51 protein-coding genes and 2 pseudogenes (1 of these 53 running past the window's edge) are annotated in these 57671 nt (G+C 61.5%); 27 read left to right on the top strand and 26 right to left on the bottom strand.

Annotated features, from left to right (window positions below):
* Positions 1 to 923: the start of a hypothetical protein gene (locus OS035_RS03770; protein WP_331813390.1), read on the bottom strand. Its footprint begins 1600 nt before the window's first position; the window shows 923 of its 2523 coding nt (coding positions 1-923); it begins with the start codon at positions 921 to 923; the stop codon falls past the left edge of the window.
* A 191-nt stretch (positions 924 to 1114) separates the two neighbouring features.
* On the opposite strand from OS035_RS03770, the gene OS035_RS03765 reads away from it, so the two are divergent.
* The 3 genes from OS035_RS03765 to OS035_RS03755 all read left to right on the top strand — a co-directional run bounded on the left by OS035_RS03765 (position 1115) and on the right by OS035_RS03755 (position 5371).
* On the top strand, positions 1115 to 2401 hold the full coding sequence (locus OS035_RS03765; protein ID WP_131710493.1) for an ABC transporter substrate-binding protein: 1287 nt from the start codon (positions 1115 to 1117) through the stop codon (positions 2399 to 2401).
* Between the two features lie 174 nt (positions 2402 to 2575).
* Entirely contained in the window at positions 2576 to 3937 is a 1362-nt protein-coding gene (locus OS035_RS03760; protein WP_331813389.1) for an MFS transporter, read from the top strand.
* A 171-nt stretch (positions 3938 to 4108) separates the two neighbouring features.
* The gene (locus OS035_RS03755) at positions 4109 to 5371 is read left to right on the top strand and encodes a DUF3422 domain-containing protein (protein ID WP_131710491.1); all 1263 of its coding nucleotides are present in this window, start codon (positions 4109 to 4111) and stop codon (positions 5369 to 5371) included.
* Positions 5372 to 5429: 58 nt separating this feature from the next.
* Here OS035_RS03755 and OS035_RS03750 read toward each other — a convergent pair whose 3' ends face one another.
* From OS035_RS03750 to OS035_RS03725, 6 genes are all read right to left on the bottom strand, one after another.
* Positions 5430 to 7574 carry a methyl-accepting chemotaxis protein gene (locus tag OS035_RS03750; RefSeq protein ID WP_131710667.1) on the bottom strand — a complete coding sequence of 715 codons (2145 nt, stop codon included), beginning with the start codon at positions 7572 to 7574 and terminating at the stop codon, positions 5430 to 5432.
* A gap of 16 nt (positions 7575 to 7590) precedes the next feature.
* Positions 7591 to 8520 carry a substrate-binding domain-containing protein gene (locus OS035_RS03745; protein ID WP_097628094.1) on the bottom strand — a complete coding sequence of 310 codons (930 nt, stop codon included), beginning with the start codon at positions 8518 to 8520 and terminating at the stop codon, positions 7591 to 7593.
* Between the two features lie 194 nt (positions 8521 to 8714).
* A complete protein-coding gene (locus OS035_RS03740) occupies positions 8715 to 9599 on the bottom strand; it encodes a carbohydrate ABC transporter permease (RefSeq protein WP_097628095.1) in 885 nt (294 codons plus the stop codon).
* On the bottom strand, positions 9589 to 10515 hold the full coding sequence (locus OS035_RS03735) for a carbohydrate ABC transporter permease (RefSeq protein WP_442967650.1): 927 nt from the start codon (positions 10513 to 10515) through the stop codon (positions 9589 to 9591). Before OS035_RS03735 ends, OS035_RS03740 begins: the two co-directional genes overlap by 11 nt.
* Positions 10516 to 10582: 67 nt before the next feature.
* The gene (locus OS035_RS03730) at positions 10583 to 11803 is read right to left on the bottom strand and encodes an ABC transporter substrate-binding protein (RefSeq protein ID WP_331813387.1); all 1221 of its coding nucleotides are present in this window, start codon (positions 11801 to 11803) and stop codon (positions 10583 to 10585) included.
* 49 nt (positions 11804 to 11852) lie between these two features.
* On the bottom strand, positions 11853 to 13175 hold the full coding sequence (locus OS035_RS03725) for an alpha-L-fucosidase (protein ID WP_331813386.1): 1323 nt from the start codon (positions 13173 to 13175) through the stop codon (positions 11853 to 11855).
* Positions 13176 to 13380: 205 nt separating this feature from the next.
* Between OS035_RS03725 and OS035_RS03720 the strand changes: the two genes are divergently transcribed.
* The 5 genes from OS035_RS03720 (at position 13381) to OS035_RS03700 (ending at position 18552) form a co-directional block, all read left to right on the top strand.
* Positions 13381 to 14388 carry a LacI family DNA-binding transcriptional regulator gene (locus OS035_RS03720; RefSeq protein WP_131710486.1) on the top strand — a complete coding sequence of 336 codons (1008 nt, stop codon included), beginning with the start codon at positions 13381 to 13383 and terminating at the stop codon, positions 14386 to 14388.
* A gap of 324 nt (positions 14389 to 14712) precedes the next feature.
* Positions 14713 to 15441 carry a FadR/GntR family transcriptional regulator gene (locus OS035_RS03715; protein WP_097628100.1) on the top strand — a complete coding sequence of 243 codons (729 nt, stop codon included), beginning with the start codon at positions 14713 to 14715 and terminating at the stop codon, positions 15439 to 15441.
* 290 nt (positions 15442 to 15731) lie between these two features.
* Positions 15732 to 16745, top strand: coding sequence for an ABC transporter substrate-binding protein (locus OS035_RS03710; protein WP_097628101.1), 1014 nt, complete (start codon positions 15732 to 15734; stop codon positions 16743 to 16745).
* A 94-nt stretch (positions 16746 to 16839) separates the two neighbouring features.
* Positions 16840 to 17658 carry an ABC transporter ATP-binding protein gene (locus OS035_RS03705; protein ID WP_097628102.1) on the top strand — a complete coding sequence of 273 codons (819 nt, stop codon included), beginning with the start codon at positions 16840 to 16842 and terminating at the stop codon, positions 17656 to 17658.
* Positions 17659 to 17670: 12 nt separating this feature from the next.
* On the top strand, positions 17671 to 18552 hold the full coding sequence (locus tag OS035_RS03700; RefSeq protein ID WP_097628103.1) for an ABC transporter permease: 882 nt from the start codon (positions 17671 to 17673) through the stop codon (positions 18550 to 18552).
* 81 nt (positions 18553 to 18633) lie between these two features.
* Here OS035_RS03700 and OS035_RS03695 read toward each other — a convergent pair whose 3' ends face one another.
* From OS035_RS03695 to OS035_RS03680, 4 genes are read right to left on the bottom strand one after another with little or no spacing between them, the layout of a single operon-like run.
* On the bottom strand, positions 18634 to 20034 hold the full coding sequence (locus OS035_RS03695) for a sensor histidine kinase (protein ID WP_097628104.1): 1401 nt from the start codon (positions 20032 to 20034) through the stop codon (positions 18634 to 18636).
* Positions 20024 to 20692: a response regulator gene (locus OS035_RS03690; protein ID WP_097628105.1), complete on the bottom strand. Its 669-nt coding sequence runs from the start codon at positions 20690 to 20692 to the stop codon at positions 20024 to 20026. Before OS035_RS03690 ends, OS035_RS03695 begins: the two co-directional genes overlap by 11 nt.
* A gap of 53 nt (positions 20693 to 20745) precedes the next feature.
* Entirely contained in the window at positions 20746 to 21591 is an 846-nt protein-coding gene (locus tag OS035_RS03685) for a carbohydrate-binding protein (RefSeq protein ID WP_183779659.1), read from the bottom strand.
* A gap of 16 nt (positions 21592 to 21607) precedes the next feature.
* Positions 21608 to 23401: a heparinase II/III domain-containing protein gene (locus OS035_RS03680; RefSeq protein WP_097628107.1), complete on the bottom strand. Its 1794-nt coding sequence runs from the start codon at positions 23399 to 23401 to the stop codon at positions 21608 to 21610.
* 223 nt (positions 23402 to 23624) lie between these two features.
* Between OS035_RS03680 and OS035_RS03675 the strand changes: the two genes are divergently transcribed.
* From OS035_RS03675 to OS035_RS03645, 7 genes are all read left to right on the top strand, one after another.
* On the top strand, positions 23625 to 24605 hold the full coding sequence (locus tag OS035_RS03675) for a carbohydrate ABC transporter permease (RefSeq protein ID WP_210295846.1): 981 nt from the start codon (positions 23625 to 23627) through the stop codon (positions 24603 to 24605).
* Positions 24602 to 25438, top strand: a complete 837-nt coding sequence (locus OS035_RS03670; protein ID WP_097628108.1) for a carbohydrate ABC transporter permease — start codon at positions 24602 to 24604, stop codon at positions 25436 to 25438. The genes OS035_RS03675 and OS035_RS03670 overlap by 4 nt, the downstream gene beginning before the upstream one ends.
* A 4-nt stretch (positions 25439 to 25442) precedes the next feature.
* Entirely contained in the window at positions 25443 to 26615 is a 1173-nt protein-coding gene (locus tag OS035_RS03665) for a glycoside hydrolase family 88 protein (protein WP_018245935.1), read from the top strand.
* Positions 26616 to 26630: 15 nt separating this feature from the next.
* A complete protein-coding gene (locus OS035_RS03660; RefSeq protein WP_331813385.1) occupies positions 26631 to 27740 on the top strand; it encodes an ABC transporter ATP-binding protein in 1110 nt (369 codons plus the stop codon).
* Positions 27741 to 27760: 20 nt separating this feature from the next.
* Complete coding sequence (locus OS035_RS03655; protein ID WP_331813384.1) at positions 27761 to 28486, top strand: YesL family protein; 726 nt, start codon at positions 27761 to 27763, stop codon at positions 28484 to 28486.
* 40 nt (positions 28487 to 28526) lie between these two features.
* Positions 28527 to 29801: an ABC transporter substrate-binding protein gene (locus tag OS035_RS03650; protein WP_331813383.1), complete on the top strand. Its 1275-nt coding sequence runs from the start codon at positions 28527 to 28529 to the stop codon at positions 29799 to 29801.
* Between the two features lie 76 nt (positions 29802 to 29877).
* On the top strand, positions 29878 to 31728 hold the full coding sequence (locus OS035_RS03645) for a DUF2264 domain-containing protein (protein ID WP_097628148.1): 1851 nt from the start codon (positions 29878 to 29880) through the stop codon (positions 31726 to 31728).
* A 42-nt stretch (positions 31729 to 31770) separates the two neighbouring features.
* Here the strand turns inward: OS035_RS03645 and OS035_RS03640 are convergent.
* From OS035_RS03640 to OS035_RS03630, 3 genes and pseudogenes are all read right to left on the bottom strand, one after another.
* Positions 31771 to 32201, bottom strand: a pseudogene (locus OS035_RS03640) (plasmid maintenance toxin (PemK-like)).
* Positions 32188 to 32463, bottom strand: a complete 276-nt coding sequence (locus OS035_RS03635) for a type II toxin-antitoxin system Phd/YefM family antitoxin (protein ID WP_097628110.1) — start codon at positions 32461 to 32463, stop codon at positions 32188 to 32190. The pseudogene OS035_RS03640 and the gene OS035_RS03635 overlap by 14 nt, the downstream one beginning before the upstream one ends.
* Positions 32464 to 32605: 142 nt before the next feature.
* Complete coding sequence (locus tag OS035_RS03630) at positions 32606 to 33112, bottom strand: HIT family protein (protein ID WP_097628111.1); 507 nt, start codon at positions 33110 to 33112, stop codon at positions 32606 to 32608.
* 270 nt (positions 33113 to 33382) lie between these two features.
* On the opposite strand from OS035_RS03630, the gene OS035_RS03625 reads away from it, so the two are divergent.
* Complete coding sequence (locus OS035_RS03625; protein WP_097628112.1) at positions 33383 to 33646, top strand: hypothetical protein; 264 nt, start codon at positions 33383 to 33385, stop codon at positions 33644 to 33646.
* Between the two features lie 53 nt (positions 33647 to 33699).
* Positions 33700 to 33969: a cyclase gene (locus OS035_RS03620; RefSeq protein ID WP_097628113.1), complete on the top strand. Its 270-nt coding sequence runs from the start codon at positions 33700 to 33702 to the stop codon at positions 33967 to 33969.
* Between the two features lie 73 nt (positions 33970 to 34042).
* On the opposite strand, the gene OS035_RS03615 is transcribed toward OS035_RS03620, so the two are convergent.
* The 6 genes from OS035_RS03615 to OS035_RS03590 all read right to left on the bottom strand — a co-directional run bounded on the left by OS035_RS03615 (position 34043) and on the right by OS035_RS03590 (position 37272).
* Entirely contained in the window at positions 34043 to 34462 is a 420-nt protein-coding gene (locus tag OS035_RS03615) for an HD domain-containing protein (RefSeq protein ID WP_097628114.1), read from the bottom strand.
* A gap of 4 nt (positions 34463 to 34466) precedes the next feature.
* Complete coding sequence (locus tag OS035_RS03610; RefSeq protein WP_097628115.1) at positions 34467 to 34796, bottom strand: DUF2934 domain-containing protein; 330 nt, start codon at positions 34794 to 34796, stop codon at positions 34467 to 34469.
* A 30-nt stretch (positions 34797 to 34826) separates the two neighbouring features.
* Positions 34827 to 35180: a hypothetical protein gene (locus OS035_RS03605; RefSeq protein WP_097628116.1), complete on the bottom strand. Its 354-nt coding sequence runs from the start codon at positions 35178 to 35180 to the stop codon at positions 34827 to 34829.
* 121 nt (positions 35181 to 35301) lie between these two features.
* Positions 35302 to 35592, bottom strand: a complete 291-nt coding sequence (locus OS035_RS03600; protein WP_097628117.1) for a hypothetical protein — start codon at positions 35590 to 35592, stop codon at positions 35302 to 35304.
* Between the two features lie 188 nt (positions 35593 to 35780).
* Positions 35781 to 36530: an SDR family oxidoreductase gene (locus OS035_RS03595; protein WP_097628118.1), complete on the bottom strand. Its 750-nt coding sequence runs from the start codon at positions 36528 to 36530 to the stop codon at positions 35781 to 35783.
* Positions 36523 to 37272: an SDR family NAD(P)-dependent oxidoreductase gene (locus OS035_RS03590; RefSeq protein ID WP_331813382.1), complete on the bottom strand. Its 750-nt coding sequence runs from the start codon at positions 37270 to 37272 to the stop codon at positions 36523 to 36525. Before OS035_RS03590 ends, OS035_RS03595 begins: the two co-directional genes overlap by 8 nt.
* A 95-nt stretch (positions 37273 to 37367) precedes the next feature.
* Here OS035_RS03590 and ydiJ point away from each other — a divergent pair, with 95 nt between their 5' ends.
* Together ydiJ and OS035_RS03580 are read left to right on the top strand one after the other, a co-directional pair.
* Positions 37368 to 40409 (top strand): D-2-hydroxyglutarate dehydrogenase YdiJ, encoded by a 3042-nt coding sequence (gene ydiJ, locus OS035_RS03585; RefSeq protein ID WP_331813381.1) that lies wholly within the window; start codon positions 37368 to 37370, stop codon positions 40407 to 40409.
* A 60-nt stretch (positions 40410 to 40469) separates the two neighbouring features.
* Positions 40470 to 41201, top strand: a complete 732-nt coding sequence (locus tag OS035_RS03580; RefSeq protein ID WP_097628120.1) for a FadR/GntR family transcriptional regulator — start codon at positions 40470 to 40472, stop codon at positions 41199 to 41201.
* 36 nt (positions 41202 to 41237) lie between these two features.
* Here the strand turns inward: OS035_RS03580 and OS035_RS03575 are convergent, their stop codons facing one another.
* The 6 genes from OS035_RS03575 to OS035_RS03550 are packed head-to-tail and all read right to left on the bottom strand — an operon-like array spanning position 41238 to position 49937.
* A complete protein-coding gene (locus OS035_RS03575) occupies positions 41238 to 42923 on the bottom strand; it encodes a thiamine pyrophosphate-binding protein (protein WP_331813380.1) in 1686 nt (561 codons plus the stop codon).
* Positions 42924 to 42943: 20 nt separating this feature from the next.
* Positions 42944 to 44137: an NAD(P)/FAD-dependent oxidoreductase gene (locus tag OS035_RS03570; RefSeq protein WP_183853973.1), complete on the bottom strand. Its 1194-nt coding sequence runs from the start codon at positions 44135 to 44137 to the stop codon at positions 42944 to 42946.
* A gap of 7 nt (positions 44138 to 44144) precedes the next feature.
* A complete protein-coding gene (locus OS035_RS03565) occupies positions 44145 to 44957 on the bottom strand; it encodes an NAD-dependent epimerase/dehydratase family protein (RefSeq protein ID WP_097628123.1) in 813 nt (270 codons plus the stop codon).
* Between the two features lie 12 nt (positions 44958 to 44969).
* Positions 44970 to 46181 (bottom strand): pyridoxal phosphate-dependent aminotransferase, encoded by a 1212-nt coding sequence (locus tag OS035_RS03560; RefSeq protein WP_165503869.1) that lies wholly within the window; start codon positions 46179 to 46181, stop codon positions 44970 to 44972.
* Positions 46178 to 47845 carry a hydantoinase B/oxoprolinase family protein gene (locus tag OS035_RS03555; RefSeq protein ID WP_131710465.1) on the bottom strand — a complete coding sequence of 556 codons (1668 nt, stop codon included), beginning with the start codon at positions 47843 to 47845 and terminating at the stop codon, positions 46178 to 46180. Before OS035_RS03555 ends, OS035_RS03560 begins: the two co-directional genes overlap by 4 nt.
* Positions 47846 to 47855: 10 nt before the next feature.
* Complete coding sequence (locus OS035_RS03550; protein ID WP_331813379.1) at positions 47856 to 49937, bottom strand: hydantoinase/oxoprolinase family protein; 2082 nt, start codon at positions 49935 to 49937, stop codon at positions 47856 to 47858.
* Between the two features lie 307 nt (positions 49938 to 50244).
* On the opposite strand from OS035_RS03550, the gene OS035_RS03545 reads away from it, so the two are divergent.
* From OS035_RS03545 to OS035_RS03510, 8 genes and pseudogenes are all read left to right on the top strand, one after another.
* Positions 50245 to 51360 (top strand): ABC transporter substrate-binding protein, encoded by a 1116-nt coding sequence (locus tag OS035_RS03545; RefSeq protein ID WP_097628127.1) that lies wholly within the window; start codon positions 50245 to 50247, stop codon positions 51358 to 51360.
* Between the two features lie 76 nt (positions 51361 to 51436).
* Entirely contained in the window at positions 51437 to 52354 is a 918-nt protein-coding gene (locus tag OS035_RS03540; RefSeq protein WP_097628128.1) for an ABC transporter permease subunit, read from the top strand.
* Positions 52355 to 52369: 15 nt separating this feature from the next.
* Positions 52370 to 53680 (top strand): high-affinity branched-chain amino acid ABC transporter permease LivM, encoded by a 1311-nt coding sequence (gene livM, locus OS035_RS03535; RefSeq protein WP_131710462.1) that lies wholly within the window; start codon positions 52370 to 52372, stop codon positions 53678 to 53680.
* Complete coding sequence (locus OS035_RS03530) at positions 53677 to 54495, top strand: ABC transporter ATP-binding protein (protein ID WP_331813378.1); 819 nt, start codon at positions 53677 to 53679, stop codon at positions 54493 to 54495. The genes livM and OS035_RS03530 overlap by 4 nt, the downstream gene beginning before the upstream one ends.
* Positions 54492 to 55226 (top strand): ABC transporter ATP-binding protein, encoded by a 735-nt coding sequence (locus OS035_RS03525; protein WP_331813377.1) that lies wholly within the window; start codon positions 54492 to 54494, stop codon positions 55224 to 55226. Before OS035_RS03530 ends, OS035_RS03525 begins: the two co-directional genes overlap by 4 nt.
* Before the next feature lie 13 nt (positions 55227 to 55239).
* The gene (locus OS035_RS03520) at positions 55240 to 56670 is read left to right on the top strand and encodes an aldehyde dehydrogenase family protein (RefSeq protein WP_331813376.1); all 1431 of its coding nucleotides are present in this window, start codon (positions 55240 to 55242) and stop codon (positions 56668 to 56670) included.
* Positions 56671 to 56681: 11 nt separating this feature from the next.
* The gene (locus OS035_RS03515) at positions 56682 to 57431 is read left to right on the top strand and encodes an electron transfer flavoprotein subunit beta/FixA family protein (RefSeq protein WP_331813375.1); all 750 of its coding nucleotides are present in this window, start codon (positions 56682 to 56684) and stop codon (positions 57429 to 57431) included.
* A 23-nt stretch (positions 57432 to 57454) separates the two neighbouring features.
* Positions 57455 to 57671 (top strand): annotated as a pseudogene (locus tag OS035_RS03510) (electron transfer flavoprotein subunit alpha/FixB family protein); the annotation flags it as partial.

Below are 57671 nucleotides of genomic sequence, written 5' to 3'. Positions count from 1 at the left end.
AAGGCGGCATCGATGACGCGGGTGACCGAACCCGGTCCGGAACCGATCGTCATGTGAATGCCGTGATAACCGTCCGCAATACCGCAGACTTCTTCGGCGATCAGACGGCTCTCGCCGGCGCGCAGGGTCAGTTTCGAATGGGCAAGAATCGGCCGCTCATGGCCATGGCCGACCACCTTGAGATCGACGGGCAGGTCGCGCTCGGGCGCCGTGTCGAAGATGATCTCCAGCGGCTGATTGATGAAGACGTCGCGGGCCGGGCGCACGCCGCGCGAAAGGGTTTCCAGCTCGCGCACCTCGTTCTGATCCAGCGGCACCGGCAGCAGCACGCAGAGCGGCTCCTTGTCCAGCATTTCGAGCTCGAAGAACCAGGTCGTGTCGCGCTCGGCGAGGTCTTCTGTATGGACGAGGATCTCGTTGTCGCCGGCCTCGAGCGTCAGCATGATCTCGGTTGCGCTCTCGACGTTGCGCCTGAAGGGTTCGAAGCGCACCGCCTCCTGCCCGTTGACCCAGATGCGGACGCCGCCGCAGGTCTTGAGCGCGAGATTGAGCGTGCGCGGGGCTTCCGTCCTGAACGTGCCCTTCAGCCATCGCCTGACATGGGCGGGCACATGCCAGAAGCTGGTAAACTCCACGCGGCGGTTCGAGCCGGGAAGATAGAGGCTTTCCGTCGGCCAGGACGTGTCCGGCTCCAGCGCCCGCCCGACCATGGTGGACCAGAAGGCCTTGCGGCACGGCAGGTCGCCGACATCGACGAAACCGTTGATGAAGCGATAGTTCACGCGATCTTCGGCCGGGGCCGGTTCGCCGGGAAAATAGCGCTCAATGAGGGCGGAAACGGCCCAGGCCGTCACCGTCTGCCCCGCCGCCACGTTGTATGCCGGGGCCATGCCATCAGGCCGCTTGATGCTTTCCGTTTTCACAGATCGCCTCCTCCGCAATCCTATGAAAATATTTTCATTAGGTTATTTGGATGCGTGATTTTTGAAAATTGCTCAAAAACATCGCTATCTGCGTAGAAAATAGCTTGACGGAACGAATGTCAAGTATATGAAATTCACTTATCGATGGCCAAGGCCGCGATTGATGAAAATGTTTTCATGGGAGGATGAAAATGAAAACGTATCTTTCAGGGGCTTTCGCACTGGCGTTGGCTACGGTTTCTTTCGCATGGTCGAGCGTGGCCATGGCGGAAACGCAGACGATCACCTTTCTCTTCACCGACGACGACCAGGCTTATGTCGAGCGGATGGAAGCGCTGAGCAAGGAATTCGAGACGGCGCATCCCGACATCAAGGTGAATTTCGTCTCGTCGGGTTACGATGCCGTCGCCAAGCAGCTGCCGGTGCAGCTTGCCATCGGCGAAGGTCCTGACGTCGCCAAGATCACCGACTGGCAGCTGGCGCCCTATTACCTCGACATGCGGCCGCTGATGAAGGATCCGGATGGTTTCGCCAAGCTGCACGGCGACAGCCTGAACACGCTTCGTTTCCCCGGCGTCAACGAGCCGAACTCGATCAACGGCTATGTCGCCTCGCAGACCTTCAACCTGCCCTTCGTCAACAAGACGCTGTTCGAGCAGGCGAAAGAACCGCTTCCGAAGCCGACCGCCACCCTGAAGGACATCGTCGAAGCCTCGGCGCGCGTCGCCAAGGCGACCGGCGCCCAGATCCCCTTCACGATGGACCGCTCGGGTCACCGTTTCTCCGGCGCGGCCTTCTCCTACGGCTCGAACTACGTCAAGGACGGCAAGTTCTCCTTCCCTGACGATGCCGCCAAGCACTACATCACCGATCTCTACAACTGGACGAAGGACGGCTCTTTCCCGAAGGAAATGTGGGGCGCGGCCGGCGGAACCCAGTACAAGAACATGGGTGACGAGTTCGTCAACGGCAATGTCGTGACCTATCTTGCCGGCAACTGGATGGTCAATCCGTTCCAGAAGAAGATCGGCGACGCCTTCGACTGGACGGCGATCAGCGCGCCCTGCGGCGATGCCGGTTGCTATGCAATGCCGGGCGGTACCGCGATCGTCGGCTTCAAGCGCACCAAGTACCCGCAGGCCGTCGCCTCCTTCATCGAGTTCCTCGGCTCTGAAAAGGTCCAGCGTGAAATCGCCGAAAACTACGTCATCCTGACCGGCGCCGACATCAAGGATCCGCAGTACAAGCTCGATAGCAAGAACGCCAAGGACGCCATGGCCGTCTTCCTCGCAAGCCGCAACAGCGCGCCGAAGGCAGCTCGCGACCTGGAACGCCTGAAGGGCTCCTCCGCCATCTATCAGCTCATTGTCCAGCGGATGAGCCAGCTGATCGTCGGCGAGCTTTCCCTTGAGGACACCTTCAAGGCGATGAGCGCAGACGTCGACAAGGTCAACGTCGCCCTCGCCGCCAACAAGTAAACGGCCGCGCCTGTCTCCCACAGATTGCGCGCTGCATCAGCCACGGCCTCGCAACGGGCCGTGGCTGATCGTTTTTTTGCCTCTGCCTATGCCAACATGCCGAACAGTTCGATTGGTTTCGAATTGTCGATGGACTGAACCACGCTACGTCTTCCCGCAAGGAAAGGTAGCGTTATGGATATCATCAATCGAAACACCGGTTCCCGCTCGGACCTGAGACCAGCCGCCCTCGCCATTCTCTGCCTCGGCGTGATCGTGGCGCAGGTCGACACATCGGTTGTCAATCTGGCGGTCCAGCCGATAGGCCTCGACCTCAAGGCGTCGGTGACGCAATTGCAGTGGGTCGTCGACGCTTATAATCTCGTTTACGCAGCACTCCTCATCAGCGGCGGCCTGTTTGCCGATCTCTACGGTCGGCGCCGGATGTTCGTGATCGGCTGTGCGGTTTTTGCCCTGGCGAGCCTCGTCTGCGCCTTTGCCCCGAGCATCGCAATGCTGATCGGGGCCAGGGCCTTGACCGGTCTCGGCTCCGCCCTCCTGCTGCCGGCGTCGCTTTCACTGATCCGGGTCATCTACCGGGATGAGAAGCTCCGTGCGCGCGTGCTCGGAATCTGGGCCGGCTGCAATGGGATGTCGCTTGCGATCGGCCCCACCCTCGGCGGCTTTCTGATCCGCGGTTTCGGCTGGCGATCCGTTTTCTTCGTGGTCATCCCGATCGCGCTGATCGCGGCGGCGAGCGCGTGGCTTTTCATTCCGGAAAGCGCCGATCGGCAGGGCAGATCCTTCGACCTGCCGGGTCAGTTGCTGGGGATCGCATCCCTCACCGCCCTTACCCTCACCGCGATTGAATCATCGCATCTGCCGCCGCTGTGGACGGCGCTCCTGGCAATCGCCGGCGCGGCTCTCCTGCTGCTCTTCGTCATGGTGGAGAAGCGCCTGGAACAGACGGCCCTCGTTCCGATGTCGATGTTCCAGGACAGCCAATTCCGCGGGGCGATGGCCGGAACGGCGGCGATGACCTTCGGCATGTATGGCACGCTGTTTCTCTTTCCACTGGTCTCGCTCAGCCTCGGCCGCCTGGCCTCCTTTGAAGCAGGACTATCGCTGCTGCCGATGGCCCTCAGCTTCATCGCGATCTCCCCCTTCTCCGGCACGATCTCGGAGCGCCTTGGGAAAAAACGCACCATATCGGCAGGGCTGGCGCTGATGGGTTTGGGCAATCTCCTGCTCGGCGCATCCTTCCTGGCCGACTGGTTCGTTGCCGAAGAGATCGGGCTGCTGTTGACCGGCGTCGGCATGGGAATGGCGACGGGCCCCCTAACCGCGGTCGCGGTTTCAACCGTCACCGCCGATCGTTCCGGCACGGCGAGCGCCCTGATAAACGTTGCCCGCATGGTGGGCGCGACGATAGGCGTCGCCCTGCTCGGGGCGATCTTCGCCTTCCTCGGAGAAGCCGAAACCGGCTTCATCGTCGCGATGTCGGCAGGCGGCAGCGCGCAGTTGCTCGCGAGCATCCCTGCCTGGCGCTCACTCTGAACGCGCGATTGGGCGACTGCTGCGAAGGCGTCGTGACACGAGCCGCGGGAGAGGCTATAGGCGTTGTCGACCTGGGGCCAGCTCCAGGCGCCATATCAAATTATCAAGCGCCGGCACCCGGTCCTTCCGCCGGCGATCCAGCGACTGTCTATCGTATAGAGGTGCATCTCCATGCCGATGGGTTCCGAGCATCCGCTGCGCAGGGAGCTTCACAACGAGTTGCATGCCCGGCCGTCGCTTTATTTCGATGGCGACACCGATGTCTGGCATGTCGCTATCATCGGCGAGAATGGCCCTCCTTCGCTGCCCGGTTCCCTGCCGGGATTGGAAGATGTCACCACGACGGGCGAGGGCAATCACGGCATCGGCCGCGTCGGCGACGGCCGACTGAAATGGGAAGCCCATACCGAGTTCCTCACCCTCACCTTCGTGGTGCCGGCATCGGCCGAACCCGGCAGCAACCCGCCGGAAGCTTTTCGGGCCTGCTGCGGCCAGATTGGCGGAAAGGTCATCGCGGCCGTGCGCGTGCTGGTGCGTGACGAGAAGGACGGGCGCATCCTGGAAAAACCCAAACTCGACTATATCGCTTCGCGGGTCGGCGGCGGCGACGCCGAGGTGCATTCGAACTTTCGGCTGACCGACAGCGGATTCCTCGAGTTCCTGTTCTTCAACCGCAACCTCAACGCCTATCGGACCGGCCGCATGGTCCGGCGTTTCCTGGAAATCGAGACATATCGGATGATGGCGCTGCTGGCGTTGCCGATGGCGCGCGAGACCGTGTCGAAGCTTTCCGCATTTGACCAGCGCCTTGATCTCCTGATCGTCCATATGCAGAGCGCCGTCAAAGTCGACAAGGCGCTGCTGTCCGAGGTGACGAGGCTCTCTTCCGATGTGCTCAACTTCTCGGCACTCGCCCGCCACCGCTTCGGCGCGACAAAAGCCTATGCCGAGATCGTGGCGAGCAGGCTGTCGGAGCTTCGAGAAGAGCGGGTCGAGCAAAGACAAAGGCTCGGTACGTTCATCGACCGACGCTTCCAACCGGCTGTCCGCTCGGTCTATGCGGCAGAACGGCGCCTCGACGAGCTGGCCGAACGCGTCAGCCTGGCCGGAGACCTGCTCAGAACCACCGTGCAGGTTCAGCTCGAGGATCAGAACGCCTCACTGCTGACCTCAATGGAAGAGCGGGCGCGCATCCAGGTGCATATCCAGCAGGCGGTCGAAGGCTTTTCGGTCATCGCCATCACCTATTATACCGTCGGCCTGGTGAAGATCTGCCTCGAAAGCATTTCCGCACTGGGCGTCGATCCGCACGTGGCAAAACTCGCTGTTCTCGGCGCCATCCCGCTCGTGCTCTTCGCCGTCTGGACCGCGGTCCGTCACGTGCGCCGAAGCATCGCCGGCGTGCCGCACGGCCCCACATCCGAAAGCCACTGACGGGGTCACCGCCGCCCTTTCGGAGCGGCGGTGTTCTATTAACCGCTCCGACAGATCGTCACGATGCCATTGCGTAGGGGCGATGGTCTCGTGCCCGACCGCTGCCCGTCTTGAACCGCCGCAACAGATCAGCAAGACTTTCGGTTTCCTGCGTCAGACTCTGGGCCGCCGCCGTGGTTTCTTCGACCATCGCGGCGTTCTGCTGGGTCACCTTGTCCATCTGGTCGCCGGCGGCCGAGACTTCGCGCAGGCTCGTTGCCTGTTCGCGGGCAGCAACGGCGATCTCGGCGACGGTCGCATTCATGGCGGTAACCTGCTCGACGATCTGTTCCAGCGAGAGACCGGATTCGCCGACCAGTTGAACACCGGTCTTGACTTGCGCCGAGGAGGTGGAAATCAGTTGCTTGATCTCCCGCGCCGCATTGGCGGAGCGCTGGGCGAGCTCGCGGACTTCCTGGGCGACGACGGCAAAGCCCTTGCCCGCCTCACCGGCGCGCGCCGCTTCGACGCCGGCATTCAGCGCCAAGAGGTTGGTCTGGAAGGCGATCTCGTCGATGACGCTGATGATGTTGCCGATCTTCGACGACGAATTTTGAATTTCCGTCATCGCGTCGATAGCCCGGGCGACGATTTCGCCGCCCTTTTCGGCATTGGTGCGGGCCGTCGCAACGACGGCCTGGGCGCGGCCTGCGCCCTCTGCCGTGCCGTTGACGCCGCGGGTCACGTCGCCGAGTGCTGCGACCGTTTCTTCCAACGAGGCTGCCTGCTGCTCGGTGCGGCGGGCGAGATCGTTGGAGGCGGTGGAGATTTCCGACAGACCGGAGCGGATGGTGGCGACCGCGCGAATGACAGAGTCGACCGCTTCCTCGAGGCTTGCGACCGAATTGTTGAAATGATCGCGGATCCTGACGTAGCGATGGTCGACTTCGCCGACGCGAACGGTGAGATCACCCTTCGACAACGCGTCGAGACCGACGGAAATCTGGCGGAAGGCATGTTCCATCACTTGCGCATCGGACAGCCGCTCGGCTTCCTGGCGCAGCCGCTCTTCTTCGGCGGCGAGGCGAGCTCGCTCGGCATTGGCTTCGGCGATCAGCTTGGCGCGGCCCGTCTCCTGGAAAACCTTCAGCGAACGCGCCATGGCGCCGAGTTCGTGGCGGTGCTCGACGCCCGTTATCGCGATCCCTTCCTCGCCGCGAGCAAGCTGCTCCATGGACTGGGCCATCTTGCGCACCGCAGAGGAAATCAGCAGGCCGACGAAATAGGAAAGCACGAGGCCGATGACGATCAGCAGCCCGCTGATGACGAGCGTCGTGCTGGTCGCGGAGGCGACCGTCGCCTCCACGGAACCATCAAGGGCCTTCTGGGCACCTGTCACGGTCGCCTGCAAATCCGTGAATTCGCCTGATATTTTCGGCGCGAGCACGCCAAGCTGCGTCTGGCGGATATTGCCGGAGGCCTGCAGCACCTCCTTCATGTCGCCGAGACGGGCGGTGTAGTTCTGCATGAGCTGCCCGGCGCCCATCAGGCGCTTCTTCTGCAGCTCATTCTTCGCAGCCTTGGCGGCGGCGTCATTGAGCGCCACGGCTTCGGCGAGAGCCGCCTGCGCCGTGTCGTAAGCCGCGAAATCGTTGGAATGCACGAAGCGTTCAGAGAAATAGAGACTGCGGTTCAAGGCCTCCAGCGTCGCCGCCGTCATCTGCAGCAGCGTCACGTCGTTCTGGCGCCAGGCGCTGCGCACGACGTCGTTGAGCGCGATACTGGTCCAGGGGCCGAATTCGGTGACCTTGGAGATCAACATGTCGCGCCGAGCCTGCAAGGAAACGATCTGTTCGAAGGCCTTGCCGTAGGCGGCAATATCCTGGCGGATTTCTGCAAGCCCCGACTGCAGGTCCTTGTTGCCGGCAAAACGCGGGTCGTCCGCCTCGAAGGCCTTCACGCCGGCGCGGAAACTGTCGACGACAGCCTGCGTCGGGGTCGAACGGAAAGCCTCCGCCGACATCTGGATCTCGTGCAACTGGTCGCTGTAGTCGGAGATAGCCAGACTCTGGCCGGCCGTGACACGATAGGAAGCGAAGATCGCGGCAAGCCCGTTCATGCCGGAGATCGCGCTGACGGTGAGCAGGCTCATCAGCAGGATCAACGGCACGAAGCCTGCGGTGATCTGCGCGCGAATGCCGAATTTATTCCAGAAATGCAACATCATAGGCCTCTTATGCTCACTGGCTCTTCGGCAGGTATTGGGCTATTTTCTCGGGTGTGACGAGTTCGAAGGGGACGTTGTTTTCGCGAGGCACCTTCTCCTTGTTGACGAGCTTCACGGCAGCGTCGACGGCCGCCGCCCCCTGCCCGACCGCACTCTGGAGAATGGTGACGTCGAGATCCCCGGCCACCATGGCGGCAAGCGCATCGTCGGTAGCATCGACGCCGGCGACGACGACGTCCTTCATCGGGATATTGGCCTTCTTCATGGCGCGGATCGCACCGAGCGCCATCTCGTCATTGTTGGCGATAACAGCATCGAACTTGACGCCGGCCGCCAGCCATTCCTGCATTTGCTGATCGGCATAATCGCGCGACCAATAGGCCGCTTGCTGCTCGACGATCTCAAGGCCTTTGCATTCCGGCGTCGCGATGACATCGGCGATGTCCTGGGTGCGGGTGCGGGCGGCCACATGGAAGACCTCCCCCATCAGCACGACGACACGGCCCTTGCCCTTGAGCAGAGAGCACACTTGCTTTGTCTCCAGCGTACCGGAGTCTTTCTCATCGGAGGCGACAACGACCTGATTGTCCGGCAAGTCCGAGAGATTGGAGGGCGTCGTGTTGATGTAGATCAGGGGAATGCCGGCATCCGCTGCGATCTTGGTCATTTGCGGTCCGAAATCGCCATCAGACAGCATCATGATAATGGCATCGACCTTGTCGGCAACGAACTGCTGAACCTGCTTCTTCTGAAGTTCGTTGTCGCCCTCGGCATTCGCGGTGACGAGCTTGAGGCCTGATATCGTCTTCCCGTGCGAGACGACGCCGTTCAGAAGCATCTCTCTGAATTTATCGAGATTGGTCATCGAAACCCCGATCGTCTGTGCATTGGCAACAGAGACCGATATCGCCAAGGCGATGGATGCAAGCGTGGCCGTTTTCATGAATTCCCCTACGCAATTCGGATGTGAATGCGTTATTTCAAATCTTGGTTAAATTTTACTTTTCGTGAGGAAACGAAAGTTAAGAACGGGGATAGGATATTGTGGCGCGGAAGCGCCTTCTTCGGCGGCGAGCAACCGACCTTGACAGGCTTCGTCTCGAACTTCGCGCGATGCACATAAATCTCTGTTTTTTACTATCTTCCGCCGAAGCCGGAGCTGACGGTGATGCCCCTATAGATCACCCTTTGCAGCACGATGGCCAGGACCACGCCCGGCAGCATAGAGATCGTCGCGCCGGCCATGATATAGTTCCACGCCGTGCCCTGCTGGGTCTGAAACAATGTGAGCCCGAGCGGCAGTGTGGCTTTTTCCACCCCGCTGGTAGCGATCAGCGGCCACAGGAAACTCTTCCACTGGGCGATGAAGGTGAAGAGCGACAAAAGGCCGATTGCCGGCATGGCGAGCGGCACGATGACGGTGACGAGAATGCGCAGGCGCGAGGCACCGTCCATCATCGCGGCCTCGTCGAGATCCTTAGGAATACCGAGGATGAACTGTCGCAGCAGAAACGTGCCAAAGGACGAGAAGGCGACCGGCAGGATCATGCCATGATAGGTGTTGATCCAGCCGAGCTTGCTGACCAGGAGGAAAAGCGGGATCACCAGCATCACCTGCGGGATCATCAGCGTGCTGAGATAGGTAAGCAGCAGCCCCTCACGGCCGGGAAACCGCAGCCGCGCGAAGGCGTAGGCGGACAGGCACGATACCGCAATCACGATCGCCGTGACGCCGCAGGCGACCACCAGGGAATTCAGCAGGAAAGTGCCGAATGGCAGAGCCACCAGGGCCTCGACGAATGTGCCCCAATGATATTCCTCGGGGAAGATGCGAACCGGCACGGCCATTACCTCGGCATTCGAGCGCACCGCGTTCGACACCATCCAGAAGAAGGGGAAGAGGAAAAGCAGCGCGATCAGTGAAAGGCCGGCATAACTGAAGAAGGTGCCGATGCGCCGCAGGAGACGATGCCGACCCGCGGAGACGGAATACGGATGCCGTGAGGTCGGGTCAGTCGTCATAATGCACCCATTTGCGCTGCATGTGGAACTGCAGGATGGTGAGCGCCATGATCATGACGAACATCACCCAGGCGAGAGCGGAGGCATAGCCCATCTGGAAATTGGTGAAGCCCTTCTGGTAGATGGCAAAGCCGAGGGTTGCCGTCGCCGAGCCCGGGCCGCCGCGCGTCATTGCAAAGATTTCGTCGAAGACCTGCAGCGAGGTGATCGCCGTCATCACGGTGGCGAAGAAGACGGTGGGCGAGATCAGCGGCAGACGGATGCGCCAGAAGCGCTGCCAGGCATTGGCGCCGTCGATCGTCGCCGCTTCGAGATAGTGTTTCGGCACCAGATCGAGGGCGGAGTTGAACATCACGACATTATAGCCGACATTGGCCCAGAGCGTGACGATCACGACCGCCTGCATCGCCCAGGTCGGGTTCAGCAGGAAATTCGGCAGGCCGAGGCCGAGCGAACGGATGACGGTGTCGGCCAGTCCATCCGGCGTGAAGATCAGCAGCCACACCACCGAAGCGGCAATCGTCGGCGTGAAGGTCGGCAGAAAGAAGATCACCCGGAAAATCGCCTTGCCGCGCTTCAGGCTGGATATCCAAACCGCCAGCAGCAGCGAGACGATGATGTTCACCGCCAGATATTCGACGGCGAAAAACAGCGTGTTTCTGAGGATGGTGTAGAAGGCCGGATCGACGGTGAAGAGCTTGATATAATTCTGAAGACCGACGAAGGACGGCGTCGAGATTAGCTGCCAGTTTGTGAAGGAGAGCGCCAGCGACGCCAGGATCGGCAGGGCCATGAAGATCATGAAGCCGAGAAAACTCGGCAGCAGGAACAGCATGGCCGTCTGCGTCTCAGGCTTCAGAAAGCGCTGCGGCCGACCAGGCTGCAGGGTCATTTCGGCAACGGCGCTTTCCGACATGTCTTCCTCCATGCGCGGCAATTCCTGCCGCGGCGGGCGCCTGCGCATCCTTTCGGACGCATAGGCTCTATTGCTGCGCGAGGCTCTGGATCGACTCCATCGTCTGCTTGGCGTCGGCGCTGCCGCCGAAGGCCGGCGGGAAATACTGGTTGAACAGATTTTCGACCGCCGCCCAGTTGTCGGTGATCACGTAGGGCACGGAATGCGCCAGAGAATAGTCGATGGCCTCGCCGCCATTGGTGATGTCCTTGGCGGCCACCTTGTACCAGGAGGATTGCGACGCCGCACGCGCCGGCAGCGCACGCCCCTGTTCGGCAAGATACTGCAGGGCCTCGGGACTGGTCAGCACCTGGATCGCCTTCCAGGCCGCATCCTTGTTCTTGCTCGTCGTGGCGATGCCGAAACCGGAGCCCGCCGTGACGGCGGTAAGCTCGCCGTCTCCGCGCGGGAGAGAGGTGGAACCAATTTTGAACTTGACCTTGTCCTTCATGCCGATGATCGACCATGGACCGTCGACATACATGGCGACATTGCCCGAATAGAACCGGCCTTGGATGACCGTGCCGGCATCGGCGCTCGATGGCACCAGCGGCGCCACCTTGTCCTTGGCGGCAAAGCCGATCACCCTCTCGGCCGCGGCAACGGCGCTCGGATTGGTGAGGTCGAGCTCTCCCGCGTCGTTGACATATTTATCGCCCCAGGCAGCCGCCAGGACCGAATAGTTGGTCGGGGTGATACCGAAGCCGTATTTACCGTCCTTGGTCAGCTTCTTGGCGGCATCGGTGAATTCGGCAAGCGTCCAGCCCGGTTTCGGCAGCGGAACGCCGGCGGCTTCGAGCGCGTCCTGGTTATAATAGATGACCCACGGACCGACGTCGTAAGGCAGGCCGTAAAGCTGCTTGTCGACGGACATGCCGCCGATGATCGAGGGGGTGAAAGCGCCGACATCGAATTTGTCGGCGGCGATCCGATCATTCAGGGGCTCAAGCAGCGAATAAAAATTCGGCATGCGCAGCGACTGCATGGAAACGATGTCGGCAAGCTGTCCCGACGCCGCCAGCACCGGCAGCCTCGTCCAGTAATCGACCCAGCCGGTCGTCGTCAGCGTCACCTTGATATCGGGATACTTGGCGGTGACCATCTCGGCCAGGTGCTGCCAGCCCTTGGTGTCGGCATCGGAACCGGTCCACATCTGCCAGGTCAGGTTGACCTGTTCGGCCGATGCGGCTGTGGCAAAAAGACTGCCGCCGATTGTGGCAAGCAAAAGCGCTTTCTTCAGAACCTTCATGGGTTTCTCCTCCCTCCATGACGCAATGAACACGCGGATGCGACCGAGTTCACGCCTTGAGGACGATCTCGATCACCGGGACGGTAACGTCAGGTCGCCGAACCGGCAGTTCGAGCGTGATCATGCCTTCCGGCACCATCACGCCGATATTGGAATCCACTTCCTTCGTCTGGCTGAGCCAACGCACTTCGCTGGCATCGTGCAGGAACTGCGCATAGGCGATCCTGTCGGCGAGGCCCTGGATATGAATGTGGCGGTAGGGCCAGTTGTAGACATGCAGATAGAGGCGATTGCCGCGCTGGGTATAGCGGCATCCGGCCGGCACCGGCAGTTCCGATGGCCCGGCGCCGTAGATGGAGCGGCCGTTGACGGCCATCCAGTTCTGGTAGACCGCAAGCGCATCGACGGCGCGCGCGTCGAAGGTGCCGCGCCCGGTCGGGCCGACATTCATCAGCAGGTTGCCGCCGAGCGCGACGGAATCGATCAGCAGCTGGATGATCTGTTCCGGGCTCTTCCAGCTATCCTCGTCGCGGTGATAGCCCCAGGAGCCGCTGAAGGTGTGGCAGGCTTCCCAGAGCACCCCTTGGCTGGCGATGGCAGGCGCCACGCGCGGCGTATATTGCTCCGGCGTCGTCACATCCGGCAGCTTGCCCGGCGGCAGGTCGAGGCGGTTGTTGACGATGATTTCGGGCTGCAGCTCGCGCACCAGCTCGATCAGCCGCTCGCTTTCCCAATCGGCGCGTCCCTTGCCTGGCAGGCCGTGATATTCGCGGCCGGGATAGCTGAAATCGAACCAGATGATGTCGATGCGGCCGAAACCGGTCAGAAGCTCGCGCACCTGTTCGCGCATATAGGCGGCGTAATTAGCGATGTTGCGGCCGGCGTTCAGCGCCTTGGCGTCGGCATGGTTGCGGAGGGGATGGTGGACGTCGATCGGAAAATCAGGATGGTGCCAATCGAGCAGCGAATAATAAAAGCCGATCTTCAGCCCCTCGGCGCGAAACGCCTCAACCAGCGGCGTCAGCAGATCCCTGCCGCAGGGCGTATTCGTCGCCTTGTAATCGGTAACCTTGCTGTCCCAAAGGCAGAAGCCCTCGTGATGCTTGGTCGTCACCACGACATATTTCATGCCGGCGAGACGCGCCCGGCGGGCCCATTCCTTGGGATCGTAGAGATCGGGATCGAAATTGTCGAAATAGCGCTGGTAATGCTCATCGGTCAGCTCTTCGCGGTTCTTCAACCACTCGTGCCGGGCTCCGAGAGCATAGAGGCCCCAATGGATGAACATGCCAAGGCGATCATGGCTGAACCAGGCGTGCTTGCCCGTCTCTCCCGACGCCGGTTTCTCCAGCTGACGCGCTGCAATCGTCACAGGTTTCTCCTCCCTGTTTCCGGCCCTTCACATCATCGAACCGGTTCGGTACATTGATCATTCACCCCAGCTCCTCGCGTGTCAAGCTGAAATCAGCCAGCTAAAATGTGACTGGATATCTGCCGCTTGGCGCCGCTACCCCGGCAACCTATTGCACTGGCTGATGAAATCTGGCACTATCAAGCCATAGAACCGGTTCGAAAATATGACCACTATACGAGATGTAGCGCGCCTTGCGGGGGTTTCGATCTCGACTGTCTCGCTCGCGCTCAACAGCCCGAAGCGGGTCGGCGTCGAGACGCTCGACCGCATCCAGCAGGCGATAAAATCGACCGGTTACCGCATCGATCCGGTGGCCCAGACGCTGGCGCGCGGGCGCAGTTCGCTGATCGGTTTTGTTTCGGCCAATCTCGGCAACATGTTCTTCGGCGATATCCGCCGGGAGATCGAGCATCAGGCGCTCGATCACGGCTATTTCGTCCTGATCGCCGATTCTTCCGGCCGGGCCGAACTCGAACGGGCCTTGCTGGAGCGGATGGAAGCGCAGAAGATCGCCGGCATCGCGCTGGCAACAAACGGCCACGGCGCGGAATACGCGGCGTTCCTGCGCGATTTCAAGACCCCGATCGTGATGTTCGACCAGAAGGTGGAGGGCGCGGCGCGCGATTTCGTCGGCTCCGACAATCCGCTGACGACGACCATCCTGACGGAGCATCTGCTGCAGCTCGGCCACCGGCGCATCGGCTTCATTTCCGGCCCCTCCGGCCTGCATACCGCCGATGAGCGGCTGAAGGGCTTTATGGATACGATGTCCGCCGCCGGCGTGGATATCGACCCCTCGCTGGTGGTCGAAGGCGGCTACACCAGAACCGGCGGCCATGCGCAGGCGATGCGCCTGCTGACGCGGCGCGACCGCCCGACCGCCATCATCGGCGCCAACAACATGATGGGCCTGGCAGCATTGCAGGTGATGCAGGAAATGGGCTTCCGCTGCCCCGACGACGTATCGCTGGCGATGGTCGACGACGTGCCCTGGAGCAACGTCATCACGCCGCGCATCACCATGGTCGTGCAGGATGCGCAGAAGCTCGGCGAACTCGCGGCCCAGCGCCTGCTGGCAAGGATCGCAAGCCCCGAGGCCGCCGCCGAGCCGCCGCAGGATTTTATCCTGACGCCGAGATTCGTGCGCGGGGAGTCGACCAGGCGGCTCTGAGTCCCCTCCCTCGGGCTCTGCTGACTGGGCAAAGGACGAGGTGGGTGCTCAGGCGCTGATACATGCAAGAAGCAGCGTTGCGGCGTGCTACGAGGCTTGGCCCTTCGGCTGCGCACCTCAGCATGAGGAGCGTCGGATGATGCCGACTAAGGCCAACAAGACGCTCTGCGCCCGGCGACACTCCAGCAAAACAGACAGCGACGATGCCGTTAGTCATTGAAAGATCGGAGGATTTGTCATACATGTGTGATGAATATAGATTCCGCATGCCGCCAATCTTGTCGGCATGCGGATCAAAGCCGGAGCGGGGGTCAAGGCGTGGCTATGCAGGCAAAGGATCGCAGCAGAGGCTCGGGGTCGCTGGTCTCGCAGGTCGGCGAAAGCCTCCGGCAAGCAATCCTCAGCGGCCAGTATGCCGCCGGCGACAAGCTTCCGAGCGAGCATGAACTCACCGAGACGCACAGCGTCAGCCGCACCGTAGTGCGCGAGGCTGTCGCTGCGCTTCGTTCCGATGGACTGGTCGAAGTGCGCCAGGGCGCGGGCATTTTCGTGATCGGCGCCGATCCGTCACTGTCAGGCCGAAAGGTCGACAAGGCCCGCGTCGCCTCCGATCTGGAGGTGCTCGAAATCCGGACGCCTGTCGAAATCGAGGCGGCGGGACTTGCCGCCTTGCGCCGCTCGCCGGCACAAGAGGAGGCGATCTTCGAATGCCACCGGAAAATCCTCCAGCGCATCGAGACCGATCAATCCATCCGCGAGGCGGATCTCGACCTCCATGTCGCGATCGCCGAGGCGACGAACAACCCGCTGTTCAAACACTTCCTGGAATCGCAGGGAACCGTGATCATCCCGCAGTCGCGGCTCGTTCCGGAAACGAGAACCGCCGAGCAGACCGCTTACCGAAAGCTGATCCACAGGGAACACGAAGCGATCGTCATGGCCATCTCCGACAGGGATGATCAGGCCGCGCGCAACGCAATGCGCGAGCATCTGGTCGGCAGCCAAGCCAGATACCGCAACCTGCTGAAGGATCTGCGAAGCTTTACGAGCTGAGGCCTGCCAGAAGCACTGCCAGCACTCAAGGTTTTCCGAAATCACCAGCCAACCCGCCATCCGAACGTGGCGTCGGGAACGAACCTGCTGGCCGGTTTGCGCAGCCGCCTTTATTGTGATCGCCTCTGCACCGGCGCGCATCAGCGGGATGCATGGACGGACTGGCTACCCCGTCAGCGGCTGAAAGCTAATTGAAAGCTTCGAGGTCATAGGAAAGGGCAGCATCGTGGAGGAGACACGGTCTAAGTGGCGAGACGACGATGCGGTCACACCACCAGGAGGAGATATCAATGCGTTCTTCACGCAGCCTTTTTCACACCGTCGCTTTTTCCACGCTGCTGACCGCGGCATCCTTTGCTTCAACAGCTGCCCATGCGGCCGACAAGATCACCATCATGGTCGGCGGCTATGAGAAGCAGATCTATCTGCCCGCCAAGCTCGCCGAATCTCTCGGTTACTTCAAGGACGAGGGCCTCGACGTCGAGCTCCTGAACGAAGCTGCCGGCGTCGACGCCGAAAACCAGCTGCTGGCAGGCGCCGTCCAGGGGGTCGTCGGCTTCTACGATCACTGCGTAGACCTGCAGGCTAAGGGCAAATTCGTCGAATCCCTCGTCCAGTTCAGCCAGGCGCCGGGTGAGGTCGAGATGGTCTCGAGCAAGCATCCTGAGATCAAATCGCCGGCCGATTTCAAGGGCAAGACCCTCGGCGTTACCGGCCTCGGCTCGTCCACCAACTTCCTGACGCTCTTCATGGCCTCGAAGGCCGGACTGCAGCCGGGTGACGTCGTCACCGTTCCTGTGGGTGCCGGCGGCACGTTCATCGCCGCCATGCAGCAGGACCAGATCCAGGCCGGCATGACGACGGAGCCGACGATCTCGCGCCTCATCAAAACCGGCGAAGCCAGTGTTCTCGTCGACATGCGGACGGTCGAATCGACCCGAAAGGCGCTCGGCGGCACCTATCCGGCCGCCTCGCTCTACATGGAAACCGCCTGGGTCGACGCGCACAAAGACGAGGCGCAGAAGCTCGCCAACGCCTTCGTCAAAACCCTGCGCTACATCAACACGCATTCCGCAGCCGAGATCGCGGATAAGATGCCGAAGGATTTCTACGTCGGCGACAAGGACGGCTACATCAAGGCTTTGAACGACGGCAAGGGCATGTTCACGCCGGATGGCGTCATGCCCGAAGACGGTCCGAAGACCGTGCTTGCTGTGCTCTCGGAATTCTCCAAGAACGTCAAGGGCAAGCAGATCGACCTCTCCAAGACCTACACGACGGAATTCGTCAAGAACGTCAAGTAAGTCAGTCGCGCCGCTCCCGGCTCCCAAGCGGGAGCGGCCTCCGTTCGATCATGGGCTTTGCGTGCGCGCCCTCAAGCACGCCTCGGGTATTACCATGCAACAGGACAACAAACAGATCCCCGCGATCGAGCTGATCAATGTCAGCCGGCGCTTCGTCTCGCCGACCGGAAAATCACTGACCGCGCTGCGCGATTTCAACATGACGGTCGCCCGCGGTGAGTTCGTCGCCGTCGTCGGCCCCACCGGCTGCGGCAAATCGACGACGCTCAATCTCGTAACGGGCCTGGCACGCCCCTCCGCCGGCGAAGTCCGCCTGATGGGCGGGCCGATCACCGGCATCGATCCGCGGGTCGGCTTCGCCTTCCAGACCGACGCGTTGTTCCCCTGGAAGAACGTCATCGACAACGTCATGGCCGGGCCGCTGTTCCGCGGCAAGTCTCGCACCGAGGCAGAAAAGATGGCTCGCGGCTGGCTGGCGCGCGTCGGCCTGTCGAAGTTTCTCCACCACTATCCCCATCAGCTGTCGGGAGGCATGCGCAAGCGCGTCTCGCTGGCGCAGACCTTCATCAACGAACCGGAAATCCTGCTGATGGACGAGCCCTTCTCGGCGCTCGACGTGCAGACCCGCACCGTCATGCACGAGGAGCTCCTCAAGCTCTGGGCGGAGCGAAAGGCTTCTGTGGTCTTCGTAACCCATGATCTCGAAGAGGCCGTGGCGCTCGCCGACAAGGTTTATGTGCTCACAGCCGGCCCCGCCACGGTTAAGTCGGTCTACACGATCGATCTTCCCCGCCCGCGCGTCGTGTCGGAGATCCGCTACGAGCAGAACTTCATCGATTATTGCAAGACGATCTGGGAGGACCTCCGCGAAGAGGTCGAGACCAGCTACCGCCGCGCAAGCGAAGCGGCTTGAGAGGAGGATATCATGGCACATACCACTTTCGAGGCCGGTTCCGCCGCGCTGTTTCGCCCGGGCACATCAGATGCCGAGATCGAAGCCTCCGCGCTGAAGGCAATACGCCGGCGCAATACGCTCGTGCGTTTCTGGCAGATCGCCATCCTGGTCTTCGTGATCGGCATGTGGGAGCTCTCCTCCAACATGCAGTGGATCGATCCGTTCTTCTACTCAAGCCCGAGCGGCGTTCTTCAGCGTCTCTACGAATGGGCAACCGAGGGCACCACCGAAGGGTCGCTCTGGTATAATCTCTGGGTGACGATGGAGGAGGCGCTGATCGGCTTCTTCGCCGGCTCGATCACCGGCGTCTTCGTCGGCATCGGCCTCGGCCGCAACCGCTTCCTGTCGGACATCTTCTCCGTTTACATCAAGGCGATCAACTCGATCCCCCGCGTGGTGCTTGCCCCGATCTTCATCATGATCATGGGTCTCGGCCTGCCCTCCAAGGTCGCGCTTGCCTTCATCATGGTATTCTTCGTCGTCTTCGCCAACGCCTTTCAGGGTGTACGCGAGGCCGACCGCAACATGATCGCCAATGCCCGCATTCTCGGCGCCTCGGACTGGCAGGTGACCCGCACGGTGGTCATTCCCTCGGCGATGAGCTGGATCTTCGCCAGCCTGCACGTCTCCTTCGGCTTTGCGATCATCGGCGCGATCGTCGGCGAATTCGTCGGCGCGCGCTTCGGCATCGGTCAGCTTATCTCGATCGCCAAGGGCACGTTCGACGCGGCCGGCATGTTCGCGGCGATCCTGCTCGTCATGGTCGTCACGCTCGTTGCCGAATTCATCATGACGGTGATCGAGAACCGCCTGGCGAAATGGCGCCCGCAGCAGCACATGGATACGCAGTAATACGATCGACCTCCTCCCAAGGCAGATCGAAGAGAAGGCCGGGCATCATGCCCGGCCTTCTGCATTTGATGCGCTTCAGGTTCACGTGAGCGGAAGCCGCACGGTCACGACGAGGCCGCCGCCTTCAGCTTCGCCGAGCGAGACTGAACCGCCAGCGCCTTCGACGACTTCCCGGACGATCGCCAGCCCCAAGCCGCTGCCTTCCGCTTCGGTCCCCATGATCCGGTAAAATCGTTCGAAAACCTGTTCGCGCTCCCCGCTCGGAATACCTGGCCCGTTGTCTTCGACGGTTACGATGGCATGCCTATCGGCCTGCCCCACCGCAACAGTCACCCGTCCATTCGCCCGAGTATAGCGGATCGCGTTGTCGACGAGGTTGACCAGCATCTCCCGCAACATCGTCCCGTCGCCTTCGACGATGACGGGGCCGTCCGCTTCCAGACCGACGTCGATGTTGCGCCTCAACGCCTCTTCGGCATGCGCTTCCAAGATCTCGCGGGCGGCCTTGCTGAGGTCGGCCGCATCGCTGCGCGGGCGCCGGCTTCCGGGCTCGGCCCGTGACAAGGTCAGGAGCTGGCTGGCGAGGCGCGATATCTGCCGCGTGCTGGTGCGAAGGGCAAAAAGCGCCTCGTCGCGGCGGGCCGCATCGGCTTCGCGGGCCGCCACGCTTGCCTGGGTCGAAATCAGCGCCAGGGGCGTTCTCAGTTGATGGGCGGCATTCGATACGAACCGCCGCTGCGCGGCCATCTGGCTTTGGACACGCTCCATATAGTCGTTGAGCGCATGAACGAGCGGCTGCAGTTCGCTCTGCACCATCTCGGGCGGCAGCGGATCGAGACGGTTGCGGCCGCGCTGGCGCACGGCGTCCCGCAGTCGGAGAGCCGGGGCGAGGCCGCGTTGGAGCCCGAGGATGGTCACCAGGCTTGCAACGAAGACGAGCACGAACTGCTTGGAGAAGTCCGAAAGCCACAGCTGCCTTCGCATCGCGTACTGGCTGTTATGGGTCACGGCGACAGTGACCGAGATGGTGCCGTCATCAGGAAGACCGACGACGGGATGGTCGAGCATCATGACGCGCACATTGGCGCCATGGAATGCGCGATCCTCACCTACCCGTTGGACAGTCGGCAACGGCAAATCGGGAAAGCCGCTCACCAGACTGCCCCAGGCGGTGATCACCTGATAGGAGACCCGGTCACCGAAACCCGTATCGAACATCTCGAGCGCTGCCGGCGGCACGTCCACCTGAACATTGCCGCCCTCGTCGACGCGGACGGCCTCGGCGATGACGCGGGCCGAGGCCAGAAGCGTTCGATCCGTCACCAGCTTCGCCGTCGCATCCGCCGTCCAGAAGCTGTCGTAAAGATTGAAGCCGATCGCGCCGAGAAGGGTCAGCAGTACCCAGCAGAGCAACTGTACTCTCAGGCTCCGGCTGAGCCGCGCAATCGTCGCGCCGGCCTTTATGACGATGCTATTCGACATGTCTGAGGAGATAACCGAGCCCGCGCAGCGTCGCGATTTGAACCGAGCTGCTTTCGAGCTTCTTTCTGAGCCGGTGGACGTAGATTTCGATGGCGCTCGGATCCGCCTCGTCGTCGAAACCGAACACGCTTTCGGAAAGAGCGGCTTTCGACACCGTGTTGCCCAGCTTCATGACGAGCTGTTCAAGAACGGCATATTCTCGCGGCGTCAGCTGCAGCAGCTCGTCCGCGACGAAAAACTGCCGCGTTCCGCCGGAAAAACGCAGGTTGCCGACGGTGATCTCGGACGATGCGCGATCCTGTCCGCGGCGCACCACCGCGCGGATTCTCGCTTCGAGCTCGGCAATTTCGAAGGGCTTGGCGAGATAGTCGTCGGCGCCACTGTCGAGCCCCGCCACACGGCCGTCCAAGCTTGCATTCGCGGTCAGGATGATCACCGGAAGCTTGTTTCCCGACTGCCTTAGCCGCTTCAAAAGCGTCAATCCGTCAAGCTTGGGCAGCGCAAGGTCGAGGATCATCGCCGAATACTCGGCCACCTTGAGCATATGCTCGGCATCCTCGCCGTCATGGGCGATATCGATAGCATATTGCGCCTGCCGCAGGGCTTTGCCCAGCCAGGCCGCCAGATCCTTGTTGTCCTCCACCACAAGCAGTCTCATCCATCCCCCTTAGCACGGGCAGACGGTCTGGCGGAAGCGCGACACGGGTGGTTCTAGGCGTGCTCGGCCTCGCCCTCGACGGCAACGGCTGCGAAGTTCCGGTCTCCGGCCATCGGCACCTCCGTTCCCCAGATTTCGATCTGCGTCAGCGCCGGAAAGGGCGAGCCGTCCTCCGCCTTGATCAGGCCGTGCAGCTCCACCCATTCGACGATGCAGGGTTCTATGGAAAAGCCTTGCGCAGCACCGGACTTCACCAGCGGAAAGGAGCAGCTCCCGCCGTTCGAGAAGGTGACGCTGGCTTTCTCCCACCAGGAATCATGCGGGAAGTCCGCCCGGAGGTAGAAGACAATCTCATCGATGCGGACGGGCCGGCCGAATTCCACCGTCAGCGCGGCTTCAGGATCTCGATTGATGCCCCAGCTGGTATAGGGCCAAAAGCCATGATCGTCGTTGGCCTTTTCGCCATCGATGGCGTTGCGCGCGGCAAAGACGGCCTCACCCCGGGTTTCGACATTCGCGCGCGCATGCGGAAACAGCGTCCGATTGGCGTGATCGTCCCAGGGGTTCAGGGCGAGATTACGCCGCTGGGCAATCTCGTCGGGCCGCGCGCTTCGGACCGAAAGCCGATGAATATCGCCCCTGAAGGCGTTCGGCGAATAGGGTTTACGCTTGTCGCCGAACGGCACGGCGAGGCAATAATCGCATCCCTTCATATAGACCGGGCCGGGTTGATTCGCGCTGTCCAGCGCCAGAAAGATATGTCCGGGTTCGGACGCCTCCACGACTACGCAGTCGCCCTCGCGATAGCTCTGCCGATAGACCAGAAACGTCTCGCCCTGCCCCGTGGCGCTTGCCAGCACGAAGCCATCGGCATCCATGATCTTCAGCGTCAATTCCATGCTCGCCCTCCTCAGGCTAGACGATCCGCAATCTCAGAAGCTTGCCGGCAAACGGCAGGCGCAGCCGGTAGAGCTTCTCGGGCCAGGCCGCTTTCAGCCTGATGTCATCAACGTCGATCTCGTCGATCTCGATCGACCCGGCGCCATCGACGGAAATGCTGCCGAGATCGGCGAGATTGATCCGGCCGGGGGCAACGGTCGGCGCCACACATGTCATCAGCGACAGGACGGCCGGCTTGCCGCCGTCATAGGTATCGACGATCTCGACATGGCGACCCCGTTTCAGGGAGACCGTGCGCCGATAGCTGCGCACATTCGCTTCCGGGGGATAGGCGCCTGATATATCGAGAGAGATGCGCGCCTCGCTGTCGCCGAAATCGAAATCGACATCGCCGGCGCCGAAGGCTTCGCCGGCGGACTGCATGACGCCTTCGAAGGTCGGCAGATTGTGATAGGCCGATTGCATCGTCCATATTTCGTAACGCCGCGGCGAAAAGGTTTTTGCCGTGTAGGTCTCGACGCCGACGTCGATCAGGAAGGGTCGGCCGTTCTTGTAGAGCGTGAGGCTGCCGACATCGTTGTGATTGTGGCCTTCGCCGTTGTTGCCGGCCTTGACCGCGAGCGAAAATTGCCCGTCGCGGGCGATGAACAGGCCGATGCCGGGATAAAAGATATCCCGGCCGGATGCCGGCTGCGGTTCGGCGGCGGGGATCGTATGACCGACCAGCAGCTCCTGAACGCGGTACCAGAGGTTCCATTCGCCGGGCAGGTGCGGGGTCTCGGCTGCCGCCCGGTCGGCTGCGGCGAACGTCGCCAGCATCTCCGAACCAACAGACTTGCCGAACAGGTATTCCCGTAGGCTGCAAGGCTCGACCACCGCGGAGGAATCCGCGAAGTTGAAATAATGGCGGCCGGCAACATGCATGTTGGCGATGTATTCGGCCATATTGCGGATCTTCGGCTGCTGCCAGATCCCGTCGAACAGGCCGGGCGCCACGCTATCGAGCACGGTCAGCGCGCCGTTCAGGCAGAGTGCGGCATGGCGATAATAGACGACGCCCTCTTCGCAGGCCCCGTCCTCGGCATAATCCTTAAGGAATGCATCGAGACTGCCGAGCGCTTTTTCGACCACGGCGCGGCGTGTAGGCTTGTCGGTCTTGAGCGAGAAGGTGGTTAAAAGAACATTCTGGGTAATCCAGGCCGTCCAATTGTTCATCCGCTCCTCGCCGCTGCCCATCCACCAGAAATGCCGGCCGAGATAGGGTGTCAGGATGCGGGTCTCGATCTCGCGTTCCACACGCGCCGCAATCTCCGCGCTGATGCCGTCGAGCGCATCGCCGAGCAGGGCGACGATCGTCGCCAGAAGGGCTGCCGTTTCGGCCGCGAAGAGATCGACAACCGGCTGCGAAGTGTCGGGAAGCGGCAAACGCGGGCCGCCGCGCCCATAGGCATTATGCGCCGGAAGCTGCCAGCCGCTCTCCTCGGCAATCAGGAAGATGCCGTCGACGATCTTCGGCAGGAACCGCCCCCCCGCTTCCAAGAGTTCGGCTAGCACAAGATCATTGAGCATCCGCCGACGGGTGAAATAAAGCGCCTCGAAGTGCGAGCGGTTGCCGGTCTGCGTGTACTCCCGGTAATCGGAGGCAGTGATGAGAGGCCAGGCGCGCGCAAATGTGGCTTCGGCATCGCGCACGACCACATCCCGCGCAGTCTGCGGCACCGCGTTCCATCTCTCACGGTCGGAGTAGGTAGATCCCGGCGTGAAATCGCCGAGGACGTCCGGCAGCTTCTCTGAAATCTCGCTGAACATGTCCCTCCCCGCATTGGAAAAGCCTCGATGGCGGCATCGGCCTGATGCTCACCTATCATATGTTTTTGGCGCTCGCCATAAAATTTGTATGATCTATTCAGAACTTGTTTGACCAATACCGGAGATGTGCTATGTCCTTGGCAGGAGGAAGAACAGGCGGCGCCCGCGCGCCCAAACGGCTCTGGATTGAAGTTGGAGAATCCTGGAAGCCGCCAGCCGCAGAATGCCCGTCCAGGAGGAAGCATCGGTGTCCATATCGAATTCGGTCATCTCTAGGGATGGCGCCCCGGCCGTGGCCCGCCGGAAGGTCACCGTCCTGTCCAAGCGCCAGCGCAAGGTCCGCAATGCGCTCGTCGCCTATTCGTTCATCGCGCCGAACTTCCTCGGCTTCGCCGTCTTCACGCTCGGCCCGATCCTCTTCGCCTTCGCGCTTGCCTTCATGCATTGGGACGGCTCGAACGCGATCACCTTCGCAGGCCTCGACAACTTCTGGCGGCTCTTCGAGGACAAGGCCTTCATCGCGGCGTTCTGGAACACGATCATCTACACGGCTGCCTCGGTGCCGGCGACGCTCCTTTGCGCGCTCGGTCTCGCCGTTCTTCTCAACCAGAAGATCGTGGGACGGAATTTCTTCCGCACGGCAATGTTCTTCCCCTATGTCGCCTCGCTGGTCGCCGTCGCCGTCGTCTGGAACATGATCTTCAACCCCGAGATGGGGCCGGTGAACATGATCCTTTACACGCTCGGCCTTGACCCCAAGAACATGCCAGGATGGTCGGCCGACCGCCACTGGGCGATGGTGACGGTGATCCTCTTCGGCATCTGGAAGAACATGGGCTATTACATGGTCATCTATCTGGCCGGCCTGCAGGGCATCAATTCGGAGCTCTATGAGGCCGCCGATCTCGATGGCGCCAATTCCTGGCAGAAGTTCATCCATGTCACGGTGCCGCAGCTCGGGCCAACGACCTTCTTCGTCACCGTCATGCTGACGATCCAGTCCTTCAAGGTGTTCGACCAGATCTACATGATCACCCAGGGCGGACCCGGCACCTCGACGCTCGTCCTCGTCTACCACATCTACAACGAGGCCTTCATTTCCTGGGATCTCGGCTATTCCAGCATGGTTGCGCTCGTTCTGTTCTTCCTCGTGCTCGCCGTCACCGTCTTCCAGTTCCGGCGCCAGAGGGAGGATGGTGAATGAGGATCGCAGGACGCAAGGTGACCCTCAAATCGGTCCTCCTCTATGCGATCGTCATCACGGTGACGGTTGTCATGCTGATGCCCTTCGCCTGGATGCTCTCGGCATCGCTGAAGCTCAGCCGCGACGTCTTCGCCTTCCCGATCGAGTGGATACCGTCCGAGCCGCAATGGCATAACTACGTCGATATCTGGACGAAGATCCCGCTTGCGCTCTTCATCTACAACACCTCGAAGCTGACGATCATCGTCACGCTGCTGCAACTTTTGACCTCCAGCTTTGCCGCCTACGCCTTCGCCAAGCTGAATTTCCCCTACAAGAACACGCTGTTCCTAGGCTATATCGCCACCATCGCCATGCCCTGGCAGGTCTATATGGTGCCGCAATTCCTGCTGATGCGCGAATTCGGCCTCAACAACACCCATCTGGCACTGATCTGCCTGCAGGCTTTCACCGCCTTCGGCGTCTTCCTGATGCGGCAGTTCTACATGTCGATCCCGACCGAGCTCTGCGAGGCGGCCCGCATCGACGGCATGAACGAGTACCAGATCTGGGCGCGCATCATGCTGCCGCTGTCGAAGCCCGCGCTCTCGACACTGACGATCTTCACCTTCGTCACCACCTGGAACGATTTTCTCGGGCCGATGATCTACCTGACCAAGACCGAGCTGAAGACCGTCCAGATCGGCCTTCGCATGTTCATCTCGCAATATTCGGCCGAATACGGGCTCATCATGGCGGCCTCTGTCGTCGCCCTCATTCCGGTTCTCGTCGTCTTCCTCTCTCTCCAGCGCTTCTTCGTCGAGGGTATCGCCTCGACCGGACTGAAGGGTTAAATCCATGAACGCCGTCTCGTCCGTCGCCCCGCAGCCGATCACCGACCAGGAGGTCAAAGCCGCGCTCGATCTTGCCGTCGGGCAGATCAGGCGCAACCTTCCCGCCTTCACCCATGCCTCGCAGAACCATTCAAGCGTCGGAAATTTCTATCCCGCGGTGGCGAACGACCAATGGACCGCGGGTTTCTGGCCCGGAGAGCTGTGGCTCGCTTTCGAGCACAGCGGCGAGGCGGTTTTCCGCGATGCCGCGCAGATCCAGGTCCAATCGTTCCTGCATCGGATCGTGAACCGCATCGAGACGGATCATCACGATATGGGCTTTCTCTATTCGCCCTCCTGCATCGCCGCCTGGAAGCTTGTCGGAGATGAGGATGGCCGCAGGGCCGCCATCCTGGCAGCCGACCAGTTGATCGAGCGTTTCCAACCCGTCGGCCAGTTCATCCAGGCCTGGGGCCGCAAGGGGGTGGCGGAAGAATACCGCTACATCATCGACTGCTTGCTGAACCTGCCGCTTCTCTACTGGGCGAGCCGCGAGACCGGCGATCCGAAATATCGCGAGATCGCTCTCATTCACGCCCGCACCACGCTCGCCAATTCGGTTCGGCCGGACGATTCCACCTATCACACCTTCTACATGGACCCGGTCACGGGAGCGCCGGTGCGCGGCGCCACCAAGCAAGGTTACAGGGACGACAGCGCCTGGGCGCGCGGACAGGCCTGGGCCATCTCGGGAATGGCGCTCTCCTATCGCTATGAGCGGATCGAGGAATACCGCCAAACCTTCGACCGGCTGCTCGCCTTCTATCTCAACCGGCTGCCGGCCGACATGGTGCCCTATTGGGATCTCGTCTTTTCGGACGGCGACGGCGAGCCGCGCGACAGCTCGTCGGCGTCGATCACCGCCTGCGGCCTTCTGGAAATGGCCGATCTCGTCGAGCCGGAACCGGCCGCACGCTATCGCACCCTGGCGCGCCGCATGATGAAGAGCCTTGCCGATCACTACGCGGTCAAGGACCCAGCCGTCTCCAACGGCCTGGTGCTGCACGCCACCTATTCGAAGAAATCGCCGTTCAACACCTGCCGCGGCGAGGGTGTCGATGAATGCGTCTCCTGGGGAGATTATTATTACATGGAAGCTTTGACGCGCCTTTCGCGCAGCTGGTCTTCCTATTGGTGAATTCAGGAGGACCCGATGGCCAGCATTTCGCTTAAAGAGCTGAACAAATCCTACGGCGCGCTCACCGTCGTCCACGACATCGACCTCGAAATCGCCGACAAGGAATTCATCATCCTGGTCGGCCCCTCCGGCTGCGGTAAATCGACGACGCTGCGGATGATCGCCGGCCTCGAGGAGATATCGGGAGGAGAGCTCAAGATCGGCGGCGACGTCATGAACGACGTTCCCTCCAAGGATCGGGATATCGCCATGGTTTTCCAGAACTATGCGCTGTACCCGCATATGACCGTCTACAAGAACATGGCTTTCGGTCTGCAGCTGAGGAAGGTGTCGCGCGACTTCATCGATGCCCAGGTGCAGGACGCCGCCAGGATCCTCGACATCTCTCATCTCCTGAACCGCAAGCCGAAGGCGCTTTCGGGCGGGCAGCGCCAGCGCGTCGCGCTCGGCCGTGCGATGGTGCGCAATCCGGCGGTCTTCCTTCTCGACGAGCCGCTTTCCAATCTCGATGCCAAACTGCGCGGCACGATGCGTTCGGAAATCACCAAGCTGCACAAGCGCCTCAACGCCACCTTCATCTACGTCACCCACGACCAGGTGGAGGCCATGACCATGGCGGACCGGATCGTCGTCATGAAGGACGGGCACATCCAGCAGGTGGATACGCCGCAGAACCTCTACGACCGTCCCGTCAACATGTTCGTCGCCGGCTTCATCGGCGCGCCGCAGATGAACATGCTGCCCTCGACCATTTTGCGCCGGGACGACGGCTATATCGCCGTCTTCGACGGCCGGGAACTGCCGCTGCCTGCCCATTTCGACAAGGGCAGGATCGCCCCCTACGAGGGCCGCGAACTGGTGCTCGGCATCCGCCCGGAGAACTTCCACGAACTGCCGCCAGCCGATATCCCGGCCGAGAATATGGCACCTGTGAAGGCGGTGGTGGAACTGGCCGAACCGATGGGCTCGGAAGTGCATCTGAACATGGTGGCAGGCGGGCGCAATCTCATCGCCCGCGTCTCGCCGCGCTACCGGCCTGATATCGGCGAGGAGGCGACGCTGGTCGCCGATATGACCAATGCGCAGCTGTTCGACAAGGAAACGGAACGCTCGATTCTATACTGAGGCGCCTGCGGGAGACGGCCATGCAGTGGTTGCGGGACATGTGGACGAGGGAGGGACCGGGCATTGCGAAGGATGCGCCGAAGAGGACCGGCCTTGCTCTGTTCGCCGAGATCCTCGTCCGCGAATGGTGGGAGATGGTCAAGCTGAACATCCTGTTCATCCTGGCCTGCCTCCCCGTCGTAACGCTGCCGGCGGCAATCGTCGCCATGGCCCAGGTCTCGGTGGCCTTCGTCGAGGATCGCAACACCTATCTGCTCAGGGACTTCACTGAAGCATTCCTGCACTATTTCTGGCGCGCCACCGCCTGGGGTCTGGCGCAGACGGGCGGGCTGGCACTCGGTATCCATGCGATCCTCAGCTATGCAGCCGGTGCGCATGACAACCTGATGCTCGCCGCGCCGCTGGCGGTCGCGCTTGTTGCCACCGCCTTCCTCGCGGTCACCGCTTGCCATCTCATCGTGCTGATGGTCATGCGCGATCTGCCGGCGTTGCGGCTCCTTCGCCTCGCCGCGCTCGCCTCCGTCGCCCGCCCGCTGCCGGCGCTTGCCGCGCTCGCCGTCAACGCCGCCCTGTGGCTGGCGCACATCCTCTTCTATCCGGTTTCCGTGTTCATGCCGGCGACCTTCAATTTTTCACTCGGAATGTTCGCCGTCGCATTCGGCGTCCATCGGGCGGCGGTGACGGTTCTAGACCTGCCAAACGCAACGCAGCCGCACCGCGAACCGCATGCACGAGACGCTTCATAAAACAACTGATCCAGAGATGATCCAGGGAAGGAGAACGGGAATGTATTTGGATAAATTCGGGAGGACGATGAGACTTGCCTTGGCAGGTTTCACCTTGGCCGCAACGACTGCCGGCGCAGCGCTTGCTGAGGACGCTGTGACGCTCAAATGGGCTTTGTGGGACTGGGACAAAACCGCCTATTACAAGCCGCTGATCGAGGCCTATCAGGCCAAACACCCCAACGTGAAGTTCGAGCCGATGGACCTCGGCTCGCAGGACTATCAGCAGATGATCTCGACGCAGCTGACCGGCGGCTCCAAGGATATCGACATCGTCACCATCAAAGATGTGCCGGGCTACACCAACCTGGTGCGCGCCGGCAACATCGCCGATCTCAGCAGCTTCGTGAAGGATCAGAAGATCGACCCGGCTCCCTATGGCGGCCTGATCGAGGAACTGACCATCGACGGCAAGGTCTATTCGCTGCCGTTCCGCTCCGACTTCTGGATCGTCTATTACAACAAGGACATATTCGACAAAGCAGGCGTCCCCTACCCTACCAATGACATGACCTGGGCGCAATTCGACGCGACTGCCGAGAAGCTTACCGGCGGCATGGGCACCAACAAGACCTACGGCGCGCTACTTCATACATGGCGCTCGACTGTCCAGTTGCCCGGCATCCTTGACGGAAAACACACGCTTGTCGACGGCGACTATGCCTTCCTGAAACCCTGGTACGAGCGCGCCCTCACCCTGCAGAAGGATGGCGCCATTCCCTCCTATGCCTTCCTGAAGACCTCGAACACGCATTATTCGGCGCTCTTCTTCAACGGCACGATCGGCATGCTGCCGATGGGAACCTGGTTCGTCGGCACCCAGATCACCAAGGTGAAATCGGGTGAATCGAAGAGCAAGAACTGGGGCATCGTCAAGTTCCCGCATCCCGATGGCGTCGCGGCCGGGACAACGGCCGCGCAGATCTCCGGGCTGGCGGTCAACGCCAATTCCGACCACAAGGATGCAGCTCTCGATTTCATCAAGTTCGTCACCGGTCCTGAGGGCGCTGATGTCATCGCGTCGACGGGCACCTTCCCCGCGCTCAAGACGGATGACGTCAGCGCCAAGATCGCGGCAACGCCCGGCTTTCCTGAGGATGCCGCCAGCAAGGAGGCGCTGAAGCCGTTGAAAACCTACCTTGAGATGGCGGTCAACCCGAACGCCGCCAAGATCGAGGTGGTGCTCAACCGTGTGCATGACGCGATCATGACCGACAACACCTCCGTCGACGACGGGTTGAAGGAAATGACCGAAGGCGTGAAGGCCATCAAGTAGGCCCACGAGATATCGACGGCCGCGGGTTACCATCCGCCCGCGGCCGATCGGGTTTTCCATGAATTTCGAGCTGACAATGATATATGATCCCGCCCGGGCCAATCCGCTTTTCGGCAATCCCCTGAAGACACGCGACGACCTCTCCAAGGCCGTCATCGATCTGTTCGAACCGCTGCTGCCGTATTTTTCCGAAGGCGGCGCTCGTGTGCGCCTCGGTGCAGCCGGCGCGATCTTCGACCGGGCAGCGGCGGATCTGGAAGGATTTGCGCGGCCGCTCTGGGGAATTGTTCCGCTCGCTGCCGGCGGCGGTGCGTTCCCGCATTGGGAGCTCTATCGGCGCGGGCTCGCAAACGGCACCAATCCTGCTCATCCCGAATATTGGGGCGATCTTACCGACCGCAATCAGCGGCTGGTCGAGCTCGCCGCCGTCGGCTTCGCCCTGGCGCTTGTCCCCGAGCATATCTGGGAACCGCTTGACGACAGCGATAAGAAGACGGTCGCTGCCTATCTTCTCAGAGCGCGCGAGCTGGAATTCATCGACAACAACTGGAAATTCTTTCGTGTGCTCATCGATCTCGGGCTGGAACGCGTAAGCGTGGCGTTCGATCACCGGAAAACCCTCGCCTATCTCGAAGAACTGGAAGCTTTCGACCTCGGGGAAGGCTGGTATCGCGACGGACCGGTCCGGCGGGTCGATCATTACATTCCCTTCGCCATGCATTTCTATGGCCTGATCTATGCGGTGCTGGCGCGCGGCGACGAGGCGCGCAAGCAGCGCTTCCGCCATCGCGCCGAAATCTTCGCCCGGGATATCCGCCACTGGTTCGGCCCTGATGGCGCCGCCCTTGCTTTCGGCCGCAGCCAGACCTACCGTTTCGCCGCCGGCGGCTTCTGGGGCGCGCTTGCCTTTGCCGGCCTCGAGGCGCTGCCCTGGGCCGAGATCAAGGGCTACTACATGCGCCATATCCGCTGGTGGTCGGCGCTGCCGATCGCCGACCGGGATGGCGTTCTCTCCATTGGCTACGGCTACCCGAACCTGCTGATGAGCGAGAGCTATAACTCTCCCGGCTCGCCCTATTGGGCGCTGAAATTCTTCCTGCCGCTCGCCCTTCCTCAGGATCACCCTTTCTGGGCGGCCGAAGAAGCGCCGCAGCCGGAATTCTCAGAGCCGGTGGCTTTGAAGCCGGCGGGCATGGTCGCCATGCATACGCCGGGAAATGTCGTCGTGCTCTCCTCCGGCCAGCAGCACGACAAGATGCGCGGCGCAAACGAGAAATATTCGAAATTCGTCTACTCCACCCGCTACGCCTTCAATATCGAAGCCGACGACCGCAATTTTGCCGCCGCGAGCTTCGACGGCACGCTCGGCCTCTCCGACGACGGCGTCCATTTCCGCATGCGGGAATCCCTCGAAGAGGCGTTGATATCGGGCGACCTGCTCTATTCGCGCTGGCGCCCCTGGAACGATGTCGCCATCGAGACCTGGCTCATTCCCGCAAACCCCTGGCACATCCGCATCCACCGCATAACCACGCCGCATGGGCTCAGTACCATAGAAGGTGGTTTTGCGATCGAACGCGCCGATTTCAATGCCGATCGATCCGAACAGGCGGAAGGCCGGGCCGTCTGGTACGGGCAGACGGATGTCAGCGCCATCGTGGATCTGTCATCCGGTCCGAGGGCCGGGCATACGATGAGCCCGATCCCGAACACCAACCTCGTCCATGCCAAGACCCTGCTGCCGCAGTTGCGCGGCGAACTCGGCCCGGGAACCACCGTGCTCGTCACCGCGGCGATGGCCCTGCCCAGCCGCGAGAACTGGGCAGAGGCGCTCGGCAATCCGCCGGCCCGTCCGGATCTTGACGAGCTGGAGCGGCACTTCGGTGAGAACGGCGTGCGCGTGCCGGCCTTTGATCTTCAGTCTTAGCTCGGGATCGGGCGCCCTTCGGGGCCTATTGCAGCGGCACAATCATTCGCTGCGGGGAGTGGCGCGATGACGCTGTCCGCGCGCCAGCTCGACAAAACGGCGCTTGACTTCGTCGAACAGCGCCGGCGGCAGCGGGCCCAATAACCGCTCTCATTGTCGAGCGGCCGAGCGTCCGGCCCCGGCCAAACAAAGCGATTGCTTTCCGTCAGTACGATGCACGATCGCTCGTCATCCAGCCCAAGACGCCGTTTCGTGGCGGCCGGGATTTCAACCGCATCAGCCGGATCGAACGGTGGCGAATGGGTCACCGGCAGCACTCGCACGATCGGCACTTCATCGTCCAGCGCGGTGACGATCGCAAGCACCAGGGCCGAACGATCCTTGTCGCCCTCCTCTCGACCTTCGAGATGCTGCCAATGCCAGAGATAAGAATAGCGGAAAAACCAACCAACCTTCGGCTCAGTCGGAAGCATGCTTATTCATTAGTTCGGAATCCAAATGCTCAAGCCCCGGCCCCATCTGCGACGCTTCGATCGCCGCAAGCTCTTCATCGCCGAGGGTCGTCGTCAGGTCGACACGACGATCGCGTTTCGTGAAACGGAGATAGTCTTCATAGGCTATCAATACCGTCCGCGGCCGACCGTTCTTTGTAATAATCACCGGCTCACGTACAGCCGCATCCTGATAGGCACCAAAATTCTTGGACACGGCAGCGGCCGTGACTGTGGATGTCATTCGGATCACCTATTTTCCGTAATATACGGGATTTCCGGATTTTTTGAGTTGAGATCGGATGCCGACTGCTTTTCACACAGTGCGGCGACCGGTAGCGTCACCAAATTAGGGCGGCCACGTCGACTCCAAGTACGCCGTTTAGCTATGATGCGATCCGTTCAGTATCGTAAGTTTCAGCGATCTGCCGCGCCAATTCTGCCATTTGATCGTCCGGTATCTGCAGAACGCCATGCTCACCCATCAACGCATGGTATTGCTGCTTTTCAAGCGGCACGCCCGAAGGCAGGGGAACGACGTGAAAATGTAAATGGCTATTGGCTTGCTGACTGCCGAGTGAAAGCACATAAATTCGCTCGGCGTCGAACACCCTTTTGAGGGCGCGCGACAAGATGTGAACCTTCTCCTGCAATCGAAGATATTCGTCTGTCGATATGTCTCGCGCCAGATCCTCCCGGTGCTCCCTCGGACTGACAAGGCAATAACCAGGAAGGGTCGGATATTTGCTCAGGAAGATGATGGTCTCATCGTCCTCGAAAATGCGATGATGAAAGCAAGCGGGGTCGTTGTTGACCAAGCCGCAGATAAAGCATGGCCTTGTTTCACTGCCGCGCACATAGGCCTTGAGATCAAATGGTACGCGTTCGATCATTGCTGACCCTCTCGTGCGCGCTTCGATTGTCGATGATACGTCGACCGATATTGCCATGGTATCCCAAAATCCGTCACGATCCTTCAGATTTGGCGAGTTCTATGTATTTATCTCGCGCGCCATTAATATTTTCGGATTACTTATAATAATCATACTGACCCCCTTAATTCATAGTTTAGCTCTCCTTAAATGCAATATTATTTAAGTGAAATCCAGCCTGCCCCAGTGGTATACTCCGACTTCATTTCGGAGTCATGGGAGGAGGATGCGATGCCTACCGTAATGGTCTGCCACAACGTCAAAGACACGAAACACTGGCTCGCCTCGCCTGTTCGCAAGCAGGTGCTGGAACCCGTCGGCGTCACGAATATTCGCACCTTTACAGACCCTCAAACGCCCAACCGCGTTGGTTTGGTGATGGAGGTCGCAGACATACAAAAGTTGATGGCCTTCATGCAGACTAAGACCGCGGCCGATGCGATGGCGAGTGACGGCGTCCTACCGGAGACCATGATGATCCTGGTTCAATCGTAACACACATCTCAACGGGACTTGGCAATGCAGCGCGGGCAACGCGGGAGGATGATATGACCACTCTATTCGTGAGGCACGAGGTCTCCGACTACGCCACATGGCGCAAGATATACGATGCGTTTGATCAGGTGCAAAAGGCCAATGGCGTTACGGCGCAAGCCGTCTACCGGGCCACTGACAATCCCAACGACATTACCGTCACGCACGAGTTCGCCACACTGGAAGCAGCTCAGGCCTTCGGCAAGCTCGAAGAGCTGAAGACGGCCATGCGCAACGGAGGCGTGCTCGGCACTCCGACCGTGTGGTTTGCCAATAAAACGTGAGATGGGGCAAACGACTGCAGCCGCTCTCGGCGCATGACTTGAAGTCGGGTCGTACGCGCTCTTCCGAGCGCTCCTATTGCCCGCTCCTCAGATCGCGCAGGAGATCCAGGCCGCGCTGGTATTTCTCCGTGTTCTTGCTGGCCTGTTCGGCCTGGCGAAGATTGTCTTCGAGGTCGGCCTGCTTGACCGGCAGCGCCAGCGGGTTTGACGCCGCGCGTCTGACAAAGTCGTCGTCCGCCTCGTCGGGCCGCCGTGTCAAGGCATCCACCGCGGAGATGATCGCCGGCGGAAAGCCTTCCTCCCTCAGCCTGTCGAGCGTCCACCCGTTTCCCTTCTCGGCGACGTCATGAAGGTAGGCGACCGTTCGCGTCTCGTCGCCGGAAACGAGAAGGGCTACCCGCTGGCAGTGCTCGAAGTACGGCCGGTCGGTCTTATCAGCCTGCCCTTCATGCGCCTCGAGAGCGATCTGGATGGCGTGATCGAGATGCTGCATCCGATTAAGGCCCTTCAGTCTTCCTGATCTTCCGCTGGGAGGACGGCTTTTCGCCTGTGGTCACCTCGATATCGGGCACGGAAGTCAGGGCGGCCCGGCCAAGCCTTGGTGGCGGCCGATCGAGGTCGCCGCTCTCACCGGCGCCTTGAAGCAGCGCCGCATCATCCCTATCGTCTTCATCGAGCAGGTCCTGCAGGGTCTCATGCTCATCGTCGCCAGCCAGTTCATCGCAGGCTTGCAGCCAATGGCGCTGGTCCGCACCATCAGGGCGGCCCTCGGCCTCCCAGATTTCATAGGCACGGCGGCGTATCTGCTCGTGCTTGTCTATAGCCATGATCTCCTCCAACACATTTCAATGAGCCGTTCAGGGCGTGTTGATGGTTGGAAGAAAATCCTCCACCTGTTTACGGTCATGTTTTGAAAGCGTCTCTACCCGTTCCGTCCAGAACCGTTCGGCCTCGGGCGGATCTCGATCCCATTGGCGGACTTCGGTGATATTGTCGTCAATCTTGGACCGGCGGCGCCCGCCGAGGCTAAGATATTCCTTCGCGAGCTTCAGGCTTGGAGTTTCGGTGTTGCTGTCGCCGTCTGTCTCAGGCCTTACGGTGCTGCGGACATTCTCCAATGTCCTTCGGCGATCCTTCTCGGCATCTCGCGTGTCGGCGGAGCGCGCGTCGTCGGTACCGCTTTCCGGCGGCACAACGGATCTGGACGTCATAGCGGTCCTCCTTCCATTCATGCAAAGGATGTTGTGATCCGATAACCCTCGCGGGTAGCGAGAGTTCCCGCCTATGGCAAATGATTTGAACGGAGGATCAACCGGAGCACTCGGCCGGCCGTCAGTGGACGGCCATGCTCACCATGCGATAGGGGTGCACGGCCTCGAACTGCGAGATCATCGCCGTTGCCTGCAGCAGCACGCGCTCGGCATTCTCAGGATCGTCGCGGGCGAGTTCGTCAGCGTTGACGCGGATCGCTTCGGCCATGTTGTTGGAAATTTCTGCAAACTGCATATTGCCCTCGACAAGGGCCTCACGTGCCGTGTCTTCCAGCGTACGAGCGATGTCGACGAAGATTTCCTCGCGTTCCTCGATGCTGAGGTCCTTGATGATATTGGTCATCTCTTCCATATCGCGCACTCCCAAAAGACGTGAGAACCGTCGTCTTTAGTTCGAACGCCGGAGTGGCGCTTCTGTTCCCTGGAGGGCGATGCAGGTGCCTCGGCACCGGCATCGTTGCCGCCCGATCGAGGCGCTGGATTGCCGACAGTCCGGAGCGGAAAGTTCAGCCATCATCGGCAAGTCTCCAGATTGCCCGTCTACTGCCCAGGGAATTTGACCATCGTGCCGCCGCCGGTCGCCTGATCCGTCGGGAAGACTTCGATCCGGGCTACGTCGACGAAGATGGGAAGCTCGATGGCATTGGCGATAATAGTGGCGATGTGGGAGGACTGTATCGGACGGTAGCCGTCGTAGAGCAGGGTCCGAGCCTGATTGCCCGCCATTGCGGTGCGATAAAGGTCCGTCTGGACGCGGCCCGGCACTACCTCCGTCACGCGAACCGAGCTTCCGAGCAGATCGCAGCGGAGATTGTCGCAAAACAGGCTGAGCCCGGCCTTCGACGGGCCGTAGGCCGCCATGTTCGGATAGGGCGCCTGGCCGCCGCTCGAACCGATATAGATGAGATGGCCACGCTTTCGCTCGACCATGGCAGGCAGGAACGCGCGGGTCAGATGCATCGGCGCTTTGAGATTGATGTCGATCATGGCATCGATCTCGGAAGGTTCGATCTCGCTGAACGTTGCCCGCGTCGAGAGAATGCCGGCATTGTTGACCAGGATGTCGACATCAACGCCATCAAGCTGCCGCACGATTTCAGCGGTGTCGCGGACATCGGCCCGGATCGGCTTGGCTCCGCTCTCCGCGGCCAATTCATCGAGTGCCTCGGCGTTTCGGCCGACGGCATAAACCGTCAGCCCCATGTCGCGCAGCCTGCCGACGGTGGCGCGGCCGATGCCGCTCGTCGCACCCGTGACGACGGCGACCCGATAGGCCAGCGGCTCAGACATAGATGTAGCCTCCGCTGACGACGACGTTTTCGCCGGTGGCATAGGTGTTGCGGCTCGACGCCATCATGACGATCCATTCCGCCATCTCGGCCGGCTCGGCCGCACGGCCAAGCGCGCTGGCCTTGGCGAGCTCGGGGAGAAATCCGAGCTCCTTTGCGCGGTCGGTCGCAAAACCGGCGGGTGCGACGGAATTGACAAGGATCTGATCCTTGGCGCATTCCTGGGCAAAAGATTTCGTCAGGCTGACGACGGCAGCCTTGGTTGCGGCATAATGGGCGTTTTGGGGGTGGGCCTTGAAAGCATCGACCGAGGTCACGTTGACGATCCGCCCCGTCACCGCGGGCGCGTTCACATGCTGGCGCATATGCAGGACGGCAGCGACCATCATATGATAGGTACCCTTGACGTTGATCGCATTTTCGAGATCCCACTCCTCATCGGTGATCTCAAGGATAGGCCGCCGGGGATAGATGGCGGCGCTGTTGACGAGCACATGGATCCGGCCGAGCGTGCCGGCGATCTCGTTAAACCCGCGATGCGCCGTTTCCGACTTGGAAATATCGGCAACGGCCGTTGCGACCTCGGCGCCCAGCGCGCGCAGCGCCGCAGCCGACGAAGCAAGCAGTTCCTCGTTGCGATCGATGAGCCCAATCCTGGTGGCCCCATGCGAGATCATGAGCTTCGCCGTCGTCAATCCGAGCCCGGAAGCGCCGCCGACGATGATTGCGGTCTGGTTCTTCAAAGTTCCACCTCGTTGTTTGGCGCTGCGCCATCATTGTATGTTATCACTTATATGCTAAGCTTGGTAAAGCTCAAGTGCATTCTGAAGGTTTCGAAATGATTCCACGCCTCCAGCCGAAGGTTTCAATCCCCCTGCCCCCCGCAGGTTTCTTCCAGCGGCTTGTCGAGGCGGGGTTTTCCGGCGATATCGAAACCGGCGCGGCAAGCCGAACCGTGTTTTCGACCGACAATTCCATCTACCAGGTCGAACCGACCGGCATCCTTTTTCCGCGGGCCGTCGAAGACCTGCAGGTCGTGGCGGCCGTGCTATCGGAACCCGCCTTCCGAGGGATCGGCCTCGCGCCGCGCGGCGGCGGCACCGGCACCAACGGTCAATCGCTGACATCGGGCATTGTGCTGGACTGTTCGCGGCACATGACGTCCGTTCTCGAGATCGATCCCGTCCGAAGGATTGCGCGCGTCCAGGCGGGCGTCGTCAAGGATCAGTTGAACCGGGCATTGAAGCCCCATGGCCTCTTTTTCGCTCCCGAACTCTCCACCTCCAACCGCGCCACCATCGGCGGCATGATCTCCACCGACGCCTGCGGCCAGGGTTCCTGCCTCTACGGCAAGACCAGCAACCACGTCCTCGGATTGCGCATCGTTCTTACGGACGGGTCCGACTTTTGGTCGCGCCCGCTCGACGCGGAAGCGTTCGAGGAGATCGCCGCGCGAGAGAGCCGCGTCGGCAAGATCCACAGGGCGGTTGAACGGATCGCCCGGGAAAAACACGAGCGGATCGCCGAAATCTTCCCGAAGCTCAACCGCTATATGACCGGCTACGACCTCGCCCATGTCAGGCGCGGCGACGGACACTTCGACCTCAATGCCATACTCTGCGGCTCGGAGGGAACGCTGGCGATGATCGCCGAAGCCGAGCTTAACCTCCTGCCGATCCCCGCCCATGCGGCGCTGATCAACATCCGCTACGGCGACTTCAACACCGCCTTGGAGGATGCCCGCAACCTCGTGGCGCTGAATGTCGCCTCGGTGGAAACGGTCGACGAGAAAGTTCTCGGCCTGGCGAAAGGCGACATCGTCTGGACCGGCATTGCGCGCTTCTTTCCCGACGATCCGGACAGCACGACGAACGGCATCAATATTGCCGAAGTGCTCGCCGACGATGAAGAGGAACTCGAACGCCAGCTTGCGGAGGTGACCGCCGCGCTCGACACGGGCGCGAATGCCCGCCATGCCGGTTATACGATCGCCCGGGGTCATGCCGATGTCGAGGCGATCTGGTCGATGCGCAAGCGCGCGGTCGGCCTGCTCGGCAACGTGGAAGGGCCGGTCAGACCCGTCGCTTTCGTCGAGGATACGGCCGTGCCGCCGGAGAATCTGGCGGCCTATATTCGCGAATTCCGCGCACTTCTCGATGGCGCCGGCCTTTCCTACGGCATGTTCGGCCATGTCGATGCCGGCGTCCTGCACGTGCGGCCGGCGCTCGACCTGACCCGCGCTGATCACGTCCGGCTGGTTCGGGAAGTCAGCGACGCCGTCGTGGCGCTCACCCGCAAATATGGCGGCGTGCTCTGGGGAGAGCATGGCAAGGGCGTACGTTCGGAATATGTGCCGGAATTTTTCGGCGATCTTTATCCCAGCCTGCAGGAGATCAAGCGGGCATTCGATCCCGAGAATCGGCTCAATCCTGGCAAGATCGCGACCCCTTCCGCGGAGGGACTGACGAAGATCGACAATGTTCCGTTGCGCGGAGGCATCGATCGCATCATCGGCAACGAGATCCGCTCCGCCTTCGACAATGCCGCCTATTGCAACGGCAACGGCGCCTGCTTCGATTTCGACGAAACGAACCCGATGTGCCCCTCTTACAAGGCGACGCGCGACCGGCGCTTTTCGCCCAAGGGCCGCGCCGCGCTGATGCGGGAATGGCTGAGGCTGCTGGCCGAGAAGGGCATCGACCCCCGCCAGGAGGCGGCGCGCCTGCGGCGGAGCATTCCGTTCGCCAGCCTCGCGCGGCGCGCCTTCAATTCGCTGAACCCGGCAAATCGCGATGACTTTTCCCACGAGGTGCGCGCGGCGATGGACACGTGCCTAGCCTGCAAGGCCTGCGCGGGGCAGTGTCCGGTGAAGGTGAGCGTGCCGGCCTTCCGCTCGAAATTCCTCGAACTCTATTACGGACGCTACCTCCGCCCGCTGAAGGATCCGCTGGTCGCGGCGATCGAAACCACCCTGCCGCTCGTCCGGCGCATCCGGCCCGCCTATAATCTGGTCGTAGGCACGCGCGCCGGCAGGACGATGATGCGTGTCGCCGGGCTGACCTCCCTGCCGCATCTGCCGCGAATCTCGCTCGCCAGGGAAGCCGCCCGCCTCGGCATGCCGCTTGCGACCGCTCAAACGATCGAAGCTCTGCCGCCGCAAGAACGGCAGCGCAGCGTCGTCTTCGTCGCCGACGCCTTCACCGCCTATTTCGATCCTGACGTTGCGCTTGCCGCAATCGGGCTCGCCAGAAAAATCGGGCTCACGCCGTTCCTTGCAGCCTCCCACACCAATGGCAAAGCCCTGCATGTTCATGGCTATCTCGGACGCTTCGAGGCGGCGGCCAAGCGGACGGCCCGCTATCTCGAGCGACTGGATGAAACAGGCGTGGCGCTCGTCGGGCTCGATCCATCGATGACGCTCGCCTTTCGCAGCGAATATAAGGGGATATCGAAGGCGAATGTCCTGCTGCCGCAGGAATGGCTGGTCGCCAACCTCGATCGGCTCGCCGCCTCGCCTTCCGCTGCCGAAGGCAAAAGCTTCCGCTTGATGGCCCATTGCACCGAGCGCACCAATGCGCCCGCCTCCGTCGCACAATGGCAGAAAATATTCGAAAGCCTCGGCATCGACCTTCAGGCGGCACAAACCGGCTGTTGCGGCATGGCCGGCACCTTCGGCCACGAAGCCCGCAACCGACCGATCTCCGAACGCCTCTATGCGATGAGTTGGAAGCCCGAGCTTGATGCGGCCGGTGAAGCCTATATCCTCATGGCGACAGGATATTCGTGCCGCTCCCAGGTAAAGGAAATCGACGGCAAGCGTATCCCGCATCCGTTTCAGGTCATCAACCGGATAATTTCCGAAAAGCCGGACATCTCGTGATCATATGTGGCATGACATGTGATATGTGCTAAATTCGATCGTGGAAACCGGAGCACACAAGTGTCAATCATCACGCAACGAGGCAATCTCGCGGAAATCGTCGTTGCGAAGCTGATGGAGCGCATCGACTCCGGCCTTTATGCGCCCGGCGAGAAAATTCCGTCAAGTGCCCAGCTATGCGAGGAATTCGGCGTTTCCCGAACCGTCATTCGCGAGGCGCTCACCTCGCTCAAGGTCGGCGGCAGGGTGACCGCGCGCCAGGGCGCCGGCGTCTATGTTTCCGACAAGGATGCCAAGACTCTCAATTTCGAGATCAGCCGCATCGAGGATATTCGCTCGGCGATGCAAATCCTGGAATTGCGGCTCGGCGTCGAGATCCAGTCCGTCGCGCTTGCAGCCGCGAGGCGTACGCCAGAGGCGCTTGCCGAGATCGCCCGGGCCTACGACGCCCTCGAAAACCTGGTCACCGATGATGCCGTCGTCGAGGCGCGCGCCGATTACGAATTCCACCTTGCGATCGCCCGTGCCACCCGCAATCCGCATTTTCCGAGTTTTCTGGAAGCGGTGATGGAGAGCATCAATTTCGATCTCGTGCTCAAGCATCGGCAATCGGCGCGCGGCTACAGCGGTTATCTGAAGAAGATAAACAAGGAACATGCCGCCATTCTGGCCGCGATCACCCAGGGTGACGTCAAGGCCGCGAAGAACGCGCTGATCACCCACCTGGAAGAAAGCTTGCATCGTTACCGCACGATGCTCGACGAGCCGGCGAGCATCGACGCGGAAGATTGAAGCGCGCCGCCTGGCTTTCAGGCGGCGCATTCCCGATCATTTTCCCTGAGCAATCGCCTGCTGGCGAATCTGCGTCAGGCTCATTTTCGGCGTCAGCGCTTCCGGGTCGATTCGGATTTCGATGAGGCCGGGCTTGCCCGATGCCTCGCAGCGTTCGAAAGCGCCGGCGAAGTCCTCCGTCTTCTCCACGGTCTCGCCATGCAGGCCGTAGGACCGCGCCAGCGTGGCAAAATCCGGGTTCGTCAGGCGGGTGCCGGAAACACGGCCGGGATAGCTGCGCTCCTGATGCATGCGGATCGTTCCGTACATGCCGTTGTTGATGACGAGGAAGATCGCCCGGGCGTCATATTGCATCGCCGTTGCGAGTTCCTGGCCGTTCATCAGGAAACATCCGTCGCCGGCAAAGGCAACCACCGTGCGCGAGGGATCGGTGATCTTGGCGGCGACCGCCGCCGGCACGCCATAACCCATGGAGCCGTTGGTCGGCCCGAGCTGGGTGCGGAACGAGCGATACTGATAGAAACGATGCGCCCAGGCGGAATAATTGCCGGCGCCGGTGGTCAGGATGGCATCGGGTTTGAGATGGCCGCGCAGCCATTCCATGATGTCGCCCATCTGCACCGGACCCGGCACCTCGGGATGCTTGAGGTTTTCGAGGTAGTCGGTATGGGCAGTCCTGGTCCAATCCGTCCATACCGGTGCGACAGGCGGCTTCAGCTTTGCCGCCTGCGACAGGAAACCGGCGACACTGGCATTGATCGGCAGGCTTGCGTGATAGACCCGCCCGAGTTCTTCGGCGCCAGGATGGATGTGAACGAGTGACTGCCTCGGAACGGGAATGTCGATCAGCGTATAAGCGCCTGTCGTCATCTCCCCGAGACGGGCGCCGATCGATATCAGCAGATCGCAATCCTTGATATGCCGGATCAGCTTCGGCCCTGCGGCAAGGCCGAGATCGCCGGCATAGTTTTGATGCTCGTTGTCGAACAGATCCTGGCAACGGAAGGATGCGGCGATCGGCAGGCTGAAGGCTTCCGAAAAGGCCTTCAGATCGGCAACGGCCTGCTGCGTCCAGCCGCCGCCGCCGACGACCGCCATCGGGCGCTTGGCCTGCGAGAGAAGACCGAGCAGTTCCTCCAATTGCTGTTCGCCGGCAAAGGCTTCGACCTTTTTGTGGGGCGGTGTGTCGGCGACATCAACCATATCGGTCAGCATATCCTCGGGAAGCGCGACGACCACCGGTCCCGGCCGGCCGTTGACGGCGCGGTGGAAGGCCTGGCTGATGAGTTCGGGGATGCGGGCGGCGTCCTCGATCTCGACCACCCATTTCGCCATCTGGCCGAACATCCGGCGATAATCGATCTCCTGGAAGGCTTCGCGCTCCATCTGGTCGCGCGCCACCTGGCCGATGAACAGGATCATCGGCGTCGAATCCTGGAAAGCCGTATGCACGCCGATAGACGCATTCGTGGCGCCCGGCCCGCGGGTCACGAAACAGATGCCGGGCTTGCCGGTCATCTTGCCATAGGCTTCCGCCATATAGGCAGCCCCGCCCTCCTGCCGGCAGATGACGAATTCGATGGCCTCTTCTAGGTCGTGGAAGGCGTCGAGGGCGGCAAGATAGCTTTCACCCGGCACGCCGAACACACGATCGACGCCGTGGATGCGCAAGGCATCGACGAGCACCTGGCCGCCGCTGCGCTTTGATGTTTCGTTTCTCATCGGGTTCCCTCTCCTGTTCGTTAGATGACGGCGTCTTCGAGGAAGGGCCGGTTCACCGTCACCCGCTCGTAGCCGAATGGCGAAAGATCGAGGGTCTTGAAGCCGCCATAGGCGATCAGCTCCGAGAGACCCCGGCCCATCGCCGGCGACTGCTGCAGGCCGTGGCCTGAGAAGCCGTTTGCAAAGAGGAAATTTCCGACTTCCGTATGCGGCCCGAGGACGACATTGTGGTCGAGGGTGCAGTAGTCGTAATGGCCGGCCCAGGAGTTGACGACCTTGATCGCTTCGAAGGCCGGAACCCGGTTCGCCAGGATCGGCCAGATTTCCTCGTCGAATTCGTCATGCATGACGTCGAAATCGTTCGGGTCCACTTCCGGATCGTGTTTGGGATAGGTGCCCATCAGATAGAATTTGCCTTCCGGCCGGAAGAAAACGCCCGTGGGGTCGATCGTCAGGCCGACTTTTCCCTCGAGCGGCGTGCGGCAATCGACGACGAACAGCGAGCGCCGCCGCGGCTCGATGGGAACGTCGAGACCGGCCATCCGCGCAACCTTCTTGCCGTTGGTGCCTGAGGTATTGACCATCGTGCCGCATGCGATCGTCTGACCGCTCTTCGTCGATACGGATACGACGCGGTCTCCCTCTCTGTTGACGGAGACGACCTCGTCTTCGATGTATTCGACCCCGAGCGAGCGAGCCTTCTTGCGAAAGCCCTGCAGCAGGCCGACACTGTCGAACCAGCCCTCGCCACGCTCACCGGTGCTGCCGAGCGTCAGCCCTTCGAGATTGAGCCAGGGAAACCGCCGGCGGAGGCCGTCAGGATCGAGAAGCGTCACCTCGGCGCCGCAGGAAAGCTGGGTCTCGTGATTGCGTCTCAAGACCTGATCGCCGCGCTCGTCCTCGGCAAGGAACAGGTAACCGGCCTCGTGAAAGCCGATCTCCGGCGTGTCGTCATCGATCGCGACGTTTTCCTTGAAGTTGCGGATGAACTCCGTGCCGAATTGCGAGACCTTGACGTTGATTGCATTGGAGAACTGGTGGCGGATGGAACTGGAGGAAAGCGCGGTGGCCGAACGCTGATAGGTCCAGTCCTTCTCGATCACCAGGACCGAGCCCTTGAAGTCGGGATTGGTCGCGAGGAAGTAGGCGGCCGAACTGCCGACTACCGCGCCGCCGACGATCACCACGTCATAGGATGACTTGGATGCTTGCATCGGCGTCTCACTTCTTCTCGTCTTCGAAATGGCCGGCGGCGGCAAAGCTGCCGCCCTGGAAGCGCACGGCCGGATCGTTGGGATCGCCCTGCCGTGTCTTCGCGAAGACCTTTTCTTCGTAGTCGTCGGCGCTGTCTTCCGGCTTGTAACCGAGGGAAGCCGCCGTGCGGTTGTCCCAGAAAGCCCGGCTGTTGTCGGACATGCCATAGGCGACCATGAAGCCGACGCGTTCGGCCGACAGGCTCTTTTCGACGAGCTGGCGGCAATCGCGATAGGAGAGCCAGGTGATGAGATGGCGCCGGTCCGTCGGCTCCGGGAAGGAGGAGCCGATGCGCAGACTGACCGTCTCGATGCCGAACTTGTCGAAATAATAGCGGCCGAGGTTTTCGACGAAGGTCTTCGACACGCCGTAGAGGCTGTCGGGGCGGGTCGGCGCATTGCCGTCGATCGTCTCGGTGCGCTCGTAAAAACCGATAGCGTGAACGGAGCTGGCATAGACGATACGCTTGACGCCGTGCTGCCGGGCCGCCTCATAAATGTTGTAGCTGCCGACGATATTGGCGTTGAGAATGGTGTTCCAGGACGCTTCCAGCCCCTGGCCGCCCATATGGATGATGGCGTCGCAGCCCTCCACCGCTTTCGAGACGGCGTCGAAATCGGAAAGATCAGCCGGAACATCCTCCTCGTGCGGAGCAAGGTTTTCGCAGGGTTTGCGCGCCGACAGCCTGACGATCTTGCCGAGCCTTGTTCCGGATTCGCGCAGCTGGGTTCCGAGAGCGCCAGCCGCGCCGGTCAGAAGCGTGCGCTGATAATCGGTCATAATATTTTCCCCTTAGCGAAGTCTGGCCAGCGCATCGGCGGTGCGCTCGATGGCAATGGCGAGATTTTCGCGCGATGTTGCGAACGAAAGGCGGATATAGGGCTCGACGCCGAAAGCGGCACCGGGGACGGTGGCGACCTTCCCCTCTTTCAGGAGATAGGAGGCCAGTTCCGTATCGTTGGAAATCCGGGTGCCGTCAGGCGCCGTCCTGCCGATATAGCCGGCGCATTTGGGGAAGAGGTAGAAGGCGCCTTCGGGCGCCCGCACTTCGAGGCCCGGTATCGCGGCGAAACCCTTGGCGACAAGTTGGCCGCGCGCCTTATATTCAGCGACCGCCGTCGTGACGAAGTCTTGAGGGCCGTCGAGGGCGGCAGCGGCCGCGACCTGGGTGATGGAGGACGGGCAGGTCGTGCTCTGCGACTGGAGCTTGTTCAAGGTCTTGGTCAATTGCTTCGGACCAGCCGCATAGCCGAGGCGCCATCCCGTCATCGCATAGGCTTTCGAGACGCCGTTGATGATCAGCGTGCGCTCTTTCAGCTCCGGGCAGGCGACGGCGAAGGAGGTAAACGGCACGTCGGCGCAGACGATATGCTCGTAGATCTCGTCCGACATGATGGCGACATGGGGATGGCGCGCCAGCACCGCGCCGAGCGCCCTCAACTCGTCCGCCGTGTAGATCGCGCCCGTCGGGTTCGATGGCGAGTTGAACAGGAACCAGCGCGTCCTTGGCGTAATCGCCGCTTCGAGGCGTTCCGGCGTGATCTTGAAGGCATCCTCGACGCCGCAGGCAACGACCTTCGGCACGCCACCATGCAGGATGACGATGTCGGTGTAGGAGACCCAGTAAGGCGCCGGCACGACCACTTCGTCGCCGGGCTCCAAGGTGGCGAGGAAAGCGTTGAAGAGGATCTGCTTGGCGCCGTTGCCGATGGAGATTTCGTCCATGGCATAGTCGAGGCCGTTTTCGCGCTTGAACTTGGCGACGATTGCCTGGCGCAGTTCTGGCAGGCCGTCCGGCGCCGTATAGCGCGTGATGCCGTGCTTCATCGCCTCGATCGCAGCTTCGACGATGTGAGCGGGCGTATCGAAATCGGGCTCGCCGAGCGACAGGTCGATGACATGCTCTCCCTTGGCCCGCATTGCCTTGGCGGCCATGGAGACCGCCATGGAGGGCGAGGACTTGATCGTTGCGACACGCGTGCTTTCGAATGCAATCATATTCATGCCTTGTCTCCCTGGCTCCGGCTCCGGCCGTAAGCGCCAGCCTGTTCTTCTGTAATGTATCCATGCCTGAGATCGTGTTCGACCGCCTCGCTCGGGCGGGCGGCCGGATCGCCGTAACCGCCGCCGCCCGGAAGCGACAGAACGAGGCGGCGGCCTTCCGGCACGAATTGCAGCCCCTTGCCCTTGAGAACCGTGCCGTCATCGAGCGCAACGGCGCCGGCCGCGCCGTCCAATCCGCCATCACGGCCGCGCGCGGGATGGCCGAGCCTGTCGAACATGGCGGAGAAGCGGAAGGTGAAGCCTTCGGCCGCCTCGATTTCGATCATCTGGCCGAGACCGCCGCGTTGCGCGCCGGCACCACCCGACCCCTCCCGCAACTCCTTGCGCCAGACGATGACCGGGCCGACATTCTCCGTCGCCTCGATCGGCATCGTGTGCACGCCGCTCGGAAAGGCGGTGGCGTTCAAGCCGTCGAGGGAGGCGCGCGCACCAGTGCCGCCGGAATTGAACATCAGGATTTCCGCGCCCTTGCCGCCGATCTGGTCGGAAAGCGGGCGCACGCTCATATGCAGATTCCAGAGCGCGCTCGCACCTTCGGCCGGCACCTGGCCCGGGAGCGCCTGATGCAGCGCGCCCAAAACGAGATCCGGCACGAAATGGCCGAGGACGTGGCGCACCGCGACCGGCGCCGGCCGCTTGGCGTTGAGGATGCAGCCTTCAGGCGCCACCACGTCGAAGGGGGCGAGAGAGGCCGCATTGTTCGGAATCTCAGGCGCCACCACGCATTTGATGCCGTAGCAGGCATAGGCCTTGGCATAGACGAGCGGCACGTTGATGCCGAACTTGCTCATGCCGGAGGTGCCGTCGAAATCGACGACGATGCCCTCGGGACCGATGCTGAGCCTGGCTGCCAGATGCACCGGCTCGTCATAGCCGTCGAGATCGAGGCTGTAGCTCCAGGCGCCATGCGGAAGATTCCTCAGCCGCTCCAGCGTCGCCTCGCGGCTGTGCTTGAGGATGAAGCCGCCGATCGTCGACAGATCGGGGAGATTGAATTCCGTCAGCATATCGGCGAGCCGGCGATGACCCGTCTCGTTGCAGGCGGCGAGCGCATAGAAATCGCCGACAACCTTGTCGCTTTCGCGCACATTGTTGCGGACGATATGGATCAGCGTCCGGTTCAATTCGCCACGCTCGAAGAACTTCATGATCGGGATGAAGATGCCTTCTTCATAGACCTCGCGCGCATCCGGGCCGAAGCCTCGGCCGCCGACGTCGACGACATGGGCGGTCGAGGCGAAATACCCCACCAGCTTGCCGTGATGGAAGGAGGGGGTGACGACGGTGATGTCGTGCAGGTGACCCGTCCCCTTCCACGGATCGTTGGTGATGTAGACGTCGCCTTCGAAGATATTCTCCGGCCCGATATCGGCAATGAAATGCGCGACGGATTCCGCCATCGCATTGACGTGGCCGGGCGTACCGGTCACCGCCTGCGCCAGCATGCGGCCGTCGAGGTCGAAAACGCCGGCCGACAGATCGCCCGCCTCGCGGACGGAGGTGGAGAAGGCCGTGCGGATCAGCGTCTGCGCCTGCTCCTCGACGACGGAAATCAGCCGGTTCCACATGACCTGCATATGGATATCGATCATGGATTTGTTCATGTGACGATCCTCAGATCCGGGTTACGAGCAGGCAGCCGTCGTGCTGGACTATGGCCTTGAAGGAGGCGGTAAGGACCGCCGATGTCTCGCGCTCGACGATGACGGCGGGACCCTTGACGACGTCGCCCGGCCTCAGCGTGGTCCGCTCGTGAATGCCGGCTTCGAGATAGGCGCCCTGCGAGGCCTCGAACAGGCGGCGGGTCTTGACCGGCGGCACGACACCGCCTTCGGCGACGGAAGGGATGCGCTCGACCGGCGGCAGCGGCGAACTCGCCTTGACCGACCAACTGACGATCTCGATATCCAAACCTTCGATGGCACGACCGAAGAAGCGCTCATATTCACGCTCGAACGCGGCTGCGATCGCTTCAGCGCTCGTTGAATCGAAGTTGTCGTCAGCAAGCGGCACCGGAATGTCCCAGCCCTGCCCGGCATAGCGCATGAAGAGCGTGCGTTCGATGACCGGAGCCCCGGCGTCGAGACCGCCTTCGACGAAGCCGAGCGCTTCAGCCTTCATGGTTTCCAGCAGCCGGTTGGGCTCGGCATATTCGAAATGCGACAGGTTGAAGACGGCGCTGCGGACCGATTCATAGCCGAACGGCGCCTTGAGGAAGCCGATCGCTGAACCGACGCCGGCGCCGGGTGGCACGAGGAAGGTCGAGATCCCCATCTTTTCGCAGAGCCGCGCGGCATGCAGCGGGCCTGCGCCGCCGAAGGTGATCATGGTGAAATCGGAAATGTTCTTTCCGTTCTCGACGGTATGGACGCGGCCGGCATTTGCCATGTTCTCATCCACCATCTCGCAGGTGCCGTAGGCGGAAGCTTCCGGGTCGAGGCCGATGACTGCGCCGATAGCGTCGCTCATCGCCTTACGGCTCGCCTCGATGGAAAGCGGGATGGCGCCGCCGGCGAAATTATCAGGATCGAGCTTACCGAGGATCAGGTCCGCGTCGGTTACCGTCGGATTCTTGCCGCCGCGCTGATAACAGGCCGGCCCCGGCTCGGAGGCAGCCGAATGCGGCCCGACGCGGATCTGGCGCATGCCGTCGACCGAAGCGATCGAACCGCCGCCGGCGCCGATTTCGACCATTTCGACGACAGGGATGGAAATCGGCATGCCGGATCCCTTGCGGAAGCGATAGGTGCGCGCGACCTCGAAAGTCTTAGCTGTCTTCGGCACCTGGTTTTCGATCAGGCAGATCTTCGCGGTCGTGCCGCCCATGTCGAAGGACAGAACTGTATCGAGGCCATATTGGCGGGCGATGTCGGCCGCAAAGATCGCTCCACCCGCAGGACCCGATTCGACGAGGCGCACCGGAAATTCGGAGGCGCTCTCGACCGAAACAATCCCACCGCCGGAGTGGATCATAAAGACCGGGCAGCCGACGCCGATCTCCTTCAGCGACACGACGAGACGGTCGAGATAGGATTTGATCGCCGGCTTAACATAGGCATTGGCGCAGACCGTGTTGAAGCGCTCGAACTCGCGCATCTGCGGCGAAACTTCCGACGAGATCGAAACGGAAATACCAGGAAGCCGCTTCAGGATCGCATCGCGGACGGCAATTTCATGCGCGCCATTGGCATAGGCATGAATGAAGCCGATCGCGACACTTTCGTAGCCGCCCGCCGCAATCTTCTCGACGGCTGCGGCGACCGAGGCCTCGTCCAGATCGAGCAGGACCTTGCCGGTAGCATCGATGCGCTCGCGTATGACGAAGCGGTCGGCGCGGGCGATCAGCGCCGGCGGCAGGGAAATATTGAGATCATATTGTTCGAAACGGTTCTCGGTGCGCATCTCCAGCACATCGCGAAACCCTTCGGTCGTCACGAAAGCGGTCCTGGCGCCGCGCCGCTCGATGAGAGCGTTGGTGGCAAGCGTTGTGCCGTGGATAAGGATGCCGATCTCCGAAAGAGCGATGCCCGCCATCTCGGCGACGGATTTGACGCCCTTCAGGATCGCCCGCTCCGGCGCCGTATAATCGGTCAATATCTTCGTCGAGTGAAGCGTCCCATCGAGGTCGAGAGCGATATCCGTAAAGGTGCCGCCGATATCGACGCCCACCCGGCAGTTTCGTGGCGTGCTGCTCACCGTCTTGTTCCCCAGTTCTCACGTTTGAGTCCGCGCTCATGCGGCCCCGCATCCAGCCATTCTTCACTGTTGCCAGCGCCGCTGCAACATTTCCGCTTGACGATCCTCGTATATGTCACTTATCATATAAGTGTCAATTGGAAAAACAGTCAAAAATCTCGAAACGCGCTTTCCAAGCGTTTTTGGAGAACGCCGAATAACTGAATAAAAATAATGGCTTCGCGTGACGACGAAGGGTGAATGCGGGCCGAACCCGCATCCCGAAAGACAAGAACATCAGAGTTGCTTCAACCAGAGGGAAAGCACAATGAAATCCATCTCAACGCTTCTTACGGCGACCACGCTCGCCTCCGCCCTGCTCTTTTCCAGCGCTTTCGCAGCCGACACGATCAAGATCGGCGTCGCCGGCCCCTTTACCGGCGCCAATGCGACCTTCGGTGAGCAGGTGTTCAGCGGCGTCTCGGCCTATGTCGGCGACGTCAACGCCAATGGCGGCATCAAAGGCAAGAAGATCGAACTGGTGAAGGGCGACGACGCTTGCGAACCGAAGCAGGCAGTGGCGGTCGCCAACCGTTTCGTCGACCAGGACAAGGTCCAGGCCGTGATCGGGCATTTCTGCTCGTCCAACACCATCCCCGCGTCCGAAGTCTACAATGACGCCGGCATCCTCGAAATGACGCCCTCCTCGACCAACCCGACCGTGACCGATCGCGGCTTCGACAATCTGTTCCGCGGCTGCGGCCGTGACGACCAGCAGGCCGTGGTGGCCGGCAGCTTCATTCTGGATACGCTGAAGCGGGACAAGATCGCCCTCATCCATGACAAGGACACCTATGGCCAGGGCCTGGTGGACGCCGTCAAGAAGACGATCGAAGCGCGCGGCGTAAAGCCGGTCATGTATGAGGGTCTCACCCGCGGCGAACGCGACTTCAATGCGCTCGTCACCAAGATCAAGAGCTCCGGCGCCAACGCCGTCTATTTCGGCGGGCTCATTCCCGAAGGCGGCCCGCTGATCCGCCAGTTGAAGGAACAGGGTGTCGACGTGGCCGTCGTCAGCGGCGACGCCTTCGCCCAGGCAGAACTCGTCGCAGCCGCCGGCGGCGCTCAGAATCTGAAGAACGTCTACTATTCGGCGACACCGGATCCGCTGGCGGATCCGTCCACGCAGGGCGTCCAGGATGCGCTGAAGAAAGCCAATATTACGCCCGCCAACTACGTGCTCTACGGCTATGCCAATGCGCAGGCGGTCGTCGCCGCGCTGAAGGCCGGCGACGAGCTGAAGGCCCAAGCCGACTATCTTCGCAACAACACCGTCGATTCCGCCATCGGCAAGATCACCTGGGATGCGAAGGGCGACATCAAGGACTTCAAGTTCGTCTTCTACAATTTCGACGACAAGGGAAGCCCTGTCTTGGTGAAGTAAGGCAATTTTGCCGGATCGGCCGGACCCCAAGGTTCGGCCGGCTTATCCATCCCCGAAAACATAAGAGGGGTTCACCATGGACTTTTACATCCTGGTTCAACAATTATTCAACGGCATCACGCTCGGGACGATCTACGGCCTGATCGCGGTCGGATACACCATGGTCTACGGCGTCATCCGGATGATCAATTTCGCCCATGGCGACGTCTACATGGTATCGGCCTATATCGCCGCCATCACCCTTGCCGTGCTTGCTTATTTCGGCGTCCAGTCGGTTCCCTTCGCCTTGATATCCGTGCTGGTGATAAGCTGCGCAATCACCGCCGTTTATGGCTGGGTGATCGAGCGCGTGGCCTATCGACCGCTTCGCGGCTCGACCAAGCTTGCTCCGCTCATCTCGGCGATCGGCATCTCGCTCATGCTGCAGAGCTATGTCCAGATCGCCCAGGGCGCGCGCGACCAGGGCGTACCGACGCTGATCCAGGGAGCGTTCCGGATCGGCAACGAAACTCACTTCGCGCAGATCACCTATATGCAGACGGTCATCCTGTTCGCCTCGCTGATCGCCATGGGTTTGCTCACCTATGTGATCAACTACACGAGGATCGGCCGCGAGTGCCGCGCCACCCAGCAGAATATCCGCATCTCGGCGATCCTGGGGGTCAATACCGACCGGATCATCTCGACGGTGTTCGTCATGGGCGCAGCGACCGCCGCCGTTGGTGGAACGCTGGTCACGTTCAATTACGGGTCTTTCAACTTCTTCATCGGCTTCGTCATGGGCATCAAGGCCTTCACGGCCGCGGTTCTCGGCGGAATCGGCTCGCTGCCGGGTGCTGTGCTCGGCGGCATCGTCCTCGGCCTGACGGAGGCGCTGTTCGCCGGCTATGTCAGCACCGACTACAAGGACGTCTTCGCCTTCGCATTGCTCATCACCCTTCTGTTTTTCCGACCGTATGGCCTGCTTGGCCGTCCTGAAATCCAGAAGGTCTGAGGAGGAGCAGAAATCATGGAACCCAATCGCCTTTACACGCTCCTCAAACAAGCGCTCCTCACCTTCACGGTCTCCATCATCTTGTTCGGCCCGATCTCGGGACTGGTGCTCGACGGATTTTCGTTCACCAACGAACTGACACGGGCGCTGCTGCTCGCCGCCATTGTCACGGTGGGCCGATCGGCGCTCTCACTATTTCAGATGAGCAGCCTCGGTCGAAAGCTCAGCCTGCGCATGGCAGGCAACAGCGCCGGCGTGACCGTCATGAACGGCCAGGAACGGTCGCCGATGCTCGTCCTTGCCCTGTTGTTTGTCGCAGGGCTGAGCCTGCCGTTTTTTGCCGACAAATATTTCCTAGGCATTGCAATCCTCGCGCTGATCTACTGCCTGCTCGGCCTGGGGCTAAACATCGTCGTCGGGCTTGCCGGCCTGCTGGACCTCGGCTACGTCGCCTTCTACGCCGTCGGAGCCTATCTACTGGCGCTCGGATCGCAATATCTTGGCCTGGGATTCTGGAGCGCGCTGATCCTTGCCCCGTTCCTCGCCGGCCTTTGCGGCATGGTTCTCGCCTTTCCCGTCCTCAAGATGCATGGCGATTACCTTGCTATCGTCACGCTCGGCTTCGGTGAAATCATCCGCCTGGTGCTGAACAACTGGCTTGAGTTCACCGGCGGCCCCAACGGCGCTCCGGTTCCGCCGCCGACCTTCTTCGGCCTCGAATTCACCCGCACGGCCAAACAGGGCGGCGTGCCCATTCATGAATATCTGGGCATCCCCTACAGTGCGGATTACAAGTTCTGGTTCCTCTATTTCGTGCTGTTTCTCGTCGTCTGCTTCGTTATCTACGCGGTGGAGCGGCTGCGCGTCATACCGCTCGGCCGCATGTGGGAAGCACTGCGCGAAGACGAGATCGCCTGCCGTTCGCTCGGCGTCAATCACGTCTTCACCAAGCTCACCGCCTTCATGCTCGGCGCTTCCACCGGCGGGCTGGCCGGCGTCTTCTTCGCCGCACAACAGGGTTTCGTGAACCCGACATCCTTCACGTTTTTCGAATCCGCGCTGATCCTGGCAATCGTCGTGCTCGGCGGCCTGGGATCGACGGCAGGCGTCATCGCGGCGGCTCTGGTCCTCACCATTCTTCCCGAGCTCCTGCGCGAGTTCGCCGAATACCGGGTGCTGGTCTTCGGCATTCTGATGGTCGTCATGATGATCTGGAAGCCGCGCGGGCTGGTGCGCATCAAACGCCCGGCTTTCTTTCCGAGCACGATGGAAGAAGGCGTCGGCAGCGCACTGTCCTTCCCCAGCAAGGCGGAGGCGGGGCGATGAGCAAAACCATCCTCGACGTACAGAACGTCACGATGCGTTTCGGCGGCATCGTCGCCAACAGGAACGTCAGCTTCACCGTCGAACGCGGCGCGGTGACCGCGCTGATCGGCCCGAACGGCGCCGGCAAGACGACGATGTTCAACTGCATCACCGGCTTCTATCGCGCCAGCGACGGCCGCATCATCCTGAACGGGCGCGATGGTCCGACCGATATCGGCGAGCTGGTGACGAAACCGATCACCGGCGGCTCGCACCTCGTCAGCCGCGCCGGGATCGCCCGGACGTTCCAGAACATCCGCCTGTTCAAGGAAATGTCGGTCATCGAAAACCTTCTGGTCGCCCAGCATCTCGCAACCCGCAACAATATTCTGAGCGGGGTTTTCCGCACGCCGATGTTCCGCAAGGCCGAGAGAGAGGCAGTCGACCGCGCCTATCATTGGCTGCGGCAGATGAATCTCGCCGAAGACGCCAACCGCCTTGCCGGCGAGCTGCCCTATGGCCGACAGCGCCGCGTCGAGATCGCCCGCGCCATGTGCACGAGCCCGAGCCTCATATGCCTCGACGAACCGGCCGCCGGCCTGAACCCCTCGGAAACCCGGGATCTTGCGGAGGTCATCCATCGGCTCTGCGCCGACCACGACCAGACGGTGCTCGTCATCGAGCACGACATGGGCCTCGTCATGCGCATTTCAAACCACATCGTCGTGCTCGATCATGGCGAGGTCATCTCCGACGGCACGCCTGAACACGTCGCCAACGATCCGGCCGTCGTCGCGGCCTATCTCGGCGTCAGCGAAGAGGAGGTCCATGCATGAGCCAGCCATCCGACACGCCGGTGCCGCTTCTAGAATTCGCCGACGTTCATGCCCATTACGGTCCGATCGAAGCGCTGAAGGCCATCAACGTTCATATCTCCGCCGGTGAAATCGTCAGCCTGATCGGCGCGAACGGAGCCGGCAAGACTACGCTGCTGTCCTCCATTTTCGGCGCGCCGCGCGCCTCGTCGGGCAGGATATTGCATCGCGGCGAAGACATCTCCCGCATGCCAACCAACAGGGTTTCCCGACGCGGCATAGCGCTCGTTCCCGAGGGGCGTCAGATCTATCAGGAAATGTCGGTCGAAGAGAACATGATGATGGGCACGACGCCGATCGGCATGGCCTGGTTCGAAGAGGACCGGAACATCATGTTCGAGCTCTTCCCGCGCCTCAAGGAGCGCCGGAACCAGACCGCCGGCACGATGTCGGGTGGCGAACAGCAGATGCTCGCCATCGCCCGCGCGATGATGGCGCGGCCGGAGCTGATCCTGTTCGACGAACCGTCGCTGGGTCTGGCGCCGCTGATCGTCAAGCGAATTTTCGAAGTCCTGGGAGAGATCGCGGCGATGGGCAAGACCATCTTTCTCGTCGAGCAGAACGCCAACCATGCGCTGAAGCTCTCTCAGCGCGCCTATGTCATGGTCAACGGCCGCATCCATCTCTCGGGCGACAGCGCCTCGCTTCTCGACAACCAAGACGTCCGCAAAGCCTATCTCGGACTGCACTGAACGGAAGACCTTCATGCTGCACAAGAACCTGATTGCCGGGGAATGGGTTGCAGGCGATATCTCGCTGAACATCAACCCGTCCAACACCAATGACATTGTCGGCGAATTCTCCCGCGCCAGCGCAGATGACGTCAGGACGGCCATCGCGGCCGCAAAGTCGGCTTTGCCGGTCTGGTCGCAATCGCCGATCCTGGCACGCCATGCCATCCTGAAGAAGACCGGCGACGAGATATTGGCGCGCAAGGAGGAGCTTGGAAGCCTGCTTGCCCGCGAGGAGGGCAAGACCCTGACCGAGGCAATCGGCGAAGTCACCCGCGCCGGCCAGATTTTCGATTTCTTCGCCGGCGAGGTTCTCCGCCTGTCGGGAGAAGCGCTGCCATCGGTCCGCCCCGGCGTCGGCATCGATATCACGCGCGAACCGGCGGGCGTCGTCGGGGTCATCACCCCGTGGAATTTCCCGATCGCGATTCCTGCCTGGAAGATCGCGCCCGCACTTGCTTATGGCAATACGGTCGTGCTGAAACCTGCCGATCTCGTGCCCGGCTGCGCTTGGTCCCTCGTCGAAATCCTCCATCGGGCGGGCACACCCGCCGGCGTCGTCAACCTCGTCATGGGACGCGGCAGCGTGGTCGGCCAGGCCATGCTCGACAGTCCCGATATCAATGCGCTCACCTTCACCGGATCAGCGGCGACCGGAAAACGCGTCGCGCTTGCCTCGATAGAGCATAACCGCAAGTTCCAGCTGGAGATGGGCGGCAAGAACCCATTCGTGGTGCTCGACGATGCCGATCTCGACGTCGCCGTCGAGGCAGCTGCCAATTCGTCCTTCTTCTCCACCGGCCAGCGCTGCACGGCATCCTCGCGGCTGATCGTGACCGAAGGTATTCACGACCGCTTCGTGGCGGCGCTTTCGAAACGCCTCGAGGGTCTTGTGGTCGACGATGCGCTGATGAGCGGCACGCATATCGGTCCGGTCGTCGATCAAAGCCAGCTGAAACAAGACATCGACTATATCGACATCGGCCGAAACGAAGGCGCAAGGCTCGCCTTCGGCGGCAACAGGCTGGAGCGGGCAGCACCCGGCTTCTATCTCGAACCGGCGCTCTTCACCGAAGCGACCAACCAGATGCGGATCGCGCGGGAGGAAATCTTCGGCCCGGTTGCCGCCGTCATCCGGGTGAAGGATTATGACGAAGCACTCGCTGTCGCAAACGACACAAGCTTCGGCCTGTCTTCCGGCATCGCCACCACAAGCCTGAAATATGCGACGCATTTCAAGCGCAATGCCGAAGCCGGCATGGTCATGGTCAACCTGCCGACGGCCGGCGTCGACTTCCACGTGCCGTTCGGCGGCCGCAAGGGCTCGTCCTTCGGCCCCCGCGAACAGGGCCGGTACGCCGCGGAATTCTACACCTCGGTCAAGACAGCCTATACATTTGCGTAAGGAAGGACACCATGAAGATTCTCGTGCCCGTCAAGCGCGTCGTCGACTACAACGTGAAGATCCGTGTGAAGCCGGATGGTTCCGGTGTCGAGCTTGCCAATGTGAAGATGTCGATGAACCCGTTCGACGAGATCTCGGTGGAAGAGGCGCTGCGGCTGAAAGAAGCCGGCAAGGCCGAGGAAGTGGTGGTCGTGTCGATCGGCCCTGCCAAGGCCGAGGAGACGCTGCGCACGGCACTCGCCATGGGTGCCGACCGGGCGATCCTGGTCGAGACCGATGATGCGGTCGAACCACTGGCGGTCGCCAAGATCCTCAAGGGTGTCGCCGATGCCGAACAGCCGGGTCTGATCATCGTCGGCAAGCAGGCGATCGACGATGACAGCAACCAGACCGGCCAGATGCTGGCCGCACTTCTGGGGTCTGCCCAGGCGACCTTCGCCTCGAAGATCGAGATCGGCGACGGCAAGGCTGAGGTCACCCGCGAGGTCGACGGCGGCCTGCAGACCATCGAGATCAAGCTGCCGGCGGTAATCACATCGGATCTGCGTCTCAACGAACCGCGTTATGCCTCGCTGCCGAACATCATGAAGGCGAAGAAGAAGCCGCTCGACAAGAAGAGCCCTGATGATTTCGGCGTCTCCACCACGCCGCGGCTGAAGGTGCTGAAGACCGAGGAACCCAGTGGCCGCAAGGCCGGCGTCAAGGTCAAGTCGGTCGCCGAACTGGTCGACAGACTGAAGAACGAAGCCGGCGTGCTTTAAGGCAGGAAAGAGAGAACACCATCATGACCATTCTTCTTCTGGCCGACCATGACAATGTCAGCCTTTCCGACCAGACCGCCAAGGCGCTGACGGCAGCAAGCCAGATCGGCTCCGATATCCACATCCTCGTCGCCGGCAAGGGCGCCAAGACTGCGGCCGATGCCGCTGCCAAGCTCGCCGGCGTCTCCAAGGTGCTGCTGGCCGAAAGCGACGCGCTTGCCAACAATCTGGCCGAACCGC

Source organism: Rhizobium sp. 268 (genome assembly GCF_036571585.1).
Lineage (GTDB): Bacteria > Pseudomonadota > Alphaproteobacteria > Rhizobiales > Rhizobiaceae > Rhizobium > Rhizobium redzepovicii.
Note: the sequence above shows the minus strand (reverse complement) of the source record. Positions and strands in the feature narration are given on the sequence as shown.

Excerpts from the sequence above, each read along its gene's own strand:
- OS035_RS03565 (WP_097628123.1), bottom strand. The coding sequence starts at position 44,957 with ATGACCGATTATCAGCGCACGCTTCTGACCGGCGCGGCTGGCGCTCTC.
- OS035_RS03755 (WP_131710491.1), top strand. The coding sequence starts at position 4,109 with ATGCCGATGGGTTCCGAGCATCCGCTGCGCAGGGAGCTTCACAACGAG.
- OS035_RS03735 (WP_442967650.1), bottom strand. The coding sequence starts at position 10,515 with ATGTCGGAAAGCGCCGTTGCCGAAATGACCCTGCAGCCTGGTCGGCCG.
- ydiJ (WP_331813381.1), top strand. The coding sequence starts at position 37,368 with ATGATTCCACGCCTCCAGCCGAAGGTTTCAATCCCCCTGCCCCCCGCA.
- OS035_RS03555 (WP_131710465.1), bottom strand. The coding sequence starts at position 47,845 with ATGAACAAATCCATGATCGATATCCATATGCAGGTCATGTGGAACCGG.
- OS035_RS03610 (WP_097628115.1), bottom strand. The coding sequence starts at position 34,796 with ATGGCTATAGACAAGCACGAGCAGATACGCCGCCGTGCCTATGAAATC.
- OS035_RS03570 (WP_183853973.1), bottom strand. The coding sequence starts at position 44,137 with ATGCAAGCATCCAAGTCATCCTATGACGTGGTGATCGTCGGCGGCGCG.
- OS035_RS03605 (WP_097628116.1), bottom strand. The coding sequence starts at position 35,180 with ATGACGTCCAGATCCGTTGTGCCGCCGGAAAGCGGTACCGACGACGCG.
- OS035_RS03520 (WP_331813376.1), top strand. The coding sequence starts at position 55,240 with ATGCTGCACAAGAACCTGATTGCCGGGGAATGGGTTGCAGGCGATATC.
- OS035_RS03690 (WP_097628105.1), bottom strand. The coding sequence starts at position 20,692 with ATGAGACTGCTTGTGGTGGAGGACAACAAGGATCTGGCGGCCTGGCTG.
- OS035_RS03695 (WP_097628104.1), bottom strand. The coding sequence starts at position 20,034 with ATGTCGAATAGCATCGTCATAAAGGCCGGCGCGACGATTGCGCGGCTC.
- OS035_RS03595 (WP_097628118.1), bottom strand. The coding sequence starts at position 36,530 with ATGTCTGAGCCGCTGGCCTATCGGGTCGCCGTCGTCACGGGTGCGACG.
- OS035_RS03625 (WP_097628112.1), top strand. The coding sequence starts at position 33,383 with ATGCCTACCGTAATGGTCTGCCACAACGTCAAAGACACGAAACACTGG.
- OS035_RS03730 (WP_331813387.1), bottom strand. The coding sequence starts at position 11,803 with ATGAAGGTTCTGAAGAAAGCGCTTTTGCTTGCCACAATCGGCGGCAGT.
- OS035_RS03635 (WP_097628110.1), bottom strand. The coding sequence starts at position 32,463 with ATGACATCCACAGTCACGGCCGCTGCCGTGTCCAAGAATTTTGGTGCC.
- OS035_RS03665 (WP_018245935.1), top strand. The coding sequence starts at position 25,443 with ATGAACGCCGTCTCGTCCGTCGCCCCGCAGCCGATCACCGACCAGGAG.
- livM (WP_131710462.1), top strand. The coding sequence starts at position 52,370 with ATGGAACCCAATCGCCTTTACACGCTCCTCAAACAAGCGCTCCTCACC.
- OS035_RS03710 (WP_097628101.1), top strand. The coding sequence starts at position 15,732 with ATGCGTTCTTCACGCAGCCTTTTTCACACCGTCGCTTTTTCCACGCTG.
- OS035_RS03715 (WP_097628100.1), top strand. The coding sequence starts at position 14,713 with ATGCAGGCAAAGGATCGCAGCAGAGGCTCGGGGTCGCTGGTCTCGCAG.
- OS035_RS03655 (WP_331813384.1), top strand. The coding sequence starts at position 27,761 with ATGCAGTGGTTGCGGGACATGTGGACGAGGGAGGGACCGGGCATTGCG.
- OS035_RS03745 (WP_097628094.1), bottom strand. The coding sequence starts at position 8,520 with ATGAAAACGGCCACGCTTGCATCCATCGCCTTGGCGATATCGGTCTCT.
- OS035_RS03650 (WP_331813383.1), top strand. The coding sequence starts at position 28,527 with ATGTATTTGGATAAATTCGGGAGGACGATGAGACTTGCCTTGGCAGGT.
- OS035_RS03620 (WP_097628113.1), top strand. The coding sequence starts at position 33,700 with ATGACCACTCTATTCGTGAGGCACGAGGTCTCCGACTACGCCACATGG.
- OS035_RS03600 (WP_097628117.1), bottom strand. The coding sequence starts at position 35,592 with ATGGAAGAGATGACCAATATCATCAAGGACCTCAGCATCGAGGAACGC.
- OS035_RS03660 (WP_331813385.1), top strand. The coding sequence starts at position 26,631 with ATGGCCAGCATTTCGCTTAAAGAGCTGAACAAATCCTACGGCGCGCTC.
- OS035_RS03685 (WP_183779659.1), bottom strand. The coding sequence starts at position 21,591 with ATGGAATTGACGCTGAAGATCATGGATGCCGATGGCTTCGTGCTGGCA.
- OS035_RS03670 (WP_097628108.1), top strand. The coding sequence starts at position 24,602 with ATGAGGATCGCAGGACGCAAGGTGACCCTCAAATCGGTCCTCCTCTAT.
- OS035_RS03675 (WP_210295846.1), top strand. The coding sequence starts at position 23,625 with ATGCCCGTCCAGGAGGAAGCATCGGTGTCCATATCGAATTCGGTCATC.
- OS035_RS03760 (WP_331813389.1), top strand. The coding sequence starts at position 2,576 with ATGGATATCATCAATCGAAACACCGGTTCCCGCTCGGACCTGAGACCA.
- OS035_RS03545 (WP_097628127.1), top strand. The coding sequence starts at position 50,245 with ATGAAATCCATCTCAACGCTTCTTACGGCGACCACGCTCGCCTCCGCC.
- OS035_RS03560 (WP_165503869.1), bottom strand. The coding sequence starts at position 46,181 with ATGAATATGATTGCATTCGAAAGCACGCGTGTCGCAACGATCAAGTCC.
- OS035_RS03630 (WP_097628111.1), bottom strand. The coding sequence starts at position 33,112 with ATGATCGAACGCGTACCATTTGATCTCAAGGCCTATGTGCGCGGCAGT.
- OS035_RS03540 (WP_097628128.1), top strand. The coding sequence starts at position 51,437 with ATGGACTTTTACATCCTGGTTCAACAATTATTCAACGGCATCACGCTC.
- OS035_RS03575 (WP_331813380.1), bottom strand. The coding sequence starts at position 42,923 with ATGAGAAACGAAACATCAAAGCGCAGCGGCGGCCAGGTGCTCGTCGAT.
- OS035_RS03525 (WP_331813377.1), top strand. The coding sequence starts at position 54,492 with ATGAGCCAGCCATCCGACACGCCGGTGCCGCTTCTAGAATTCGCCGAC.
- OS035_RS03750 (WP_131710667.1), bottom strand. The coding sequence starts at position 7,574 with ATGTTGCATTTCTGGAATAAATTCGGCATTCGCGCGCAGATCACCGCA.
- OS035_RS03530 (WP_331813378.1), top strand. The coding sequence starts at position 53,677 with ATGAGCAAAACCATCCTCGACGTACAGAACGTCACGATGCGTTTCGGC.
- OS035_RS03720 (WP_131710486.1), top strand. The coding sequence starts at position 13,381 with ATGACCACTATACGAGATGTAGCGCGCCTTGCGGGGGTTTCGATCTCG.
- OS035_RS03680 (WP_097628107.1), bottom strand. The coding sequence starts at position 23,401 with ATGTTCAGCGAGATTTCAGAGAAGCTGCCGGACGTCCTCGGCGATTTC.
- OS035_RS03700 (WP_097628103.1), top strand. The coding sequence starts at position 17,671 with ATGGCACATACCACTTTCGAGGCCGGTTCCGCCGCGCTGTTTCGCCCG.
- OS035_RS03615 (WP_097628114.1), bottom strand. The coding sequence starts at position 34,462 with ATGCAGCATCTCGATCACGCCATCCAGATCGCTCTCGAGGCGCATGAA.
- OS035_RS03765 (WP_131710493.1), top strand. The coding sequence starts at position 1,115 with ATGAAAACGTATCTTTCAGGGGCTTTCGCACTGGCGTTGGCTACGGTT.
- OS035_RS03515 (WP_331813375.1), top strand. The coding sequence starts at position 56,682 with ATGAAGATTCTCGTGCCCGTCAAGCGCGTCGTCGACTACAACGTGAAG.
- OS035_RS03740 (WP_097628095.1), bottom strand. The coding sequence starts at position 9,599 with ATGACGACTGACCCGACCTCACGGCATCCGTATTCCGTCTCCGCGGGT.
- OS035_RS03645 (WP_097628148.1), top strand. The coding sequence starts at position 29,878 with ATGATATATGATCCCGCCCGGGCCAATCCGCTTTTCGGCAATCCCCTG.
- OS035_RS03705 (WP_097628102.1), top strand. The coding sequence starts at position 16,840 with ATGCAACAGGACAACAAACAGATCCCCGCGATCGAGCTGATCAATGTC.